The 56,443-nt window shown below is 54.5% G+C and carries 51 protein-coding genes, 4 tRNA genes and 3 rRNA genes (1 of these 58 running past the window's edge); 36 read left to right on the top strand and 22 right to left on the bottom strand.

Going from position 1 to position 56,443, the window contains the following annotated elements:
- Window positions 1-149: 149 nt before the first annotated feature.
- The 7 genes from gmhB (at window position 150) to dkgB (ending at window position 7,269) form a co-directional block, all read left to right on the top strand.
- The gene (gene gmhB, locus ACMYSP_RS08030; protein ID WP_434586281.1) at window positions 150-716 is read left to right on the top strand and encodes a D-glycero-beta-D-manno-heptose 1,7-bisphosphate 7-phosphatase; all 567 of its coding nucleotides are present in this window, start codon (window positions 150-152) and stop codon (window positions 714-716) included.
- Between the two features lie 355 nt (window positions 717-1,071).
- Window positions 1,072-2,613, top strand: a 16S ribosomal RNA gene (locus ACMYSP_RS08025).
- 85 nt (window positions 2,614-2,698) lie between these two features.
- Window positions 2,699-2,774 (top strand) — tRNA-Glu (locus ACMYSP_RS08020).
- 218 nt (window positions 2,775-2,992) lie between these two features.
- Window positions 2,993-5,897 (top strand): 23S ribosomal RNA (locus tag ACMYSP_RS08015).
- 93 nt (window positions 5,898-5,990) lie between these two features.
- A 5S ribosomal RNA gene (rrf, locus tag ACMYSP_RS08010) occupies window positions 5,991-6,106 on the top strand.
- The 16S, 23S and 5S rRNA genes sit together here with 2 tRNA genes alongside, the layout of an rRNA operon.
- A 55-nt stretch (window positions 6,107-6,161) precedes the next feature.
- Window positions 6,162-6,238: transfer RNA gene (locus ACMYSP_RS08005), tRNA-Asp, on the top strand.
- 227 nt (window positions 6,239-6,465) lie between these two features.
- Window positions 6,466-7,269, top strand: coding sequence for a 2,5-didehydrogluconate reductase DkgB (gene dkgB / locus ACMYSP_RS08000; RefSeq protein WP_434586280.1), 804 nt, complete (start codon window positions 6,466-6,468; stop codon window positions 7,267-7,269).
- Between the two features lie 38 nt (window positions 7,270-7,307).
- Here the strand turns inward: dkgB and yafC are convergent, their stop codons facing one another.
- Window positions 7,308-8,210, bottom strand: a complete 903-nt coding sequence (gene yafC / locus ACMYSP_RS07995; RefSeq protein WP_434586279.1) for a DNA-binding transcriptional regulator YafC — start codon at window positions 8,208-8,210, stop codon at window positions 7,308-7,310.
- Window positions 8,211-8,314: 104 nt separating this feature from the next.
- Here yafC and ACMYSP_RS07990 point away from each other — a divergent pair, with 104 nt between their 5' ends.
- From ACMYSP_RS07990 to ACMYSP_RS07980, 3 genes are all read left to right on the top strand, one after another.
- Complete coding sequence (locus ACMYSP_RS07990) at window positions 8,315-9,502, top strand: MFS transporter (RefSeq protein ID WP_434586278.1); 1,188 nt, start codon at window positions 8,315-8,317, stop codon at window positions 9,500-9,502.
- A 103-nt stretch (window positions 9,503-9,605) separates the two neighbouring features.
- Window positions 9,606-10,403: an endonuclease/exonuclease/phosphatase family protein gene (locus tag ACMYSP_RS07985; protein WP_434587043.1), complete on the top strand. Its 798-nt coding sequence runs from the start codon at window positions 9,606-9,608 to the stop codon at window positions 10,401-10,403.
- Between the two features lie 87 nt (window positions 10,404-10,490).
- Window positions 10,491-11,261, top strand: coding sequence for a class I SAM-dependent methyltransferase (locus ACMYSP_RS07980; protein WP_434586277.1), 771 nt, complete (start codon window positions 10,491-10,493; stop codon window positions 11,259-11,261).
- Window positions 11,262-11,308: 47 nt separating this feature from the next.
- On the opposite strand, the gene mltD is transcribed toward ACMYSP_RS07980, so the two are convergent.
- Both mltD and gloB read right to left on the bottom strand, forming a co-directional pair.
- Window positions 11,309-12,673, bottom strand: coding sequence for a murein transglycosylase D (mltD, locus tag ACMYSP_RS07975; RefSeq protein ID WP_434586276.1), 1,365 nt, complete (start codon window positions 12,671-12,673; stop codon window positions 11,309-11,311).
- 72 nt (window positions 12,674-12,745) lie between these two features.
- A complete protein-coding gene (gene gloB / locus ACMYSP_RS07970; RefSeq protein WP_434586275.1) occupies window positions 12,746-13,501 on the bottom strand; it encodes a hydroxyacylglutathione hydrolase in 756 nt (251 codons plus the stop codon).
- Window positions 13,502-13,534: 33 nt separating this feature from the next.
- On the opposite strand from gloB, the gene ACMYSP_RS07965 reads away from it, so the two are divergent.
- Window positions 13,535-14,257 carry a class I SAM-dependent methyltransferase gene (locus ACMYSP_RS07965; protein WP_434586274.1) on the top strand — a complete coding sequence of 241 codons (723 nt, stop codon included), beginning with the start codon at window positions 13,535-13,537 and terminating at the stop codon, window positions 14,255-14,257.
- On the opposite strand, the gene rnhA is transcribed toward ACMYSP_RS07965, so the two are convergent.
- Complete coding sequence (rnhA, locus tag ACMYSP_RS07960) at window positions 14,254-14,721, bottom strand: ribonuclease HI (protein WP_123755549.1); 468 nt, start codon at window positions 14,719-14,721, stop codon at window positions 14,254-14,256. The two genes, ACMYSP_RS07965 and rnhA, sit on opposite strands and share 4 nt — an antisense overlap.
- A gap of 64 nt (window positions 14,722-14,785) precedes the next feature.
- On the opposite strand from rnhA, the gene dnaQ reads away from it, so the two are divergent.
- Both dnaQ and ACMYSP_RS07950 read left to right on the top strand, forming a co-directional pair.
- Entirely contained in the window at window positions 14,786-15,517 is a 732-nt protein-coding gene (gene dnaQ, locus ACMYSP_RS07955; protein WP_434586273.1) for a DNA polymerase III subunit epsilon, read from the top strand.
- 132 nt (window positions 15,518-15,649) lie between these two features.
- Window positions 15,650-15,726: transfer RNA gene (locus tag ACMYSP_RS07950), tRNA-Asp, on the top strand.
- Between the two features lie 74 nt (window positions 15,727-15,800).
- Here the strand turns inward: ACMYSP_RS07950 and ACMYSP_RS07945 are convergent.
- From ACMYSP_RS07945 to fadE, 7 genes are all read right to left on the bottom strand, one after another.
- Entirely contained in the window at window positions 15,801-16,226 is a 426-nt protein-coding gene (locus tag ACMYSP_RS07945; protein WP_123755551.1) for an ion channel, read from the bottom strand.
- A gap of 1 nt (window position 16,227) precedes the next feature.
- Window positions 16,228-17,259, bottom strand: coding sequence for a DUF2955 domain-containing protein (locus ACMYSP_RS07940; RefSeq protein ID WP_434586272.1), 1,032 nt, complete (start codon window positions 17,257-17,259; stop codon window positions 16,228-16,230).
- 5 nt (window positions 17,260-17,264) lie between these two features.
- Window positions 17,265-18,359 carry an HlyD family secretion protein gene (locus ACMYSP_RS07935; protein WP_434586271.1) on the bottom strand — a complete coding sequence of 365 codons (1,095 nt, stop codon included), beginning with the start codon at window positions 18,357-18,359 and terminating at the stop codon, window positions 17,265-17,267.
- A complete protein-coding gene (locus ACMYSP_RS07930; protein WP_434586270.1) occupies window positions 18,356-19,879 on the bottom strand; it encodes an efflux transporter outer membrane subunit in 1,524 nt (507 codons plus the stop codon). The genes ACMYSP_RS07935 and ACMYSP_RS07930 overlap by 4 nt, the downstream gene beginning before the upstream one ends.
- Complete coding sequence (locus ACMYSP_RS07925) at window positions 19,869-20,996, bottom strand: AI-2E family transporter (protein WP_434586269.1); 1,128 nt, start codon at window positions 20,994-20,996, stop codon at window positions 19,869-19,871. Before ACMYSP_RS07925 ends, ACMYSP_RS07930 begins: the two co-directional genes overlap by 11 nt.
- A 409-nt stretch (window positions 20,997-21,405) precedes the next feature.
- Window positions 21,406-22,176 carry an amidohydrolase gene (locus ACMYSP_RS07920; RefSeq protein ID WP_434587042.1) on the bottom strand — a complete coding sequence of 257 codons (771 nt, stop codon included), beginning with the start codon at window positions 22,174-22,176 and terminating at the stop codon, window positions 21,406-21,408.
- Between the two features lie 152 nt (window positions 22,177-22,328).
- Window positions 22,329-24,773 (bottom strand): acyl-CoA dehydrogenase FadE, encoded by a 2,445-nt coding sequence (fadE, locus tag ACMYSP_RS07915; protein WP_434586268.1) that lies wholly within the window; start codon window positions 24,771-24,773, stop codon window positions 22,329-22,331.
- Window positions 24,774-25,010: 237 nt separating this feature from the next.
- On the opposite strand from fadE, the gene lpcA reads away from it, so the two are divergent.
- Window positions 25,011-25,592, top strand: coding sequence for a D-sedoheptulose 7-phosphate isomerase (gene lpcA, locus ACMYSP_RS07910; RefSeq protein WP_395037547.1), 582 nt, complete (start codon window positions 25,011-25,013; stop codon window positions 25,590-25,592).
- 127 nt (window positions 25,593-25,719) lie between these two features.
- On the top strand, window positions 25,720-26,487 hold the full coding sequence (locus ACMYSP_RS07905) for a class II glutamine amidotransferase (RefSeq protein WP_434586267.1): 768 nt from the start codon (window positions 25,720-25,722) through the stop codon (window positions 26,485-26,487).
- Here ACMYSP_RS07905 and dpaA read toward each other — a convergent pair.
- Complete coding sequence (dpaA, locus tag ACMYSP_RS07900; RefSeq protein ID WP_434586266.1) at window positions 26,458-27,198, bottom strand: peptidoglycan meso-diaminopimelic acid protein amidase; 741 nt, start codon at window positions 27,196-27,198, stop codon at window positions 26,458-26,460. The two genes, ACMYSP_RS07905 and dpaA, sit on opposite strands and share 30 nt — an antisense overlap.
- A gap of 412 nt (window positions 27,199-27,610) precedes the next feature.
- On the opposite strand from dpaA, the gene ACMYSP_RS07895 reads away from it, so the two are divergent.
- From ACMYSP_RS07895 to ACMYSP_RS07855, 9 genes are all read left to right on the top strand, one after another.
- The gene (locus ACMYSP_RS07895) at window positions 27,611-28,954 is read left to right on the top strand and encodes a Na(+)-translocating NADH-quinone reductase subunit A (protein ID WP_434586265.1); all 1,344 of its coding nucleotides are present in this window, start codon (window positions 27,611-27,613) and stop codon (window positions 28,952-28,954) included.
- Between the two features lie 3 nt (window positions 28,955-28,957).
- Entirely contained in the window at window positions 28,958-30,196 is a 1,239-nt protein-coding gene (locus tag ACMYSP_RS07890; RefSeq protein WP_434587041.1) for an NADH:ubiquinone reductase (Na(+)-transporting) subunit B, read from the top strand.
- Window positions 30,189-30,983, top strand: coding sequence for a Na(+)-translocating NADH-quinone reductase subunit C (locus tag ACMYSP_RS07885; protein WP_434586264.1), 795 nt, complete (start codon window positions 30,189-30,191; stop codon window positions 30,981-30,983). Before ACMYSP_RS07890 ends, ACMYSP_RS07885 begins: the two co-directional genes overlap by 8 nt.
- Entirely contained in the window at window positions 30,976-31,614 is a 639-nt protein-coding gene (locus ACMYSP_RS07880) for an NADH:ubiquinone reductase (Na(+)-transporting) subunit D (protein ID WP_123755564.1), read from the top strand. Before ACMYSP_RS07885 ends, ACMYSP_RS07880 begins: the two co-directional genes overlap by 8 nt.
- A gap of 6 nt (window positions 31,615-31,620) precedes the next feature.
- Window positions 31,621-32,217 (top strand): NADH:ubiquinone reductase (Na(+)-transporting) subunit E, encoded by a 597-nt coding sequence (gene nqrE / locus ACMYSP_RS07875; protein ID WP_123755565.1) that lies wholly within the window; start codon window positions 31,621-31,623, stop codon window positions 32,215-32,217.
- Window positions 32,218-32,228: 11 nt separating this feature from the next.
- Window positions 32,229-33,452 (top strand): NADH:ubiquinone reductase (Na(+)-transporting) subunit F, encoded by a 1,224-nt coding sequence (gene nqrF, locus ACMYSP_RS07870; RefSeq protein WP_123755566.1) that lies wholly within the window; start codon window positions 32,229-32,231, stop codon window positions 33,450-33,452.
- A 2-nt stretch (window positions 33,453-33,454) separates the two neighbouring features.
- The gene (gene nqrM / locus ACMYSP_RS07865) at window positions 33,455-33,670 is read left to right on the top strand and encodes a (Na+)-NQR maturation NqrM (protein ID WP_434587040.1); all 216 of its coding nucleotides are present in this window, start codon (window positions 33,455-33,457) and stop codon (window positions 33,668-33,670) included.
- 134 nt (window positions 33,671-33,804) lie between these two features.
- Window positions 33,805-34,860, top strand: a complete 1,056-nt coding sequence (gene dinB, locus ACMYSP_RS07860) for a DNA polymerase IV (protein ID WP_434586263.1) — start codon at window positions 33,805-33,807, stop codon at window positions 34,858-34,860.
- Window positions 34,861-34,862: 2 nt separating this feature from the next.
- Window positions 34,863-35,318 (top strand): GNAT family N-acetyltransferase, encoded by a 456-nt coding sequence (locus tag ACMYSP_RS07855; protein WP_434586262.1) that lies wholly within the window; start codon window positions 34,863-34,865, stop codon window positions 35,316-35,318.
- 34 nt (window positions 35,319-35,352) lie between these two features.
- Here ACMYSP_RS07855 and pepD read toward each other — a convergent pair whose 3' ends face one another.
- Window positions 35,353-36,810, bottom strand: a complete 1,458-nt coding sequence (pepD, locus tag ACMYSP_RS07850; RefSeq protein WP_434586261.1) for a cytosol nonspecific dipeptidase — start codon at window positions 36,808-36,810, stop codon at window positions 35,353-35,355.
- A 257-nt stretch (window positions 36,811-37,067) separates the two neighbouring features.
- On the opposite strand from pepD, the gene gpt reads away from it, so the two are divergent.
- From gpt to crl, 3 genes are all read left to right on the top strand, one after another.
- Entirely contained in the window at window positions 37,068-37,526 is a 459-nt protein-coding gene (gene gpt / locus ACMYSP_RS07845) for a xanthine phosphoribosyltransferase (protein ID WP_004858267.1), read from the top strand.
- Between the two features lie 106 nt (window positions 37,527-37,632).
- Window positions 37,633-38,877: an esterase FrsA gene (gene frsA, locus ACMYSP_RS07840; protein ID WP_434586260.1), complete on the top strand. Its 1,245-nt coding sequence runs from the start codon at window positions 37,633-37,635 to the stop codon at window positions 38,875-38,877.
- A 57-nt stretch (window positions 38,878-38,934) separates the two neighbouring features.
- Window positions 38,935-39,333, top strand: a complete 399-nt coding sequence (crl, locus tag ACMYSP_RS07835; protein WP_434586259.1) for a sigma factor-binding protein Crl — start codon at window positions 38,935-38,937, stop codon at window positions 39,331-39,333.
- Between the two features lie 929 nt (window positions 39,334-40,262).
- Here crl and gabD read toward each other — a convergent pair.
- Window positions 40,263-41,711 (bottom strand): NADP-dependent succinate-semialdehyde dehydrogenase, encoded by a 1,449-nt coding sequence (gabD, locus tag ACMYSP_RS07830; RefSeq protein WP_434586258.1) that lies wholly within the window; start codon window positions 41,709-41,711, stop codon window positions 40,263-40,265.
- Between the two features lie 281 nt (window positions 41,712-41,992).
- Here gabD and ACMYSP_RS07825 point away from each other — a divergent pair, with 281 nt between their 5' ends.
- Window positions 41,993-42,682, top strand: coding sequence for a heavy metal response regulator transcription factor (locus tag ACMYSP_RS07825; protein WP_434586257.1), 690 nt, complete (start codon window positions 41,993-41,995; stop codon window positions 42,680-42,682).
- A gap of 15 nt (window positions 42,683-42,697) precedes the next feature.
- On the top strand, window positions 42,698-44,164 hold the full coding sequence (locus ACMYSP_RS07820) for a heavy metal sensor histidine kinase (RefSeq protein WP_434586256.1): 1,467 nt from the start codon (window positions 42,698-42,700) through the stop codon (window positions 44,162-44,164).
- Between the two features lie 23 nt (window positions 44,165-44,187).
- Here the strand turns inward: ACMYSP_RS07820 and ACMYSP_RS07815 are convergent, their stop codons facing one another.
- Together ACMYSP_RS07815 and ACMYSP_RS07810 are read right to left on the bottom strand one after the other, a co-directional pair.
- A complete protein-coding gene (locus tag ACMYSP_RS07815) occupies window positions 44,188-45,354 on the bottom strand; it encodes a cell envelope biogenesis protein TolA (protein WP_434586255.1) in 1,167 nt (388 codons plus the stop codon).
- Window positions 45,351-45,755, bottom strand: a complete 405-nt coding sequence (locus ACMYSP_RS07810; protein WP_434587039.1) for a hypothetical protein — start codon at window positions 45,753-45,755, stop codon at window positions 45,351-45,353. Before ACMYSP_RS07810 ends, ACMYSP_RS07815 begins: the two co-directional genes overlap by 4 nt.
- 345 nt (window positions 45,756-46,100) lie before the next feature.
- On the opposite strand from ACMYSP_RS07810, the gene ACMYSP_RS07805 reads away from it, so the two are divergent.
- Window positions 46,101-46,952 (top strand): aldo/keto reductase, encoded by an 852-nt coding sequence (locus ACMYSP_RS07805; RefSeq protein WP_434586254.1) that lies wholly within the window; start codon window positions 46,101-46,103, stop codon window positions 46,950-46,952.
- Between the two features lie 25 nt (window positions 46,953-46,977).
- Window positions 46,978-47,967 carry an aldo/keto reductase gene (locus tag ACMYSP_RS07800; protein WP_434586253.1) on the top strand — a complete coding sequence of 330 codons (990 nt, stop codon included), beginning with the start codon at window positions 46,978-46,980 and terminating at the stop codon, window positions 47,965-47,967.
- A 45-nt stretch (window positions 47,968-48,012) separates the two neighbouring features.
- Here ACMYSP_RS07800 and ACMYSP_RS07795 read toward each other — a convergent pair whose 3' ends face one another.
- A complete protein-coding gene (locus ACMYSP_RS07795) occupies window positions 48,013-48,906 on the bottom strand; it encodes a LysR family transcriptional regulator (RefSeq protein WP_434586252.1) in 894 nt (297 codons plus the stop codon).
- A 151-nt stretch (window positions 48,907-49,057) separates the two neighbouring features.
- Between ACMYSP_RS07795 and ACMYSP_RS07790 the strand changes: the two genes are divergently transcribed.
- The 3 genes from ACMYSP_RS07790 to ACMYSP_RS07780 all read left to right on the top strand — a co-directional run bounded on the left by ACMYSP_RS07790 (window position 49,058) and on the right by ACMYSP_RS07780 (window position 50,646).
- Window positions 49,058-49,855, top strand: coding sequence for an SDR family oxidoreductase (locus ACMYSP_RS07790; protein WP_434586251.1), 798 nt, complete (start codon window positions 49,058-49,060; stop codon window positions 49,853-49,855).
- Between the two features lie 144 nt (window positions 49,856-49,999).
- On the top strand, window positions 50,000-50,251 hold the full coding sequence (locus tag ACMYSP_RS07785; protein ID WP_434586250.1) for a DUF1471 domain-containing protein: 252 nt from the start codon (window positions 50,000-50,002) through the stop codon (window positions 50,249-50,251).
- 56 nt (window positions 50,252-50,307) lie between these two features.
- Entirely contained in the window at window positions 50,308-50,646 is a 339-nt protein-coding gene (locus tag ACMYSP_RS07780; protein ID WP_434586249.1) for a helix-turn-helix domain-containing protein, read from the top strand.
- Between the two features lie 55 nt (window positions 50,647-50,701).
- Here ACMYSP_RS07780 and rcnR read toward each other — a convergent pair whose 3' ends face one another.
- Window positions 50,702-50,974, bottom strand: coding sequence for a Ni(II)/Co(II)-binding transcriptional repressor RcnR (gene rcnR, locus ACMYSP_RS07775; RefSeq protein ID WP_434586248.1), 273 nt, complete (start codon window positions 50,972-50,974; stop codon window positions 50,702-50,704).
- Window positions 50,975-51,094: 120 nt separating this feature from the next.
- On the opposite strand from rcnR, the gene ACMYSP_RS07770 reads away from it, so the two are divergent.
- A complete protein-coding gene (locus ACMYSP_RS07770) occupies window positions 51,095-52,210 on the top strand; it encodes a nickel/cobalt efflux protein RcnA (protein WP_434586247.1) in 1,116 nt (371 codons plus the stop codon).
- Between the two features lie 152 nt (window positions 52,211-52,362).
- Here ACMYSP_RS07770 and ACMYSP_RS07765 read toward each other — a convergent pair.
- The 3 genes from ACMYSP_RS07765 to proB all read right to left on the bottom strand — a co-directional run bounded on the left by ACMYSP_RS07765 (window position 52,363) and on the right by proB (window position 54,920).
- Window positions 52,363-52,438 (bottom strand) — tRNA-Thr (locus tag ACMYSP_RS07765).
- Window positions 52,439-52,552: 114 nt separating this feature from the next.
- Window positions 52,553-53,806: a glutamate-5-semialdehyde dehydrogenase gene (proA, locus tag ACMYSP_RS07760; RefSeq protein WP_434586246.1), complete on the bottom strand. Its 1,254-nt coding sequence runs from the start codon at window positions 53,804-53,806 to the stop codon at window positions 52,553-52,555.
- A 10-nt stretch (window positions 53,807-53,816) separates the two neighbouring features.
- Complete coding sequence (gene proB / locus ACMYSP_RS07755; protein ID WP_123755598.1) at window positions 53,817-54,920, bottom strand: glutamate 5-kinase; 1,104 nt, start codon at window positions 54,918-54,920, stop codon at window positions 53,817-53,819.
- Between the two features lie 290 nt (window positions 54,921-55,210).
- On the opposite strand from proB, the gene phoE reads away from it, so the two are divergent.
- Window positions 55,211-56,263 (top strand): phosphoporin PhoE, encoded by a 1,053-nt coding sequence (gene phoE / locus ACMYSP_RS07750; RefSeq protein ID WP_434586245.1) that lies wholly within the window; start codon window positions 55,211-55,213, stop codon window positions 56,261-56,263.
- 80 nt (window positions 56,264-56,343) lie between these two features.
- Here phoE and ACMYSP_RS07745 read toward each other — a convergent pair whose 3' ends face one another.
- Window positions 56,344-56,443, bottom strand: partial view of an NlpC/P60 family protein gene (locus tag ACMYSP_RS07745; protein ID WP_434586244.1) — the 3' end only. The gene runs 467 nt beyond the window's last position; only the last 100 of its 567 coding nucleotides appear in the window; its start codon lies beyond the right edge, outside the window — the gene reads right to left on this strand; its stop codon occupies window positions 56,344-56,346.

The following is a 56,443-nucleotide window of genomic DNA, read 5'->3' as shown; positions in this document are numbered from 1 at the left end:
CTTCTGCCGTGTCCAGGCGATGCCTGTCAATGAAATGGATGTTAAGGCATCCAGACGTCTAAATCAATCCAGCAGCTGAATAATGAGCACTTTCTTGCATAGCGAAACATGCGATACTAATCAGACTAGCCTTTATCAGGAGCATAACGGTGGCAAAGTCAGTACCTGCAATTTTTCTTGACCGTGACGGCACAATTAATGTCGATCATGGCTATGTCCACGAAATCGACAACTTTGAATTTATCGATGGTGTTATTGATGCGATGCGTCAATTAAAGGAGATGGGTTTCGCCCTTGTGGTGGTTACCAATCAATCCGGCATCGCGCGCGGAAAGTTCACGGAAGCGCAGTTTGAAACGCTGACGGAATGGATGGACTGGTCACTGGCCGATCGCGGTGTTGATCTGGACGGTATCTATTATTGCCCGCATCACCCGCAGGGGACGGTGGAAGAGTATCGTCAGACCTGTGATTGCCGTAAGCCGCACCCGGGGATGTTTATCTCGGCGCGTGACTACCTTCATATCGATATGGCCTCTTCTTATATGGTTGGCGATAAAATTGAAGACATGCAGGCTGCAGCGGCTGCTTCTATAGGGACTAAAGTACTGGTACGCACCGGCAAGCCTGTCACGCCAGAAGCGGAAAATGCCGCTGATTGGGTATTGAATAGCCTTGCAGACCTGCCTGAAGCTATCAAAAAGCAGCAAATATAAGCGTTACGTATAAAAGATGAGCGGTTGAAATAAAAATGCATTTTTCCGCTTGTCATTCCCGGCTGGCTCCCTATAATGCGCCTCCATCGACACGGAACAACGGCAAACAAGCTGCCGGGTTGAAAGAGAAAACTTCTGAAAAATGAGGTTGACTCTGAAAGAGGAAAGCGTAATATACGCCACCTCGCGACAGAGCGCTAAGCGCCGTCGCACTGCTCTTTAACAATTTATCAGACAATCTGTGTGGGCACTCAAAGTGACATGGATTCTTAACGTCCTCGGACGAAAAATGAATACCAAGTCTCTGAGTGAACACGTAATTCATTACGAAGTTTAATTCACGAGCATCAAACTTAAATTGAAGAGTTTGATCATGGCTCAGATTGAACGCTGGCGGCAGGCCTAACACATGCAAGTCGAGCGGTAGCACAGGAGAGCTTGCTCTCCGGGTGACGAGCGGCGGACGGGTGAGTAATGTCTGGGAAACTGCCTGATGGAGGGGGATAACTACTGGAAACGGTAGCTAATACCGCATAACGTCGCAAGACCAAAGTGGGGGACCTTCGGGCCTCATGCCATCAGATGTGCCCAGATGGGATTAGCTAGTAGGTGGGGTAATGGCTCACCTAGGCGACGATCCCTAGCTGGTCTGAGAGGATGACCAGCCACACTGGAACTGAGACACGGTCCAGACTCCTACGGGAGGCAGCAGTGGGGAATATTGCACAATGGGCGCAAGCCTGATGCAGCCATGCCGCGTGTATGAAGAAGGCCTTCGGGTTGTAAAGTTACTTTCAGCGAGGAGGAAGGCATTAAGGTTAATAACCTTAGTGATTGACGTTACTCGCAGAAGAAGCACCGGCTAACTCCGTGCCAGCAGCCGCGGTAATACGGAGGGTGCAAGCGTTAATCGGAATTACTGGGCGTAAAGCGCACGCAGGCGGTTTGTTAAGTCAGATGTGAAATCCCCGGGCTCAACCTGGGAACTGCATTTGAAACTGGCAAGCTTGAGTCTTGTAGAGGGGGTAGAATTCCAGGTGTAGCGGTGAAATGCGTAGAGATCTGGAGGAATACCGGTGGCGAAGGCGGCCCCCTGGACAAAGACTGACGCTCAGGTGCGAAAGCGTGGGGAGCAAACAGGATTAGATACCCTGGTAGTCCACGCTGTAAACGATGTCGACTTGGAGGTTGTTCCCTTGAGGAGTGGCTTCCGGAGCTAACGCGTTAAGTCGACCGCCTGGGGAGTACGGCCGCAAGGTTAAAACTCAAATGAATTGACGGGGGCCCGCACAAGCGGTGGAGCATGTGGTTTAATTCGATGCAACGCGAAGAACCTTACCTACTCTTGACATCCAGAGAACTTAGCAGAGATGCTTTGGTGCCTTCGGGAACTCTGAGACAGGTGCTGCATGGCTGTCGTCAGCTCGTGTTGTGAAATGTTGGGTTAAGTCCCGCAACGAGCGCAACCCTTATCCTTTGTTGCCAGCGGTCCGGCCGGGAACTCAAAGGAGACTGCCAGTGATAAACTGGAGGAAGGTGGGGATGACGTCAAGTCATCATGGCCCTTACGAGTAGGGCTACACACGTGCTACAATGGCATATACAAAGAGAAGCGACCTCGCGAGAGCAAGCGGACCTCATAAAGTATGTCGTAGTCCGGATTGGAGTCTGCAACTCGACTCCATGAAGTCGGAATCGCTAGTAATCGTAGATCAGAATGCTACGGTGAATACGTTCCCGGGCCTTGTACACACCGCCCGTCACACCATGGGAGTGGGTTGCAAAAGAAGTAGGTAGCTTAACCTTCGGGAGGGCGCTTACCACTTTGTGATTCATGACTGGGGTGAAGTCGTAACAAGGTAACCGTAGGGGAACCTGCGGTTGGATCACCTCCTTACCTGAAAGAACCTGCCTTTGTAGTGTCCACACAGATTGTCTGATGAAAAGTAAATAGCAAGGCGTCTTGCGATTGAGACTTCAGTGTCCCCTTCGTCTAGAGGCCCAGGACACCGCCCTTTCACGGCGGTAACAGGGGTTCGAATCCCCTAGGGGACGCCACTTGCTGGTTTGTGAGTGAAAGTCGCCGACCTCAATATCTCAAAACTGGTTCTCCGGAATCACGTTTGAGATATTTGCTCTTTAAAAATCTGGATCAAGCTGAAAATTGAAACGACACACTGTTTCCTTTCTCCGTAATAAGAAAGGAAAAGCGGTGTGTTCGAGTCTCTCAAATTTTCGCAACGCGAACTGTTTTACGAAACAGCTTCGGGTTGTGAGGTTAAGCGACTAAGCGTACACGGTGGATGCCCTGGCAGTCAGAGGCGATGAAGGACGTGCTAATCTGCGATAAGCGTCGGTAAGGTGATATGAACCGTTATAACCGGCGATTTCCGAATGGGGAAACCCAGTGTGATTCGTCACACTATCGTTAAGTGAATACATAGCTTAACGAAGCGAACCGGGGGAACTGAAACATCTAAGTACCCCGAGGAAAAGAAATCAACCGAGATTCCCCCAGTAGCGGCGAGCGAACGGGGAGGAGCCCAGAGTCTGAATCAGCGCGTGTGTTAGTGGAACGGTCTGGAAAGTCCGGCGGTACAGGGTGATAGCCCCGTACACTAAAATGCACACGTTGTGAACTCGAAGAGTAGGGCGGGACACGTGGTATCCTGTCTGAATATGGGGGGACCATCCTCCAAGGCTAAATACTCCTGACTGACCGATAGTGAACCAGTACCGTGAGGGAAAGGCGAAAAGAACCCCGGCGAGGGGAGTGAAAAAGAACCTGAAACCGTGTACGTACAAGCAGTGGGAGCCTACTTGTTAGGTGACTGCGTACCTTTTGTATAATGGGTCAGCGACTTATATTCTGTAGCAAGGTTAACCGTATAGGGGAGCCGTAGGGAAACCGAGTCTTAACTGGGCGTTAAGTTGCAGGGTATAGACCCGAAACCCGGTGATCTAGCCATGGGCAGGTTGAAGGTTGGGTAACACTAACTGGAGGACCGAACCGACTAATGTTGAAAAATTAGCGGATGACTTGTGGCTGGGGGTGAAAGGCCAATCAAACCGGGAGATAGCTGGTTCTCCCCGAAAGCTATTTAGGTAGCGCCTCGTGAACTCATCTTCGGGGGTAGAGCACTGTTTCGGCTAGGGGGTCATCCCGACTTACCAACCCGATGCAAACTACGAATACCGAAGAATGTTATCACGGGAGACACACGGCGGGTGCTAACGTCCGTCGTGAAGAGGGAAACAACCCAGACCGCCAGCTAAGGTCCCAAAGTCATGGTTAAGTGGGAAACGATGTGGGAAGGCACAGACAGCCAGGATGTTGGCTTAGAAGCAGCCATCATTTAAAGAAAGCGTAATAGCTCACTGGTCGAGTCGGCCTGCGCGGAAGATGTAACGGGGCTAAACCATGCACCGAAGCTGCGGCAGCGACACTATGTGTTGTTGGGTAGGGGAGCGTTCTGTAAGCCGTTGAAGGTGGCCTGTGAGGGTTGCTGGAGGTATCAGAAGTGCGAATGCTGACATAAGTAACGATAAAGCGGGTGAAAAGCCCGCTCGCCGGAAGACCAAGGGTTCCTGTCCAACGTTAATCGGGGCAGGGTGAGTCGACCCCTAAGGCGAGGCCGAAAGGCGTAGTCGATGGGAAACAGGTTAATATTCCTGTACTCGGTGTTACTGCGAAGGGGGACGGAGAAGGCTATGTTAGCCGGGCGACGGTTGTCCCGGTTTAAGCATGTAGGCGGGAAGTTTAGGTAAATCCGGACTTCTGTTAACGCTGAGGTGTGATGACGAGGCACTACGGTGCTGAAGTAACAAATGCCCTGCTTCCAGGAAAAGCCTCTAAGCATCAGGTAACATCAAATCGTACCCCAAACCGACACAGGTGGTCAGGTAGAGAATACCAAGGCGCTTGAGAGAACTCGGGTGAAGGAACTAGGCAAAATGGTGCCGTAACTTCGGGAGAAGGCACGCTGATGGTAAGTGAAGCGACTTGCTCGTGGAGCTGAAATCAGTCGAAGATACCAGCTGGCTGCAACTGTTTATTAAAAACACAGCACTGTGCAAACACGAAAGTGGACGTATACGGTGTGACGCCTGCCCGGTGCCGGAAGGTTAATTGATGGGGTTATCCGTAAGGAGAAGCTCTTGATCGAAGCCCCGGTAAACGGCGGCCGTAACTATAACGGTCCTAAGGTAGCGAAATTCCTTGTCGGGTAAGTTCCGACCTGCACGAATGGCGTAATGATGGCCAGGCTGTCTCCACCCGAGACTCAGTGAAATTGAACTCGCTGTGAAGATGCAGTGTACCCGCGGCAAGACGGAAAGACCCCGTGAACCTTTACTATAGCTTGACACTGAACATTGAGCCTTGATGTGTAGGATAGGTGGGAGGCTTTGAAGCGTGGACGCCAGTCTGCGTGGAGCCAACCTTGAAATACCACCCTTTAATGTTTGATGTTCTAACGTAGACCCGTGATCCGGGTTGCGGACAGTGTCTGGTGGGTAGTTTGACTGGGGCGGTCTCCTCCCAAAGAGTAACGGAGGAGCACGAAGGTTAGCTAATCCTGGTCGGACATCAGGAGGTTAGTGCAATGGCATAAGCTAGCTTGACTGCGAGCGTGACGGCGCGAGCAGGTGCGAAAGCAGGTCATAGTGATCCGGTGGTTCTGAATGGAAGGGCCATCGCTCAACGGATAAAAGGTACTCCGGGGATAACAGGCTGATACCGCCCAAGAGTTCATATCGACGGCGGTGTTTGGCACCTCGATGTCGGCTCATCACATCCTGGGGCTGAAGTAGGTCCCAAGGGTACGGCTGTTCGCCGTTTAAAGTGGTACGCGAGCTGGGTTTAGAACGTCGTGAGACAGTTCGGTCCCTATCTGCCGTGGGCGCTGGAGAATTGAGGGGGGCTGCTCCTAGTACGAGAGGACCGGAGTGGACGCATCACTGGTGTTCGGGTTGTCATGCCAATGGCATTGCCCGGTAGCTAAATGCGGAAAAGATAAGTGCTGAAAGCATCTAAGCACGAAACTTGCCCCGAGATGAGTTCTCCCTGACTCCTTGAGAGTCCTGAAGGAACGTTGAAGACGACGACGTTGATAGGTCGGGTGTGTAAGCGTAGCGATACGTTGAGCTAACCGATACTAATGAACCGTGAGGCTTAACCTTACAACGCCAAAGCTGTTTTGGTGGACAGAGAGAAGATTTTCAGCCTGATACAGATTAGTTGGGGTGCTTTTAGCATCCTGATAACAGAATTTGCCTGGCGGCGATAGCGCGGTGGTCCCACCTGACCCCATGCCGAACTCAGAAGTGAAACGCCGTAGCGCCGATGGTAGTGTGGGGTCTCCCCATGTGAGAGTAGGGAACTGCCAGGCATCAAATTAGCAGTGAAACCGGGGCAATAAACCGGTTGTTGTAAAGAAATTCGGTGGAGCGGTAGTTCAGTCGGTTAGAATACCTGCCTGTCACGCAGGGGGTCGCGGGTTCGAGTCCCGTCCGTTCCGCCACTTATTATTCAGGTTGTTTTTATACATCCTGTCTTATTAAGAAGCCGTATCGCTGTAAAGCGATACGGTTTTTTTTCGTCTGAAATTCGTCCCCCGTTTACAACTGAACTATCCCTTAACTTTTGCTGTATTAGCAAAAATCTTCTGCTTTTATCGATCTTTTTCTATCGCTGTATCGTGAACATAATGACCTTAATTCGCCTGTATAAAGAAAAACGAGGACATTTATGACAATCCCTGCATTTGGTCTTGGAACCTTCCGTCTTAAAGATGAGGTTGTTATCGCGTCGGTTAAAACGGCTCTGGAACTGGGATATCGTGCGATTGATACGGCTCAGATTTATGAAAATGAAGCGGCTGTCGGTCAGGCCATTGAGGAAAGTGGCGTTGCTCGTGATGAGCTGTTTATCACCACCAAAATCTGGATTGAAAACCTGGGCAAAGACCAGCTTATCGCCAGCCTTAGAGAGAGTCTGCAAAAGCTGCGGACCGATTATGTCGATCTGACCCTAATCCACTGGCCATCCCCCAATGATGCGGTGGCCGTCGAAGAGTTTATGCCAGCCCTGCTGGAAGCGAAAGCGCTGGGCCTGACTCGCCAGATCGGTATCTCCAACTTTACGATCCCGTTGATGGAGCGTGCAATAGCAGCCATTGGTGCGGAACATATCGCGACCAATCAGATAGAGCTCTCCCCGTATTTGAAAAACCGCAAAGTGGTGGAGTGGGCAACAGCGCACGGTATTCATATCACGTCGTACATGACGCTGGCATATGGTCATGCGCTGAAAGATGAGGTGATTAACGCGATTGCAGCCAAACACAACGCGACACCGGCACAGGTCATTCTCTCCTGGGCAATGGGGGAGGGCTATGCCGTTATACCTTCATCGACAAAGCGCGAAAATCTGGCCAGTAATCTGATCGCGCAGGATCTGCAGCTGGATGACGACGATCGTCAGGCGATCGCCGGGCTGGAGTGTAACGATCGGCTGGTAAGCCCGGAAGGCCTTGCGCCCGCGTGGGATTGATCGTTAAGACCGCACGCAACTTTCTCAATAAAACGTGATTACAGCTCCTGCGGGAGCTGTTTTGCATGCTCACTCAGGAAGTCGATAAAAGCTCTGATGCGCGTGCTGACGGCTCTGTCACTGTAATAGACCGCGCTGAAGGGCATCTCTACCGGTAACCGGTGCTCCGCCAGCAGTTCAACAAAGTCCCCGCTCGCAATTTCCTCATTCACCATATAGTCCGACAGGCAGGCAATGCCATTTCCCGCCAGGCATAGCTGCTTAACAGTCTCTCCGCTGTTTGACGCGATTTCACAATTTACTTCCAGCAGCTGACCGTCGCAGCAGGATACGGGCCACGTATTCAGCGAGACAGGTTCGGTAAAGCCCAGACATTGATGATCCTTCAGGTCAGCAACCCGCTGTGGCATGCCGTGACGCGCGAGATAGTCCGGCGAGGCGATAATTTTCCGGTAGCTGCTAAAAAGCGGACGCGCTCGAAGGCTGGAGTCCGTCAAGGTACCGGCGCGGATCGCCACATCAACTTTACGCTCAATCAGGTTAATGAAGGTTTCCGATGACACCAGAGCCAGAGTCATCTCCGGATAGCGTTCACGAAAAGGTTTGATGAGGGGCATCAGGAAATGCAGCATTACAGGCGTGGCGGCATCCACACGCAACAAACCCCTCGGCGTCGTCCTGGTCTCCAGCAGTTCGTTCTCTGCTGCTGCCATTTCCTGCAGAACCACCTGCATGCGGCGGAAATAGCGTTCTCCTTCCTCGGTCAGACTAAGCTGACGAGTCGTCCGGTTTAACAGACTGACGCCAAGTTTCGATTCCAGTTTTTTTACCGCCCGACTGACGGCGGAATTGGCGTGACCCAGTTGCTCTGCCGCCCGGCTAAAGCTGCCGCTTTCAACGACGGCGATAAAGATGGCAATCTCTTCTGACGTGGCTCGCATTGTTGCACCTGTGGCAAAATTCTATTGAGATTTTGATGGTTTTTGTTATTTAAACATCGCCGCATACTGCGTGTCATCTTAATCCTGATGATACGGAGTGAATTATGCCACTGGCGCTACTTGCTTTAACTATCGGTGCCTTTGCTATTGGCACCACAGAGTTTGTGATTGTGGGCCTGGTTCCCACCATTGCACAACAACTTGCGATCTCGCTGCCTTCTGCCGGCCTGCTGGTTTCTATTTATGCCCTGGGTGTGGCGATTGGTGCCCCGGTGCTGACCGCACTGACCGGGCGTATGCCGCGTAAACAACTGTTGCTGGCGTTGATGGTGCTGTTTACCGCCGGTAACCTGCTGGCCTGGCAGGCTCCTGGTTATGAAACCCTGGTCTTTGCCCGCCTGTTGACCGGCCTGGCGCATGGCGTGTTCTTCTCCATCGGTTCTACGATCGCCACCAGCCTGGTGCCGAAAGAGAAAGCCGCCTCGGCCATTGCCATTATGTTTGGCGGTTTAACCGTAGCGCTGGTTACCGGCGTGCCGGTCGGGACCTTTATCGGTCAGCATTTTGGCTGGCGTGAAACCTTCCTGGCGGTATCGATCCTTGGCGTCATTGCCCTGGTGAGTAGCCTTATTCTGGTGCCGAATACGATTCCTGCCCGCGCCAGTGCGAGCCTGCGGGATCAGCTTAAAGTCCTGACTCAACCGCGTTTGCTGATGATTTATGCCATTACGGCATTGGGATATGGTGGCGTCTTCACCGCGTTTACTTTCCTCGCCCCGATGATGCAGGAACTGGCCGGGTTTAGCCCCTCCACGGTGAGCTGGATTCTGCTCGGCTACGGTATCTCTGTTGCGATTGGTAACGTCTGGGGCGGCAAACTGGCCGATAAGCATGGGGCCGTGGCAGCGCTGAAGCTTATCTTTGCCGCGTTGGTGGTTCTGCTGCTGGTATTCCAGTTTACCGCCAGCATTCAGTACGCGGCGCTGGCGACGGTGCTGGTGATGGGCATTTTTGCTTTCGGCAATGTGCCGGGCCTGCAGGTGTATGTGGTACAGAAAGCGGAGCAATATACCCCTGCGGCCGTTGACGTTGCCTCCGGCCTGAATATTGCGGCGTTTAACATCGGTATCGCCTTAGGTTCACTCATTGGTGGACAAACTGTCGAACGTTATGGGCTGGCCGAGACGCCATGGATTGGCGCGGTGATAGTGCTTGCAGCGCTGCTGCTGGTTGCCCTGAGCGGGCGCCTGGATAAGTCCCAGCCAGCAAAGGTTGCGACGGTAGAAGGGTAAAGGTTTCTCGCGAATTGCATTGAAAGTGCCTGCGAAAGTCCCTATAACAGAAGAACCAGCCGCAGTCAGGCTGGTTCCCTGTTATTGAGGTTTGATGCCTAAATTGCGAAAGAATACTTATGCCATGCGCTACGTCGCCGGACAGCCCGCGGAGAGAATTTTGCCTCCGGGGTCGTTTGCTGGCGTGACTCCGGCATTCTCTAGCGGCGTGCCGTTAAGCACCGATGAAAAAATCCGCGTACTGGTGTGGAATATCTTTAAGCAGCAGCGTGCTGAGTGGAAGTCCGTTCTCAATAACTTCGGTAAAGACGCGCATCTGGTGCTGTTACAGGAAGCGCAAACCACCCCTGAAATGGTGAGGTTTGCCACGACGAATTATCTGGCGGCCGATCAGGTGCCTGCTTTGGTCCTGCCGCAGCATCCCTCCGGCGTGATGACGCTGGCTTCGGCTCATCCGGTCTATTGCTGCCCCCTGCGCGAGCGTGAGCCGATTCTGCGTCTGGCGAAATCTGCGTTAGTCACCGTTTATCCGCTGCCGGACATGTGTTTGCTGATGGTCGTTAATATTCACGCGGTTAACTTCAGCCTGGGCGTCGATGTCTACAGCAAGCAGCTGTTGCCCATTGGCGATCAGATTGCCCACCACAGTGGACCGGTGATCATGGCCGGTGATTTTAATGCCTGGAGCCGTCCGCGAATGAACGCGCTCTATCGCTTTGCGCGCGAAATGTCGCTGCGTGAAGTCCGTTTCCCTGACGATCAGCGCCGCCGTGCGTTTGGTCGTCCGCTCGATTTTGTGTTCTATCGTGGGTTAAGCGTGCACGATGCTTCCGTGCTGGTGACTCGCGCCTCAGACCACAACCCACTACTAGTCGAATTCAGTCCCGGCAAACCTGATTAATAGAGGTACGTCAGGTCTGCCATGGGGCGGACCTGCACCACCAGTCGTCCGCCTTTATTATTCAAACAACCGAAGGACAACAACACCATGACAACACGCTCTCATCATGACAACGTCGAACAGCAGTTTGGTTCACAGGCCAGTGCGTACCTGACCAGCGCCGTCCATGCATCCGGACGCGATCTGCAACGCCTGGCCGAACGGCTGGCTGATTTCCCCCATGCCCATGTGTTGGATATGGGATGCGGTGCCGGGCATGCCAGCTTTGCCGCCGCGGGTCAGGTAGCCAAAGTCACGGCGTATGATTTATCCAGCCAGATGCTGGAGGTGGTCACCCAGGCCGCTCAGGATAAAGGGCTGTCGAATGTCGTGACGCAGCAAGGCTATGCCGAAGCGCTGCCGTTTGCGGATGCCAGCTTTGAGGTGGTGATAAGCCGTTATTCTGCGCACCACTGGCATGACGTTGGTCAAGCGTTGCGCGAGGTAAAACGCGTTCTGAAGCCTGGCGGGGTGGTGATTATGATGGACGTCATGTCTCCCGGGCACCCGGTACGTGACGTATGGCTGCAAACCGTTGAAGCACTGCGCGATACCTCCCACGTACGTAATTATTCCAGCGGTGAGTGGCTGGCGCTGACTAATGAGGCCGGGCTGGTGACCAATCATCTGCTGACCGACCGTTTGCCGCTGGAGTTCACCTCATGGGTGGCGCGTATGCGCACGCCAGCGCCGCTGGTGGAAGCCATTCGTTTATATCAGGAGAGCGCGTCCGCAGAGGTAAAAGCCTATTTCGCATTGCAGGAAGATGGCTCATTTACCAGCGATACAATCATGTTTGAGGCGCATAAAGCGGTATAAAACAAAAAGGCACCGGGATCCGGTGCCTTTTTTTTCATTCAGCCGTATCAGGAATCAGGCCGGTTGCTGTTTTTCACAAACAGCGTCAGCTGATCGCCTGGCTTCAGATCGTCAGTGCCGTTATTCCAGCGCATCAGATCGCGTGTATTCACGCCGTGACGTTTTGCAATGCTCGACAACGAATCACCTTTACGCACGCGATAGGTGATGCTACCGCTGTTGCTGGCAAGACGTTCAGCACTGCTGCCCGCGCCAATTACCAGATTCTGACCGACTTTCAGTCCTGACCCGCGCAGCTTATTCCACTGCTGCAGATCTTTCGTCGAGACACCAAGACGAGATGCAATCCCGGACATGGTATCGCCTGAACGGACTTTGTAGCTCCGACTGGTCAGCGGCGTGTTGTCCGCAAGCTCCGTGGGCTGCACGGCAGCAATGTCACCAGATGCCAGAGATTCACGCAGCTGAGCAGCGTGCTTCTGTGGCACCATGACATACTTTGGCCCACTTGCGCCCAGCGTTGAGCCTTTGACGCCTGCATTGAACGTTTTCAGCTTGCCGACAGGCATACCCGCCATGTCTGCCAACTGGCTAATATCAACCGGACTGTCGAGGCTAACACGTGCCAACGCGCGGCTTTCGTCTGCCGTCGGCAGCTTCACGCCATAACGCTTGCTGTTTTTGAGAATATCGCTCAACGCCAGCATTTTTGGAACGTACACCTTGGTTTCTTGCGGCAACGGAAGCGACCAGAAATCAGTGGGTTTACCACGTGAACGGTTCGACTTCATTGCTTTCAGAACCCGACCTTCGCCGCTGTTGTACGCCGCGACGGTTAATAACCAGTCGCCATCGAACATCTTGTTCAGACGCTGCATCATGTTTAAGGCCGCCGTAGTAGAAGCGACGACATCACGACGCGCATCATAGCTGCGGGTCTGTTTCAAACCATAATTGCGCCCGGTGCTCGGAATGATCTGCCAGATGCCTGCGGCATTGGCGCCAGACGTTGCGTGCGGGTCAAAAGCGCTCTCCACTATGGGTAGTAATACCAGTTCCATTGGCATGTTACGTTTCTTAACTTGCCCGGCTATCCAGTACATATACGGCTCTGCCCGTAAAGTTACATCGTGGAGATAGCTCTTATTACGTAAATACTTCTGTTTTTGTTCGCGAATCCGGGGATTTTCCGGAATTCCCATCTTTAGCTCGTCGCCTATCGAAGCCCACAGATCCTGGTCTTGCGCGTAGAAGGTTCCATCATCTAACCAGCGCGCTTGACTTGTGAACTTACCTGCTTCCCCTTGACTAGCCGCAGAAAGGCTCTGTGCGTGCTGTTGTACGTTACCATCCCGATTGGCCTGGCAACCTACAAGCAGGACAGAGGCGAGTAATATCGCTCGTGCCTTCATGTGTGTGGTCAATAGTTGCTTAAAAGACGAGCAAGAATAACGGTGAAGGCTACGAATGACAAGCGTTAAATATCAGAAGTTATCTTTCTTTGACCTTAACCATGCAAATCTCTGTACAGAGTGTTGCAAATTTGTTTCTTTTGAAATTTCTTTAATTAAATCATCATCATCTGTACGTAAAAATACATTTATACGTCGCTCATTTTTCAGAGTAACGGGGAGTGTTTTTTGTTTTTTTGCACGTAACTCATTAACTTTATGATAGTAATCATTTATATCCACATCATATGGCAGGACACTCAACGAAAACTTCATGTTTGCTAAAGTATACTCATGCGCGCAACAAATCAGTGTCTCGCCTGGAAGTTCGTTTATTCTTGTAAGTGATTGATACATTTGCTCTGGTGTTCCTTCAAAGAGCCTGCCGCAACCGCCTGAAAACAAAGTGTCGCCACAAAAAAGATAAGGTTTGCTGTAGAAACAGACGTGTCCTAAAGTGTGACCTGGCGTGGAAAAAATAGAGAATTCGTGGCCCAGGATAGTCAGCCGATCGCCATCATTGACCAACTGGGTTGCACCTTTATCCTGGGTTTCTGCCGGTCCGTAAACCACTATCTCTGGGAAGGCATCACACAGTTGTTTGACGCCGCCAACATGATCGTGATGGTGGTGGGTCAGCAAAATGGCTTCCGGCTGCCAGTGGTTTTCCGCAATAGCGGCCAGCACCGGTGCCGCGTCGCCCGGGTCGACGATCAGACAACGGCCGCTATCCTCACTAAGAACCCAGATGTAGTTGTCCTGAAATGCGGGAATGCTGATAAGATTCATTAATTACCTCTCAAAGCGAAGCGGAAGGTTGCGATGAAGCCGGCAAGGGTACCTCAGACTGTCACAGCGCCAGAGCATTGGTCGAGTATGCCCTGGGGCGAATACTATCGCGAATCGCTGGAACGGGAGATGAAACCGTGGCTGGCTAAATTATATGGCTTTCATTTGCTTAAGATTGGCAATCTGAGCGCTGAAATCAACACCGAAGCTTGCGCTATCTCCCATCAGGTTAATGTCTCCCTACAGGGTAACCCGATGCAGGTGCAGGCCGATCCGCTCCATCTTCCCTTTGCCGAAAAGTCGGTGGATGCCTGCCTGCTGGCGCACACGTTGCCGTGGTGCAACGATCCGCACCGACTGTTGCGCGAAGCTGACCGGGTGTTGATTGATGATGGCTGGATCATTTTGACCGGTTTTAACCCCGTCAGCCTGATGGGTCTGCGTAAGGTGATGCCGGTATTACGTAAAGCCACGCCTTATAACAGCAGGATGTTTACGCTAACCCGCCAGCTGGACTGGCTGGCGTTGCTGAATTTTGAGGTGCTGCACTATGGTCGCTATCAGGTTCTGCCCTGGTCCCGGCACGGCGGCAAGCTGCTCAGTGCGCACCTGCCGGCGCTTGGCTGTCTGCAGCTCATCATTGCCCGCAAACGTACTATTCCATTGACCTTAAACCCGATGAAATCCGGGAAAGCAAAAACCCAGCTGCGCCAGACGGTCGGCGCCACGCGGCAGTGGCGTAACGGGCAGAATTAGCTTTCCGGCTGGTAGCCAACATCGCTTTGCGTTGGGCTGGAGGCGGCTGCTCGCGCCAGCTCATCACAGCGCTCGTTTTCCGGGTGTCCGGCGTGGCCCTTGACCCATTCCCAGCGGATTTGATGCTGGCCGAGCGCGGTATCCAGGCGTTTCCACAGATCGACATTCTTGACCGGTTTTTTGTCGGCGGTTTTCCAGCCGCGTTTTTTCCAGTTATGGATCCACTGGGTAATTCCCTGGCGCACGTACTGGCTGTCGGTACTGAGGATGACTTCGCACTGTTCTTTCAGCGCTTCGAGCGCGACGATCGCCGCCATCATCTCCATCCGGTTATTGGTGGTAAGGTGATAGCCCTGACTAAAAATTTTTTCCTTGCCACGATAGCGTAAAATCGCACCGTAGCCGCCAGGTCCTGGATTTCCCAGACATGAACCATCGGTGAAAATTTCTACCTGTTTAAGCATCTCTGGTAGACTTCCTGTAATTGATATCGATAGATAAACGGCAAGTCTGACATAAATGACCGATATGAGCACTGCAATTACACGACAGATTGTTCTCGATACTGAAACCACTGGTATGAACCAGATCGGTGCGCACTACGAGGGACACAAGATCATTGAGATCGGCGCGGTGGAGGTGATTAACCGCCGCCTCACCGGGAACAATTTCCATGTTTATCTGAAACCGGACCGGCTGGTGGATCCGGAAGCCTTCGGCGTCCACGGGATTGCCGACGAATTCCTGATGGATAAACCGCTGTTTGCGGATGTCGCCGACGAGTTTATGGACTATATCCGCGGTGCGGAGCTGGTCATCCATAACGCATCGTTTGATATCGGCTTTATGGACTATGAATTCAGCAAGCTGAATCGCGGTATTGCGAAAACGAACACCTTCTGTAAAGTCACCGATAGCCTCGCGCTGGCGCGGAAAATGTTCCCCGGCAAGCGCAACAGCCTTGATGCGTTATGCTCCCGCTATGAAATAGACAACAGCAAGCGAACGTTGCACGGGGCATTACTCGATGCCCAGATCCTGGCCGACGTCTATCTGATGATGACCGGTGGTCAGACGACCATGGCATTTTCAATGGAAGGTGAGGGGCAGCAGCAGGCTGGTGAAATGGGAATACAGCGGGTTGTCCGTGCGGCCAGTAAATTGCGCGTCGTTTATGCCACCGATGACGAGATCGTGGACCACGAATCCCGACTCGATCTGGTGCAGAAGAAAGGCGGAAGCTGCCTGTGGCGTGCCTGATGTGCTGGAAAATGCTGTAAAAATCATCTGTCGGGCGATTTTTGCAGCAACTGATTCAAAAGTGTAGAAAAAGCGTTGACGAGATTACGGGGAATCCGTAATATTCGCCTCGTTCCCAAGGGAACAGTAAGTGGAGCGGTAGTTCAGTCGGTTAGAATACCTGCCTGTCACGCAGGGGGTCGCGGGTTCGAGTCCCGTCCGTTCCGCCACTATTCAGAAAGCCTGAATCAGCAATGATTCAGGCTTTCGTCGTTTCAGGAACTAGAGCCCGGGTTCATCAACCTCATTTCATGTATTTCAACTGTTTACGAATGTGATGCTGCATCACCGCCAGCATACAGGCGCCGGACAGACCGATCATCAACGCACCGTTAACCGCCTCCAGCGGGCCCAGCAGTTTCCATCTGACGCTCATGACCACATCGCCATACCCCAGCGTCGCGAAATTAACGCCGGAGTGATACACCGCCTCCAGCAGCGTCGGAAACTCGCCCAGCCAGACAAACAAGACTCCCCACAGCAAAATTTGCAGCAGATTGCCCATCAAAATAATGATGATCGTCCCAAAAAGCGCCAGTACCCCGGCAAATAACCCCTCTTTGCGCTGAAACCGCTTGAGATAAAAGCGGATACACCACACGGAAACCAGCGATTGCAGAAGCATATTACACAGAATGACGGGCATGCCCGTCAGCAGCGGAAGCAACATTTTACTCTCCAGGATGCGGTGCTGTTGAAGGGGAGGGCAGAGGACGCCAGCGCTCCAGGAGGGCGATACAGGCCCAGCCATACAGCGCGATGATGATATACAGCGCACAACGCATGGCGGCGGCGGTCCAGACATCCTTGCCGGAGGCGCTATCCTGGATTGCCGGGCCAAAGAGGATCAGCGCGGTTATCCAGACGTTACTCCAGAAAGAGGGGGGAAAGCGGCTCGCGCTCAGGCGAACCAGACGGCGGGCGACCCACAGGCTTGCCAGCCCCAGCCAGAGGACCAGCATCAGCAGCGATGGCCAGAGGCTAAGGCCGAACCATAACCCCAGCGCCAGTAACGCCCCCAGTAGCGTTGACAGTACCAGCTCTCTTCCTGACGTTTTGCTTTCAAGCGTCGTTGCCTGCTGCGCCAGCATGACGGTTTTCATCACCGCCGGGATGTAAAACGTTGGGTGGCTCAAAGCCAGCAGCCACACCGGCAGCACAATTATCACCGCACGTAATGCTCTGGCGTGCACTGCGCTGACCGTCGGGAGCGGAGGGACGGGCGGAGCCGAAGCGGGTTGTGGCAGTGGAGGGAACAACGCCACCGCCAGGCCATTAACCAACGTCCCGGTGATAAAGCCGATCCCCAGCATCTGCGCCAGACCGATTGCCAGCGCCTGATCGACCAGCCCGGCGACAGGAATGATTGCGACCGCGACCACCAGCAGCATCGACAGCGTGGCCTTGCCGCTCAATCCCATGACCATAAGCTGATATAGCAGCAGCGCCGTGAGCAGGACGGCAGGCAAGGCATAATAGGTGAGTAGTGGCACCATCAGAACGCCGCCCACCATGGTGACGCTCAGTACACAGCCGATTACGATGCCCTTCTTCAGCGGCAATGGCTTCCCCTGGCACAGCACGATCCAGGCCATGATACAGCCGAGGTGCGGCATGGGCAGCGCGCTAGCGAAGCAGACCAGCGTCGCCACGGCGGTGCCTGCGCCGATCCTCAGTACCGCACGGTCTGCGTTATGCATCATTCACCTTAATAGAGCCAGGAAAACAGGCTCATTACGCGGATATAGAGCGAGCCCAGGGCGTTGAGTAGCCAACTGGTGCTGGTGTACACCACAATATCGGCCTGCCCGCCGACCCGCAGGCTGGTGGACGGGGGCATATCATTGCTGACGAAAGCTATCTTTACCGGAAAACGTTGCGCCTGGCGGAGCCAGTCGCGGTTGTTCTCCACCGTGGGGAGCACGCCAGCCGGCTGGGCTTGCGAGGCATTGATGCCATAGCCGATGCTGACGATCTCCCCTTTGAAAAGCCGCCCCGGCATGCTGTCGAGCAGAATCTCCACCTCGTTGCCGGGCCGGATGTGCCCGAGATTATTTTCGGTCATGTCAGCGTTGATCCAGACATCATTGATGGCGATCAGCGTCATGACCGGGGCTCCTGCCCCCACAAACTGACCGACTTCGCTGCGTAAATCGGTAATCAGTCCGCTGCTGCCGGCGAGCACGGTGCTTTTATTACGGTCCAGCTCGGCTTTACGTACCGTCGCGGCGGCGCTTAACAGCTGCGAATTATCGTCTCCGGCAGCGCCAGCCGCTTCGATGGCCCGGCGCACGTCGGCGGCTGCAGCAGCCATCTGGCTGCGCGCCGTCTCCCGGGTGGCCTGGGCAATTTCGAGGCGGCGCACGGAAATAGTGCCGGGGTCTTCACGGTAGAGCCGTTCCTGACGCTCGGCATCTTTGGCGGCATTCTGGTAAGCGGTGGTGGCAGCCTGCAGACCGGCCTGTGCCGCCACGACGCTTTGGTTGCCGGCTTTTACCGAACTGAGCACTGTGGTGTAGTCCGAGCGCGCACGCGCCAGGGCGATATCATAGGGTTCAGGATCGATTTCAAATAACGGTTCACCTGCGGTAACCCGCTGATTGTCACGAACATAGACTTTCTTTATCTGCCCGGTGACTTCTGCCGCCACCGGGATCACGAAGGCCTGGACCCTGGCCTGGGAGGTATAGGGCGTTAGCCTGTCGGTGACTAAATATCCGCACAAGAGCAGCACGATCAGGATAACCAGGCCGATAGCCGTGCGACGGCTGGCCTGGCCTGCTGAAGAGGATGACGCGTTCATGGCGAAAAACCTTCTGTAGGGGCGGTAGCGGAAGGAAGCGGGGTATTCAGCAGCGGCAGCCAGTTATCACGCTGGCGCAGGTGCGATTCGGTTTCGGCATCGACGATCGGGCGCTCTCGCCCTTTTTCCCATCCGCCGCCCAGCGCTTTATACAGGGCGATCAGGTCGCGCATTGCCGCGCCGCGGCTGCTGACCAGGCGTTCTTGTTGGTTAAACAGCGCACGCTGTGAATCGAGCACGCGCTGAAAGTCGGCCATCCCCTCACGATACTGCGTGTTGGCAATCGCCAGGGAGCGGCTGGCCGCGCTCCCCGTCTGGATCAGCAAGGCGATCTCGTCTTTATCATTGGCATAGGCAATGGCCGCATCATCGACCTCGCGCGCGGCCTGAAAGACGGTATCGCGATAGCGTTCGTGCAGCTGAAGAAAGCGGGCATCCTGCACCAGCACCTGATTACCCAGTCTGCCGCGATCGAGCAGATTCCAGCTGAAGGTCGGCCCGACCGCCCAGCTCAGTGCGCTACTGGTTTGGGTTTGCCCGCTGATCCCGACGCTGCCGATCAGTGAAATTGACGGATAGAGTTCGCTCTCTGCGACGCCGATCAGCGCTGACTGGGCGGCCAGTTGCCGCTCTGCGGCTCTGACATCGGGGCGCCGACGCAGCAGGTCGGCCGGAATTTCGGAGACTAAAGCGAGTTCTCCCAGCGGGATCTCGCCGGTCCGGGTTGCCATCTCAGGCAGCGGGCCAGGTTTCCGCGCCAGCAGGGCGCCCAGGGCGTTCTGGCTTTGTGCCAGAGCGGTTTCCAACTGGGGAAGGGTGGAGAGCGTTGAGAGGTATTGCGTTTTTGCCTGCTGGACGTCCAGTTCAGCGCTGTTGCCGCTGAGGAATAGCCGCTCGGTGATCTGCAGGCTACGCTGCTGGATCTTCGCATTGCTGCGGGTAATGTGCAGCCGGGCTTCCAGCATGCGGATGTTGACGTACCACTGTGCCACCTGGGCGGCCATCAGCACCTGAATATCGTCATATTGTGCGAGGGTAGCAAAATAGCTGGCGTCAGCGGACTCGACGCCACGCTGAAACTTGCCCCAGAAGTCAATTTCCCACCCGAGGTTAACGCCAGCGCTGTAGCGACTCCCCGAGCGGTAATCGCCCGAACGCTGTTGCCCGGTACGGAGCAGATCGCCGCTGGCGATAGTCGCCTGTGGCCCCAGTAAACTCTCCGCGATCCCCAGTTGCGCCCGGGATTCCAGCAGGCGCAAACCAGCAATTTTAACATCCGGGTTCTTGCGCAGGGCTTCGTTGATCAGCGCCGTTAGGGTTGGGTCGTTGAGCTGAGTCCACCACTGGGTGTAATCGGCGTAGGTTGAGCGGGACGCGATCCGCTGCGTCGCCGGTTGCCACTGCGTCAGCTCCGGCGTTTTCGGCGGATGATAGTCAGGTCCCAGCGTCGTGCATGCGCTGATGACAAGGCAGGCGCCTCCGGTGAACAGGAGGCGCCTGGCATGGCCGTCATGGAGCATCTTTGTCGTCCGGTATGACGACGGTCTGGCCATTGGCAATCTGCCCGTCGTCGACCCAGGACATAAAAATACGGTAGCCAAGAGAGAGCAAGGTTGCACCAATAAACATGCCGAGTATACCGCTGGCGGCCATCCCGCCTAAGGCGCCGAGCAGCACCACCGGCATCGGGGCATCCACGCCGCGACCGAGCAGCAGGGGCTTAAGCACGTTATCGGCCATCCCGGCAATGATCAGTAAAATGGTATAGACGATATCCATGACGGTGCCGTGATCGCCGAAGCTCCACATCAGGGCAATGGCCGGAGCCGTCACCAGAATCACCGGAATTTGCGCGATCCCGAGGATCAGTGCCAGAACAAAGAAAATCCCCACTGCTGGAATGCCTGCCACGATCATGATGACGCCCACCAGCAGCGCCTGGATCAGCGCGACACCGATGACGCCCTGGGCCACCGCACGAATCGTGCTGGTGCACAATTTCACGAGTGACTGGCCCTTTCTCTCATCTGTCAGACGGATGGCGATACGTCTGGCGCTATTCGCGCCGGAAGCTCCCCACGCCATGATGATACCGGCCACGATAAACGAGAGAATAAAGCCCAGGATGCCTCCCCCCATGCTGGCAAGCACGCTGAGGATACCTTTGGCGACATCGCCTATTTGCGTGCGGTAGCTGCTAATCAGCCCCGGCAGATCGCTGGAGGCTTTCAACCACAGGGTACTTATTTTTTCTCCAACGATAGGTATGGCGGCGACTTTTTCCGGCGGTGGCGGAACGGCAAAGGATTGACCGCTGAGTTTATCAATCATCGCGCTGGCACTCTCGGCGAGGGAGCTAATCATCAGCACCGTTGGCGCGACGATCAGCACAATACCAAGCAGGACAATTAACGTTGAGGCCCAGCCCTGTTTTCCGCCCAGTCTGGCGGCAAAATACTGGTGTAACGGATAGAGAGTGACTGCGAGGATCACCGCCCACAACATCATATTAATAAACGGTGAAAATACGGTATAGCAGAAGGAGGCTAATGCCAGGATAAGTCCAAAGCGAATGAACATATCCATAAAACGGGCAACCAGTCTTTTTTCAACAATAAGCAGATTATTATTTTCCATAATGGTTTTTTCTCGCTGAGCATGCGCGCACAACCGAGCCGGCCAGGGGGAAAGCCGGACCAGGACTGAGATGGAATCATTTTAAAAAATACTGAAAGTCATGAAAAAATGGGACACGTTCTTGTTGAATTTTATCCACTTAATGAGTGTAGAACAGAAATAATCCGTCCAGAAAAATATTATTTATACCCGTCATACTTCAAGCTGCATAGGTGTTGGCGGTACCCGCGCACCCCAGTCACTTACCTGTGTAAGCTCCTGGGGATGCACGGCCTTGCCGCCTTTATGCAACTTGAATTATTTAGGGTATATGACGGTTATTATTGTTGCCGGCGGGCAAGAAAAATGCCGGGCAGGGCGAGTGGATAAACGACAGGTTTCCCCCCGACCAGCGGGGGGAGGCGGGCGATTAGTTCAGGGTGAACGGATCTGCGTCCTGCCAGGCGGGAAATTTCTCGCGGTACTCTTTCAGCGCGCTCAGCGATAGTTCGGCGTCCAGGCGGGTGGCCTGGTGGGGATCCGCGGTAGCCAGAATTTCACCCTGCGGGCTGATAATTCGGCTATCACCACGGTAGTGATGACCATTGCCATCCGTACCGACACGGTTGCAGCCGGCAACGTAGGCCTGGTTTTCGATGGCACGAGCCACCAGCAGGGACTGCCAGTGCAGCGAGCGCGGGGCTGGCCAGTTGGCAACGTAGAGCGCTAAATCATAGTCGTTATGATTACGCGACCATACCGGGAAACGCAGGTCATAACAGACCAGCGGCAGAATCCGCCAGCCGCGCCATTCAAACACCACCCGCTCGTTACCCGCCTCATAATGATGATGCTCTTCGGCCATGCGGAACAGGTGACGTTTATCATAGAAGTGGAGGGTGCCGTCAGGGGTTACCAGCAGGAAGCGGTTTACCGGGCCACGTTCGGTTTGCAGGGCGGCACTGCCGGCAATCAGGGCGTTGGTTTGTACCGCTTTGGCCTGCATCCAGTCAATTACCTCGTGCTGTGGCATTGACTGCTTTGCTGCCTCCATGGCAAATCCGGTGGTGAACATTTCCGGTAAAACAATGATGTCACGTCCGGTAATCCCTTCCAGTTGACGGTCGAAATGGCGCAGGTTGGCTGGACCATCCATCCACACCAGCGGTTGTTGCAACAACGTAATTTTCAGGCCAGGCACAGTGGTGAACTCCATCATCATTAGGGCATCAGGGTAATTTTAACACCATATCAGTCTCTCGATATCTTGCGGAATTTTTTGTTAAAAAAATGAAAAAAGGCGGGGGAACTCCCCCGCCCTGGTGGTGCTCGTGATGTGGTTAGTGTCTTATTTTATGCTGCTTCAATCTTACGGAACTTCTCTGGCCGCTTTACCGGCCTGGTGGCTAACTCCTCAGGGGCAAAATCGTCAACGTTAATGCTGCGCAGACGGCTGGTTTCCGCACGAGTCAGGATATTGGCTTCGTCCTGATCGATTAACCCTTTGGCCAGCGCGTTGCGGGCCAGCTCATCAAGACGGGTAAACGGCAGGTTTTTACCCAGCTCTTTGCAGATGCGCTGATGAATTGGATCGGCAGCCATCACATCCAGCAGCGCGGCTTCCAGCAGACCAACCGGGTTGTGCTCGTCCGGCGTCAGGTACTGACCACGACCGATGCGAGAACGCGTGGCGCTCGGCTCCTGCAGAATTTTTGCTACCTTATGGTCCAGCTTATCGGACGGCGCCTGATAGTGACGACCGGTCGGGAAGATTGCGAGGCGCAGGGCGCCAGCCACCAGACGATTCGGGAAGTTCTTCAGCAGTTCATCAATGGCCTGCTCTGCCTGATACAGTGCATCCTGAACGCCCCAATGGACCAGCGGGAGATCGGCTTCATTGCGTCCTTCATCGTCATAGCGTTTCAGCACTGCCGAGGCGAGATAGAGCTGGCTCAGAACGTCGCCCAGGCGGGCAGAAATACGTTCACGACGTTTCAGACTGCCGCCAAGCACCGCCATGGAGACGTCGGACAGCAGCGCCAGGTTGGCGCTCAGACGGTTCATGTGCTGGTAGTAACGGCGTGTGGTATCGCGAGTCGGGGTACTGCTGGTACGCCCGCGGGTCAGCCCCAGCCAGAAACTACGGACTTTATTGCTACCAACATGGCCGATGTGCTTAAACAGCAGCTTGTCGAAAGCCGTCACATCATTGTTCTGCGCGGCGGCCATTTCATCCAGCACGTACGGATGGCAACGAATCGCCCCCTGGCCGAAGATCATCATGCTGCGGGTCAGAATGTTGGCCCCTTCCACGGTGATGGCGATCGGCGCCCCCTGATAGGCACGCGCCAGGAAGTTACCTTCGCCGAGCATAATGCCTTTCCCGCCGGTGATATCCATCGCGTCGATGATCGAGCGTTGGCCACGGTGGGTACAGTGATACTTCACGATAGCCGACAGGACTGCCGGTTTTTCGCCAAGCATAATGCCGTAAGTAATCAGAGATGCTGCGGCATCCATGACGTAGGCGTTACCGGCAATACGTGCCAGAGGCTCTTCAATGCCTTCCATTTTGCCGATGGAGATTTTGAACTGGCGACGAATGTGGGCATAGGCCCCGGTCGCCATCGCAACGGATTTCAGCCCGCCGGTGGCATTGGACGGCAGGGTGATGCCGCGCCCTACGGACAGGCATTCGACCAGCATCCGCCAGCCCTGACCGGCCATGGTTGGCCCGCCGATGATGTAATCGATAGGGACGAAAATGTCTTTACCCTGCGTAGGACCGTTCTGGAACGGGACGTTCAGCGGGAAGTGGCGACGGCCAATTTCAACACCTGGGGTGGTGGTTGGGATCAGGGCGCAGGTGATGCCCAGCTCCTCTTCACCGCCAAGCAGACGGTCCGGGTCAGAAAGTTTAAACGCCAGCCCGAGCACGGTGGCGATAGGCGCGAGGGTGATATAGCGTTTGTTCCAGCTCAGACGCATACCCAGCACCTGCTCGCCTTGCCATTCACCCATGCAGACCACGCCGGTATCCGGGATGGCGCCGGCATCAGAACCCGCTTCCGGGCTGGTTAGAGCAAAGCACGGAATTTCCTGACCACGTGCCAGACGCGGCAGATAATGGTTTTTCTGCTCGTCGGTACCATAATGTTGCAGCAGTTCGCCCGGGCCTAAGGAGTTTGGTACGCCGACGGTAATCGCCAGAATGCCGGAAACACCGGAGAGCTTTTGCAGCACGCGAGACTGCGCGTAAGCCGAGAATTCCAGGCCGCCGTACTCTTTTTTAATGATCATCGCAAAGAAGCGATGCTCTTTCAGATAGGCCCACAGTTCCGGCGGTAAGTCGGCCAGCTCGTGGGTGATTTCAAAATCGTTTGCCATACGGCAGGCTTCTTCGACCGGGCCGTCAATGAACGCTTGCTCTTCAGCGGTCAAACGCGGCTGCGGATAGTTGTGCAGCTTCTGCCAGTCCGGCGTACCGCGGAACAGGTCGCCTTCCCACCAGGTGGTCCCGGCATCGATGGCTTCTTTCTCGGTCCGTGACATCGGCGGCATAACCTTGCGGAACGCCCGGAATGCCGGCGCCGAGAACAGTGATTTGCGCATTGGCGCAAAGTTAAACGGCAGCAGAATAATCGCCAGCGGCAACAGCAGCCAGATATTCCACAGGCCGGCAACGCTGAGCGCCGCGGTCCAGGCAAGCAAAATCGCACTGCTCAGCAGCAGATTGACCCGGTGGTAGAACAGCGCACCGAGCAGAACAACGGTTGCAACAATACTCAAAATCATCATAGAGAAATGCCCCTGTCTTGTAGGAGGTCTGACCACTTGTGATGATATGGTTGTAGTGGATGTGATTCTCTTTAGCAATGTGTTTACAAAATAATTACAACCTTGCTCACATTGTTGTTCGTAAAAGCGGCACGTAAAATCAAAAGCGCGGTGGATAACGCTGCCTGCTGCTTCTCGCCTCGCCGGCTATCCGGTACACTGCCAGGGTTATTCCACTCATACTGAAGGATTATCCTCATGTACCAGGATCTTATTCGTAACGAACTGAACGAAGCTGCGGAAACGCTGGCTAACTTTCTGCAGGATGACGCCAATATCCACGCGATTCAGCGTGCTGCGGTACTGCTGGCAGATAGCTTTAAGGCCGGCGGTAAAGTCCTTTCTTGCGGTAACGGCGGTTCCCACTGCGATGCGATGCACTTTGCGGAAGAACTGACCGGGCGCTATCGTGAGAATCGCCCCGGCTACCCGGCGATTGCGATTTCAGACGTCAGCCACCTGTCCTGCGTCAGTAACGATTTTGGCTATGAGTACGTTTTCTCCCGCTACGTCGAGTCCGTGGGTCGCACCGGCGACGTGCTGCTGGGGATCTCCACTTCTGGCAACTCCGGCAACGTGATTAAGGCTATTGAAGCCGCCCGTGCGCAGGGGATGAAAGTCATTACCCTAACGGGTAAAGATGGTGGCAAAATGGCAGGGTCCGCCGATGTTGAAATCCGCGTACCGCATTTTGGTTATGCCGATCGCATTCAGGAAATTCACATTAAAGTGATCCATATTCTGATCATGCTGATCGAAAAAGAGATGGTTAAAGCTTAAAAGGCGAGTGGGTTCGCCATGCTCTTGCGGGCAGCGCTGTTGGCTGCTAACGGGCAACAAGCCTGGCCGCATCCAGACGGAGAGAACCCATCCTTTTGTGTGTAAGCTGCGTGGTATGAGGTGATGTATGTGCGAATTGCTCGGGATGAGCGCGAATGTGCCCACAGATATTTGTTTTAGCTTTACCGGGCTGGTTCAGCGCGGCGGCGGAACTGGCCCGCATAAAGATGGCTGGGGTATCACCTTCTATGAAGGTAAGGGCTGTCGTACATTCAAAGATCCTCAGCCAAGCTTCCAGTCGCCCATCGCGAAACTGGTGCAAGACTATCCCATCAAATCATGCTCGGTGATTGCCCATATTCGCCAGGCGAACCGCGGGATTGTCGCGCTGGAAAATACCCATCCCTTTACCCGTGAACTGTGGGGCCGCAACTGGACCTATGCGCATAACGGCCAGTTGGAAGGTTATGAATCCCTGGATACGGGCAACCTTCAACCCGTGGGGGAAACCGACAGCGAAAAAGCGTTTTGCTGGTTACTGCACTGCCTGACGGAGCGTTATTCGGGGACGCCGGATGACATGGTTGAGGCATTCAGTTATATCGCCACGCTGGCGGGAACGCTGCGGGAAAAAGGCGTATTCAATATGCTGCTGTCGGATGGGCGTTACGTGATGGCGTTCTGCTCAACGAACCTGTACTGGATTACGCGACGCGCGCCGTTTGGTGTGGCAACGCTGCTGGATCAGGATGTCGAAATCGATTTTCAGCGAGAGACCACACCGAACGATGTGGTCTCTGTTATCGCGACTCAGCCGCTGACCGGCAATGAGACCTGGAATAAGATCATGCCAGGTGAGTGGGCGTTATTTTGCCTGGGGGACCGTGTAGTTTGATGCCAGCTGCGGCTGGATAACTTCATGGCTCAGCGGTTTGCTCACCACGTAACGGCCGTCCATCACCGAGATAACCGGTGGTTTGTGGGTTTGCTGGAAATAGTCGTAGCCTGGCTTCAGCTGTTTCCAGAAATCCGCAAAGTAAGAGTATTTATGACGTTCCATATTGGCGTTGGTCATACGGAAAGGATAAATGCTGACCTGGACGTTTGACTGGCCAAACACTAACGCGCCGGTGACAAACTGGAAAATCTCATCAATACCGTCATCGGTCATGGCATAGCAACCCACCGACACACAGGCACCGTGAATCATCAGGTACTTGCCTTCATAGCCATGCGCGCGATCGTATGCGTTCGGGAAGCCGATATTAATCGCTTTATAGAACCGGCTATCCGGCTTGAGCTGGCCGCGTGTGATGTTGTAAAAACCCTCAGGACTTTTGAAGTCGCCCTGACGCTGCTTCGGCCCAAGACCACCGGAATAGTTACAGATTCGGTAGCTGTCGAGGAGCTGGTAGGTTTCACCCATTTTGACGTAAAGATCGAGCATGCGCTCTTCTTTGAAGATCTCGATGTAAACCGGGGAGCCCATCAATTGTTGCTTATATTCTTTGCTAACCGGCGTCGTCGAGCCACCATTGCTGAGTAACCCAGCAAATGAAACGCACGGCAACAGAAGCATCGCAATAAACAATGCGATTTTGCGCATACTGCATGTTCCTTGATAAACCAAAAACAATATTGCCAGGACGGCAAGAGAGACCCGAAATCAGACTTGTCTGGATTTAGAGCGCTCACATTAGCATCACGGCAGTTTTTCGCAAGCGCAGCGTTGCTGCTTTTACAATTTAGTTCCCCTTTATAACTAATCCCGGATGAAAGCGCAGTCAGAACTTTGCGCAACATGTCTCATTTTGTTGCTACGCTGTCACAGTTTATCTATAGCTGGTACGTATGAAATGTTACACTTGCCCCGCTTAACGATCAGGGTAAGAAAGGATGCTTCTCTCCCGTCTTGTGAATCGCCAGGACCACGCTTCTCCTTATTTCTCTGATTTCCCATCAATGTTGCTGGCCTCGGTCTGATACCGGGGTTTAGGTTACGGATACCTGCTAACGATATGATTAAAATCACGAAAGGGCTGACTTTGCCCATAGCTGGCATGCCATCACAGCAGATAACTTCACAGGTTGCGGTTAAACGCGTCGCGCTGTTGGGCGAAGAGTACGTCGGCATGCGTCCCTCATTAGCCGTCCGTGAAGGTGACCGGGTGCAAAAAGGGCAGACGCTGTTCGAGGACAAAAAGAATCCCGGCGTCTGCTTTACCGCGCCAGCCGCAGGCGTGATTAGCGCCATCCATCGCGGCGAGCGCCGGGTTCTGCAATCCATTGTGATCGATGTTGACGGCGACGATGCCGTTCAGTTCCCCCGTTATGCGCCTGACGATCTTGCCGGGCTGTCGCGGGAAACGGTGCAGCAGCTGCTGCTGACTTCCGGGATGTGGACCGCGCTGCGGACGCGTCCGTTCAGTAAAACCCCGGCACCGAACAGCGTTCCGGCGGCGATATTCGTTACCGCCATCGATACCAACCCGCTGGCCGCCGATCCTCAGCCGATTATTTTCGCCCAGCGCGAAGCCTTCGACGCCGGCCTCACCCTGCTGGCGAGTCTGACGGACGGCAAAGTGCATGTTTGCCAGGCCAGCGGCGGCAAGCTTGGCGGCCACCGCTCGGGGCAGGTGACCTTTAACCAGTTCGCCGGGCCGCATCCGGCGGGGCTGGCGGGCACCCATATCCATTTCCTTGAGCCAGTCAGCCTGACAAAGCAGGTCTGGCACCTGAATTATCAGGATACGATCGCCATTGGCCGGCTTTTCCTCGAAGGAGAGCTCTCCAGCGAGCGGGTAATTGCGCTTGGCGGCCCGCAGGTCAAAGAGCCGCGGCTGATAAAAACCTGCTGCGGCGTGAGCCTGGATGAACTGCTGGCCGGTGAGCTGCTCGACGGCGAGAACCGTGTTATTTCAGGCTCTGTTCTGAGCGGGACCCGCGCACAGGGGCCGCATGCGTTCCTTGGACGCTTCCACCTGCAGGTGAGCGTGGTCAAAGAGGGCCGAGAAAAAGAGCTGTTTGGTTGGGTGATGCCAGGCAAAGACAAATTCTCGATTACCCGCACCACGCTTGGCCATTTCCTCAAGCATAAGCTGTTCAACTTCTCGACCGATACCAACGGTGGCGAGCGCTCCATGGTGCCGATTGGCAACTATGAGCGAGTCATGCCGCTGGATATTCTGCCCACCATATTGCTGCGTGACCTGCTGGCGGGTGATACCGACAGCGCGCAGGCGTTGGGCTGCCTGGAGCTGGATGAAGAAGATCTGGCACTGTGCACTTACGTCTGTCCCGGCAAGTATGAGTATGGCCCGGCGCTGCGTAGCGTGTTAACCCAGATTGAGCAGGAAGGATAAGTGATGGGCTTGAAGCAACTGATCGACAAAATTGAGCCGCACTTTACACATGGCGGTAAGCTGGAAAAATACTACCCGTTGTTCGAAGCGACGGCGACGCTGTTCTATACCCCAGGTCAGGTGACCCGTGGCGCGGCGCACGTCCGTGACGCCATCGACCTCAAGCGCATGATGATTCTGGTCTGGTTTGCGGTGTTCCCGGCCATGTTCTGGGGGATGTACAACGTCGGTCTGCAAACCATTCCGGCGCTGGACAAACTGTACGGTGCGGAACAGCTGCAGCAGGTTATCGCCGGTAACTGGCACTACAGCGTGGCCCAGTGGCTGGGGGTAAGCTTCAGCGCAGATGCGGGCTGGCTCAGCATGATGACGCTGGGCGCGGTGTTCTTCTTCCCGGTCTATATCACGGTGTTCCTGGTCGGTGGGTTCTGGGAGGTGCTGTTTGCTATCGTGCGCAAGCACGAGATCAACGAAGGTTTCTTCGTCACCTCGATTCTGTTCGCCCTGATTGTTCCACCAACCTTGCCGCTGTGGCAGGCGGCGCTGGGGATAACCTTCGGTGTGGTCATCGCTAAGGAAATATTCGGCGGTACCGGGCGTAACTTCCTCAACCCGGCGCTGGCGGGGCGTGCGTTTCTGTTCTTTGCCTACCCGGCGCAGATCTCCGGTGACCTGGTGTGGACCGCGGCGGATGGATTCTCCGGTGCGACACCGCTGTCCCAGTGGGCGAGCGGCGGCGGCGAAGCGTTAGTCAATGTCACCAGCGGCCAACCTGTAAGCTGGATGGATGCTTTCCTGGGCAATATTCCCGGCTCTATCGGTGAAGTCTCGACGCTGATGATCCTGATCGGCGGGGCGATTATCATTTTCGGGCGCATCGCCTCCTGGCGCATCGTCGCCGGGGTCATGATTGGCATGATCGCCACGGCGACGCTGTTTAATTTCATTGGCTCCTCCACGAACCCGATGTTTTCCATGCCGTGGTACTGGCACCTGGTGCTGGGCGGTTTCGCCTTCGGCATGATGTTTATGGCGACGGACCCGGTGTCCGCGTCATTTACCGATAAAGGGAAATGGAGCTATGGCCTGCTGATTGGCGTGATGTGCGTGCTGATCCGCGTGGTCAACCCGGCCTATCCGGAAGGGATGATGCTGGCGATCCTCTTCGCCAACCTCTTTGCGCCGCTGTTTGATTACCTGGTGGTGCAGGCCAATATTAAGCGGAGGAAATCGCGTGGCTGAGAAAAAAAGTAACGATAGCATCGGCAAAACGCTGCTGGTGGTGCTGGTGCTTTGCCTGGTCTGCTCTATTGTGGTTGCCGGATCTGCGGTTGGCCTGAAGTCGCGTCAGCAGGAACAGCGCGCGCTGGATAAGCAACGCAACATTCTGGCGGTCTCCGGGCTGATGAAACCGGACATGACCACGGATGAGGTGGCTGCCGTTTTTGCCGCCCGAATCTCCCCGCGGTTGGTGAATTTAACCACCGGTGAGCTACTGGACCAGGACCCAGGGAAATTCAATCAGTCGCAGGCGCTGAAAGACCCGGATCAGAGTATCGCGCTTGAAGCCAGCCAGGATCCGGCAGGGATTAAGCGCCGCAGCAATCTGGCGGAAATCTACCTGGTGCGTGATGAGAAGCAGCAGGTTCAGGAAGTGGTACTCCCGGTCTACGGCAACGGTCTGTGGTCGATGATGTACGCTTTTGTGGCGATGGACACCGATGGTCGCACGGTAAAAGGCATTACCTATTACGATCAGGGCGAAACGCCGGGGCTCGGGGGGGAAGTCGAAAACCCGAACTGGCGCCAGCAGTTCGTTGGCAAGCAGGCGCTGGATGACAACGGTCACCCTGCGCTGAAAGTGGTGAAAGGCGGGGCACGGGCGGGTGATATTCACGCCGTTGACGGGCTGTCCGGTGCGACGCTGACCTCAAATGGCGTGCAGCATAGCTTTGATTTCTGGATGGGCGAAATGGGTTTTGGCCCGTTCCTGAAAAAGGTTCGTGAGGGGGTGCTGAATAATGGCTGAACAGGGCGAAATGAAAGAGATGAAGCGGGTGCTGGTCGGGCCGCTCGTCGCGAACAACCCGATTGCATTGCAGGTGCTGGGCGTCTGTTCCGCACTGGCGGTGACCACTAAACTTGAGACCGCATTTGTGATGACCATTGCGGTGACGCTGGTAACGGCGTTCTCCAGCATGTTTATCTCCATGATCCGACACCATATTCCCAACAGCGTGCGCATCATTGTGCAGATGGCCATTATTGCCTCGCTGGTTATCGTGGTCGATCAGCTGCTGCGTGCTTTTGCCTACGAGATCTCCAAACAGCTGTCGGTATTTGTCGGGCTGATTATCACCAACTGTATTGTGATGGGGCGTGCTGAAGCCTATGCCATGAAGTCGCCGCCGATGGCCAGCTTTATGGATGGTATCGGCAACGGCCTCGGCTATGGCGCGATCCTGATGATTGTTGGCTTCCTGCGTGAGCTTATCGGCAGCGGCAAGCTGTTTGGTATCACCGTGCTGGAAACGGTACAGAACGGGGGCTGGTATCAGCCAAACGGGCTGTTTTTGCTGGCGCCGAGCGCGTTTTTCATTATCGGTCTGCTGATCTGGGCGCTGCGAAGCTGGAAGCCTGAACAGCAGGAAAAGGAGTAACCGATTATGGCTCATTACATTAGCCTGTTTGTTCGCGCCGTGTTTGTTGAGAATATGGCGCTGGCCTTCTTCCTCGGGATGTGTACCTTCCTTGCGGTGTCGAAAAAGGTCTCCACGGCGTTTGGTCTGGGCGTTGCCGTCACGGTGGTGCTGGGGCTGGCGGTGCCGATCAACAATCTGGTCTATAACCTGGTGCTGCGCGACGGCGCGCTGGCGGACGGTGTCGATCTTAGCTTCCTGAACTTTATCACCTTTATCGGCGTTATCGCCGCGCTGGTGCAGATTCTGGAGATGATCCTCGATAAGTATTTCCCGGCGTTGTACAACGCGCTGGGGATCTTCTTACCGCTGATCGCCGTGAACTGCGCCATCTTCGGCGGCGTCTCCTTTATGGTCCAGCGTGACTACAACTTCCCTGAATCCATCGTCTACGGCTTCGGTTCCGGCATCGGCTGGATGCTGGCCATTGTCGCGATGGCGGGCATTCGTGAAAAAATGAAGTATGCAAATGTGCCCGCCGGTCTGCGCGGGTTAGGGATCACCTTTATTACCACGGGTCTGATGGCGCTGGGCTTTATGTCATTCTCCGGTGTGCAGCTATAAGGGCGGAAAGTATGGAAATTATTCTTGGCGTCGTGATGTTCACGCTGATCGTGCTGGTGCTGTCGGGGCTGATCCTGGTGGCGCGATCGAAGCTGGTCAACGCCGGTGATGTGGTCATTGAAATCAACAATGAAGCGGATAAACAGATCCGTACTCCGGCGGGCGATAAGCTGCTGAACACGCTGTCCAGCAACGGTATCTTTGTCTCTTCGGCCTGCGGCGGTGGCGGTTCCTGTGGCCAGTGTCGGGTCACGATAAAAGAGGGGGGCGGCGATATTCTGCCCACCGAACTGTCCCACATTACCAAGCGTGAGGCAAAAGAGGGCTGTCGTCTGGCCTGCCAGGTCGCGGTAAAACAAAACATGAAGATCGAACTGCCGGAAGAGATCTTCGGGGTGAAAAAATGGGAGTGTGAAGTTATCTCGAATGATAACAAAGCGACTTTCATTAAGGAGCTCAAGCTGCGGGTGCCGGATGGCGAAGCCGTGCCGTTCCGCGCCGGTGGTTACATTCAGATAGAGTGCCCGTCGCACAAAGTAGCCTACGCGGACTTTGATGTGCCGGACGAGTACCGTTCTGACTGGGATAAATTTAACCTGTTCCGCTACGTTTCCGACGTCAAAGAGCCGACGCTGCGCGCCTACTCTATGGCGAACTACCCGGATGAGAAAGGCATCATTATGCTTAACGTGCGTATCGCCACGCCGCCGCCGAAGGTACCGGACGCCCCGCCGGGGATCATGTCTTCGTATATCTGGTCGCTGAAAGCCGGTGATAAGGTGACGATTTCCGGGCCGTTTGGCGAGTTCTTTGCCAAAGACACCGACGCTGAAATGGTCTTTATCGGCGGTGGTGCGGGTATGGCGCCGATGCGATCGCATATTTTCGACCAGCTGAAACGGCTGCACAGTAAGCGTAAAATCAGCTTCTGGTACGGTGCGCGCTCGCTGCGTGAAATGTTCTACGACGACGAGTTTGAACAGCTGGCCCGTGAAAATCCGAACTTCACCTTCCACGTGGCCTTGTCCGACCCGCTGCCGGAAGACAACTGGAACGGTCATACCGGCTTTATTCACAACGTGCTGTATGAAAACTATCTGCGCGATCACCCGGCCCCGGAAGACTGCGAGTTCTATATGTGCGGGCCGCCGGTGATGAATGCCGCGGTGATCAAGATGCTGAAAGATCTTGGCGTTGAAGATGAAAACATCATGCTGGATGATTTTGGAGGTTGATGATGTTGACGGCGTTTGTGGCGACCTTTGTGATTTTCGCGCTGGTGGTCCTCGGGATGTCTCTGGGGTATCTGATCAAGCGTAAAAGCATCCAGGGCAGCTGTGGCGGTATCACTGCGTTGGGAATCGAAAAGGTGTGTGATTGCCCTGAGCCGTGCGATGCGCGTAAAAAACGCCTGGCCCGCGAGGCGCAACGCCAGCAAAACCGTATTCTCTAAGCGTCTCTTTCTTCCTGATGCCCGGTAGCGCATGGCGATGCCGGGCATTTTCTTTCTGTCAGCGCGATCCCCGTACACTTCTCATAGACCTTATTTATGCTGTATACTTGTCCAGTGGTAAGTGGGGGCTCACTATGCGTAAAATCATTCATGTCGATATGGACTGCTTCTTTGCGGCGGTCGAGATGCGTGACAACCCGGCGCTACGGGATATCCCGATCGCCATCGGCGGCAGTCGGGTACAGCGCGGCGTTATCAGTACGGCCAACTATCCGGCGCGTAAATTTGGCGTGCGTAGCGCCATGCCTACCGTTATGGCCCTCAAACTGTGCCCGCATCTGACTCTGCTGCCCGGCCGCTTTGATGCCTACAAGGCCGCCTCATCGCATATTCGTGAAATATTCTCACGCTACACTCCGCTGATTGAACCGTTGTCGCTGGATGAAGCCTATCTCGACGTCAGTGACAGCCCTCGCTGTCAGGGATCTGCCACGCTGATGGCTGAAGAGATCCGCCAGACCATTTTCGACGAACTTCAACTGACCGCCTCCGCCGGGATCGCCCCGGTCAAATTTTTAGCCAAGATTGCCTCCGATATGAATAAGCCCAATGGTCAGTTTGTGATCGCGCCACATCAGGTCGCGGAATTTGTGCGCACGCTGCCGCTGGCGAAGATCCCCGGGGTGGGCAAGGTCTCGGCCGCGAAGCTGGAAGGCATGGGGCTACGTACCTGCGAAGACGTCCAGAAAAGCGACCTGGCCATGTTGCTCCAGCGCTTTGGCAAGCTTGGCCGTATCCTGTGGGAGCGTAGTCAGGGGATCGACGAGCGGGAGATCAACAACTCCCGGCAGCGTAAATCGATTGGCGTTGAGCGCACCCTGATGGAGGACATTCATGAGTGGGCCGACTGCGAAGCGATCATCGAAAACCTCTACCAGGAGCTGGAGCGGCGGCTGGTGAAGGTTAAACCGGACCTGCTGATTGCCCGTCAGGGGGTTAAGCTGAAATTTAATGATTTTCAGCTGACCACTCAGGAGCATGTCTGGCCGCGGCTGAACAAGGACGATCTGATTTCAACGGCCCATAAAGCCTGGCATGAGCGGCGGGGCGGCCGCGGGGTCAGGCTGGTGGGATTGCACGTCACGTTGCTTGATCCGCTGCTCGAGCGACAGCTGGTATTAGGATTATAACGATGCTGACGATCGGGCTTTATCAGGAAAACGACTTTGCGGCGCTGTGCGCCCTCTTTCTGCGGGCGATTCAACAGACCGCCTGCCACGATTATTCCCCATCGCAGATTGCCGCCTGGGCCCAGGTGGATGAGGCGCGCTGGCGGCAAAAAATGGCGCAGTCTCGGGTATGGGTGGCGCTGCTTGATCAGCAGCCGGTGGGGTTTATTACCGCGGTGGATCACTATATCGATTTATTGTTCGTTTCCCCGGACCATAGCCGTCAGGGCATTGCCAGCCGGTTACTCGAGACGCTTTCTGCGCAGATCCCGTCCGGCACGCTGACGGTGGAGGCGAGTATCACGGCCAAACCGTTTTTTGAGCGACATGGATTCAGGGTAGTGCAACAGCAACAGGTGGGCGTGCGCGGCGAGACGTTGATTAACTACCGAATGGAGAAGGTGAGGTCGCCCGGATAAGCCATCATCCGGGCGAGGTTGACTCAGGTAAAACTTACTTTGCCGGGATCGCTTTCAGCAGTTCCGTCAGCAGCGTCCAGTACTGGCCCACGCTTTCGATATGCACTTGCTCATCCGGAGAGTGCGGACCGGTAATGGTTGGCCCGATAGAAACCATATCCATTTCCGGGTACGGTTTTTTGAACAGACCGCATTCCAGCCCGGCGTGGATAATCTGGATATTCGGCGTTTTGTTAAACAGACGCTGGTAGGTTTCACGTACCAGATGCATCACCGGTGAGTTAGCATCCGGCTGCCAGCCAGGGTAGGCGCCTTTCGCCTGGGTTTTTGCCCCGGCCAGTTTACCCAGTGAATCCAGCATGCTGACGACATAATCTTTGCCGCTGTCGATCAGCGAACGGATCAGGCAGTGGATCTCAACGTTGTCATCGGTCATGGTGACGACGCCGACGTTCAGAGAGGTTTCCACCACCCCTTTGGCCACGTCGGAATTACGGATAACGCCGTTTGGCGTAGCGTTCAGCAGACGGACAAAACCATCACGGGACGCTGCCGCCAGCGCGGCTTTATCGTTGGTGACCGCATCCAGCAGCAGCACGAGGTTCTTCTCTTTCGCCGCCAGCTCATTTTTCAGGATATCCTGATAGGTATTCACCAGCGTGGTCAGATGTTGTACCTGGTCAGCCGCCACAGCGAGGGTGGCGAATGCTTCACGCGGAATAGCGTTACGCAGCGTACCGCCGTTGAAATCCACCAGGCGCAGGTCCAGCTCTTGCGCATGAGCGGCCAGGAAGCGGGCCAGCAGCTTGTTGGCATTGCCCAGACCAACGTGAATTTCACCGCCGGAGTGGCCGCCTTTCAGCCCTTTTAAGGTCAGCTTGAAGCTCTGGAAGCCTGCCGGAATCGCTTCACGGCTCAGGGCGAGGTTCGACGTAAAGTCGATACCGCCGGCGCAACCCATATAGATTTCGCCCTCTTCTTCAGAGTCGGTATTGATCAGGATGTCTGCCTGTAGCCAGTTAGCCTGCAGGCCGAACGCGCCATCCATGCCGGCTTCTTCGGTCATGGTCAGCAGCACTTCCAGCGGGCCGTGGACCACGCTGTCATCAGCCAGTACCGCTAACGCGGACGCCATACCGATGCCGTTATCCGCGCCCAGAGTGGTGCCGCGCGCTTTAACCCACTCGCCGTCGATGTACGGCTGGATAGGATCTTTGCTGAAGTCGTGAACGGTATCGTTATTTTTCTGCGGCACCATATCGAGGTGCGCCTGCAGGACCACCGGTTTACGGTTTTCCATCCCGGCAGTGGCAGCCTTACGAATCAGAATGTTGCCAACCTGGTCGCGTTCTGCGTGTAAGCCTTTTTCTTTTGCCCAGCCCATGATGTGTTCAGCGAGTTGTTCTTCGTGATAGGACGGATGGGGAATGGAGCAGATTTTGGCAAAAATATCCCATAGCGGTTGCGGGGATAATTGAGACAATTCAGACACGATGAGTCTCCTTACGATCGCCTGCAAAAATCTTTTACAGGTCGAGGGTTAGCAATAAAAAGCACAACAAGCGCAGGCTTGCGCAGTGGGGTTGAGAATACCACTTTCCACGGCGACTGGTAGTGTAAACCGCGCAAAAAGCGTCGCGAATACCGCTTAACACTGGTTTTTAGCGCGTCAGATCTCTATAATCTCGCGCAACCATTTTCCCCCTCGAACATCATTTAAGCCGTATTACACAGGCTGGGACACTTCACATGAGCGAAAAATACGTCGTCACCTGGGACATGTTACAGATTCACGCCCGCAAACTGGCCAATCGTCTGATGCCTTCTGAACAATGGAAAGGGATTATTGCCGTCAGCCGTGGTGGTCTGGTACCAGGTGCATTACTGGCGCGTGAACTGGGTATTCGTCATGTTGATACCGTTTGCATCTCCAGCTACGACCACGACAACCAGCGTGAACTGACCGTTCTGAAACGCGCTGAAGGTGATGGTGAAGGCTTCATCGTTATTGATGACCTGGTTGACACCGGTGGTACCGCTGTTGCCATTCGCGAAATGTATCCAAAAGCTCACTTTGTCACCATTTTCGCTAAACCGGCTGGCCGTCCGCTGGTTGATGATTATGTTGTTGATATTCCGCAGGATACCTGGATTGAACAACCGTGGGATATGGGCGTGGTGTTCGTACCGCCGATCTCTGGTCGTTAATTTCCAAACGAAATGCTAATTACCACGCCCGGTTATGCCGGGCGTGGTTTTTTTTCGCCGTATGCAGGTTACAATGACCAGAGTGGCAACACGATGGAGACTGCACATGTCACAAGCTAACCTTAGTGAAACGCTGTTTAAACCACGATTCAAACATCCAGAAACCTCTACGCTGGTGCGCCGGTTTGCCTCGGGCTCGCAGCAGCCGATCCAGTCCGCACTTGATGGCACCAATGTTGATCACTGGTATCGTCTGATCAACCGCCTGATGTGGATCTGGCGCGGCGTTACTCCTCAGGAGATCCTCGATGTGCAGGCGCGCATTGTGATGAGCGATGCAGAGCGTACCGATCCCGACCTTTACGATACCGTCGTCGGCTATCGCGGCGGGAACTGGATCTTCGAGTGGGCGAAGCAGGCGATGATTTGGCAGCAGGCTGCCAGTCAGGAGGCCGATCCGCTCCTCAGCGGGCGCCACTGGCTTCATGCGTCGAACCTCTACAGTATTGCTGCCTACCCGCATATTAAAGGTGATGAACTGGCCGAGCAGGCCCAGGCACTGGCCAATCGCGCTTATGAAGAGGCGGTGCTTCGCCTGCCGGGCGAGATGCGTGAGCTGGAGTTTCCTGTACCCGGCGGTGCGCCGGTGACCGGCTTCCTGCATATGCCGAAAGGTGAGGGGCCGTATCCGGTGGTTCTGATGTGCGGTGGCCTGGATGCGCTTCAGACGGACTATTACAGCCTGTATGAGAAGTATTTTGCACCGCTGGGGATCGCCATGCTGACGTTGGATATGCCATCAATTGGCTTCTCGTCAAAATGGAAACTGACCCAGGACACCAGCCTGCTGCACCAGCATGTGCTGAAGTATCTGCCGAACGTGCCGTGGGTCGATCATACCCGGGTGGCGGCGTTTGGTTTTCGTTTTGGCGCCAACGTCGCCGTCCGCCTGGGCTATCTGGAGCCTCAGCGTTTGAAGGCGGTGGCTTGCCTTGGCCCGGTAGTGCACAGCCTGCTGGTGGATCCACTGCGTCAGGGACGGGTGCCGGAAATGTATCTGGACGTCCTGGCATCGCGACTGGGAATGCACGATGCGTCTGATGAGGCCTTGCGCGTAGAGTTGAACCGCTATTCGCTAAAAACTCAGGGGCTGCTTGGGCGCCGCTGCCCAACCCCGATGCTGTCCGGCTTCTGGAAAAACGATCCGTTCAGCCCGGAAGAGGAATCGCGTTTAATTACGTCGTCTTCGGTTGATGGCAAGCTGCTTGAGATCCCATTCAAGCCCGTTTATCACAATTTCGATCGCGCTCTTCAGCAGATCGCCCGGTGGATCAGCGATAGATTTAGTTAATATATTGCTAAATTTTATTGATTTGGTAAAACAGTTGCATCACTAAAGGAGATCGCAATGACGTTACCAAGTGGACACCTGAAGAGTAAGCTGATTAAGAAATTCACGGCTCTTGGCCCTTATATTCGCGAAGAGCAGTGTGAAGACAACCGCTTCTTTTTCGATTGCCTGGCAGTCTGCGTCAATGTAAAACCGGCGCCGGAGAAACGCGAGTTCTGGGGATGGTGGATGGAGATGGAAGCACAGGCATCGCGCTTCACCTACAGCTATCAGTTTGGCTTGTTCGATAAAGAAGGGGTCTGGCGCCCGGTGGCGATCGACGATCCTGAAGTTAAAGAGAAGCTTGAGAAGACGCTCCTTGATTTCCATGATCGGGCTAAAGCGTTACTGACGACATTCAGCCTGAAGCTGGAAGCCGCCGACGACGTGAGCGAGCCCCTCAGACTTCGTGCCTGACGCGCTAACGGTTCCATGAAAAAATCCACGCTATCTAGCGTGGATTTTTTATGCGTTCGTTACCTGTTTAACGCGCAATCCAGGACGGGTCACACAGGTAAAAAAGCTCCGAAGGGCTTCTGGACGCTATGCTAACAGGACGAATAATTTCAGTAATTCGGCTGCCATGTTTACAGTCGTCTTTTCACCATTAGGAAAATGGAAGATTATTTGGGTTCGTATTCATCCCATTTTGTCTCTTTAAGATGACTGGGAACCAGGTCCGGTCTTTGGACATAAATTTTTGCGCTAATGTTAAGTAGACATGAATATATTTTAGCTATCTCTACGAGCGTAAAGTCTGGATTTAGATCATATTCATGCGTCAATAGGTCAGCAAGGTCTTGCACTTGAGATTCAATGTTTTGAATCCTTTTATGGATAATATCAAGATTTGTATCTTTCATATTCGGTTACCTAATGAGGAAAATACCTGGTTCTGAGTGTATGCGAAGAAATTATAATTTTATTCTTCATTACAATGTTATCCTTGCCTTGCCTTGCCTTGCCTTGCCTTGCCTTGCCTTGCCTTGCCTTGCCTTGCCTTGCCTTGCCTTGCCTTGCCTTGCCTTGCCTTGCCGTGCCCGGTTGGTATTTTATCTGACAGTTAATGTTATGATTTAGCCTTGATTAGGTTATTGGAAGTCTATGTTTACTTCTGTTGTATGGATCTTTTTTATATATAGAATTAATGAATTTATAGGCTTCGTGTTATTTATTGATGAAATGAATTGCTCTCGATTAATCATTATCGGATAGTTTCTGTATTATTGGATTAATGAAGCCTGCAACGTTCTCTGGTGGGGCTGTTTCCACCGCATAAAAAGGCCCAAAGCGTGATGGCAAATAACACGTTTTGGGCCTCAGATACGGCGTTAAACCAGCCTACTTTACAGGCTAATACACATGTATTTGATTTCTAAGTAGTCCTCAATGCCGTATTTCGAGCCTTCACGCCCCAGGCCGGAGGCTTTGACTCCGCCAAACGGGGCCACTTCATTGGAGATAAGGCCGGTATTGATGCCGACAATCCCGTACTCCAGCGCCTCGCCGACGCGGAAGACGCGGCTCAGGTCACGGGCATAGAAATAGGCTGCCAGGCCAAATTCGGTATCGTTGGCCTGATGGATCACTTCCGCTTCGTCTTTGAAGCGGAACAGCGGCGCCAGCGGGCCGAAGGTCTCTTCTTTTGCCACTTTTGCACTGTCGGGAACATCGGCCAGAATGGTTGGCTGGAAAAAGTTTCCGCCCAGCGCATGCACGTTGCCACCGGTGATAATCCGGGCGCCTTTTGCGACGGCATCGGCGATGTGTTCCTGCACCTTGGCCACCGCTTTCTCATCGATCAGCGGTCCGGTCGTCACCCCGTCCTGTAGACCATCGCCAGGACGTAGTTTATTCACCGCCTGCTGTAGTTTTTCAGCAAATTGCTCATACACCCCATCCTGCACGTACAGGCGATTGGCGCAGACGCAGGTCTGCCCGGCGTTGCGGAACTTGGAGGCCATTGCGCCTTCGACCGCTTTATCGAGGTCAGCATCATCAAACACGATAAACGGCGCGTTACCACCCAGTTCGAGCGAGACTTTTTTAATATCCTGGGCGCATTGCGCCATAAGCTGACGGCCGATGTCGGTAGAGCCGGTAAACGACAGTTTACGCACCAGCGGATTGCCGGTCAGCTCGTTGCCGATGGCGCTGGCAGAACCGGTCACCACGTTGAACACCCCGTCCGGGATCCCGGCACGGGTTGCCAGTTCGGCCAGCGCCAGCGCAGAGAAGGGGGTCTGACTCGCGGGTTTGAGCACCATCGTACAGCCGGCCGCCAGCGCCGGACCGGCCTTGCGGGTGATCATCGCCGCCGGGAAATTCCAGGGGGTGATCGCGGCGGTCACGCCGATCGGCTGCTTGATGACGATCAGGCGTTTATCCGCCTGATGGCCGGGAATGGTATCGCCGTAGATCCGTTTACCCTCTTCGGCAAACCATTCGATAAAGGAGGCGGCGTAAGCAATTTCACCTTTGGCTTCCGCCAGCGGCTTACCCTGCTCCAGCGTCATCAGACGCGCCAGATCGTCCTGGTGCGCCATGATTAAATCGAACCAGCGGCGCAGGATCGTCGCGCGCTCTTTGGCGGTGAGCTGGCGCCAGGCGGGAAGGGCACGACTGGCAGCAAGGATGGCGTCACGGGTCTCTTCGGTCGCCATTTTCGGGACCGAGCCCAACGCTTCGCCATTGGCGGGGTTCGTTACGGTAATCACATCGCCGCTGGTGGCATCGCGCCACTCTCCATTGATAAAGGCCTGTTGGCGAAACAAATCCTGGTCATTCAATTGCATGATGATGTCCTGTTTCAGTGCGTTTAACGGGAAAGCGAGTGGTTCGTTAGTCACTCCCTTCTCTGTTAAGTGTAGACGCCTGAATCTGGCATTAACGGCATTTATGAATCCTGCTCATAGTCCTTATCCCAATCCCGGGGATTATCCACCGTTATCTCCGGGTTACTATAATCCAGAAACACATTCCTGACAGGAATGTCAGAAAAATGTCAGCCAGATGACGGGTGTGAAACGTTAACATTGCTTGTGTTCTCGGGCTGGACTCAACGAGAGGGAATAAGATGCGCTTGCTATTAGTTGAAGATGAAGAAAAAACATCGAGTTACCTCAATCGCGCACTGGGTGAGTCAGGCTTTACGGTTGATGTCTCCGCGGATGGTGCAGAGGGTCTGCATTACGCACTGGAATTTGATTATGACGCGATCATCCTCGACGTCATGCTGCCCGGCATGGACGGCTATCGGGTGCTGGAAGGCATTCGGGCCAGCAAACAGACGCCGGTCCTGATGCTTTCAGCCCGCGGCGCCGTCGATGAGCGGGTCAAAGGGCTGCGGCTGGGGGCGGATGATTATCTCCCCAAACCGTTTTCGCTGATTGAACTGGTGGCCCGCATTCAGGCGCTGGTACGCCGGCGTGCCACGGATGGCGCCGATATTACGCAGCTACACATTCACGATTTGCAGCTCGACCTGCTGGCCCGCCGGGTATTTCGTGCCGGAGTCCGTCTGGAGCTGACGGCGAAGGAGTTCTCTTTGCTGAGCCTGCTGGCGCGCCATCAGGGCGAGATTTTATCCAAAATGATGATTGCCGAGCAGGTCTGGGATATGAATTTCGACAGCGATGCCAACGTGGTGGAAGTGGCCATCAAGCGGCTGCGCGCCAAGGTCGATGCACCGTTCGACGTCAAACTGCTGCATACCGTTCGCGGCATGGGGTATGTCCTTGAAGTCAGGGCAGAACCGCAGAGTTAAGCACAGGAGTTAAGCATGTCCAGGCGTTCTATCTCCGTCCATATGGCGTTGATGTTTGCGTTATCCGCCTTACTGATTGTCGCGGCCATCGGTATTTTGCTGAGAAGTTCGCTGCATGACTCTTTACGACGGCAGATGCATAACGAGCTGCATTTTCGCGAATCCCTGATGAGCCCGTGGATCACCGCGCGAACGTCGGCGGACGGCTGGTCGACGCTGGCCAATAAATTTACCGTGCTCGCCAGTTCGGAAGGCGAGCGGGTGCGCTACTGGATCGTCAGCGATGATCCCCGCTTTAGCGTGGGCGGCACCCCGCCGGTCGGGGTGCAGTGGGCGTCGCTGAAAGAGGGCTTCAATACCGTGCCCGGGGCGACGGATAATGCCTGTTCGCTGTTTCTGCTGGTGAAAACTATTCCCGCCAACGGCGAACGGCCTGCTCTGCGCTACGTCGTCGCTATTGATTCCACGCCCTATATGGGCACGCTCAATGCCTTTACCCATACGCTGCTGATTATTACCGTGTTGGGGGTGTTGATTGTCGCCGTGCTGGGCTATGCGGCAAGCCGAATTGGCCTGCGGCCGGTGGGGGCGTTAAGCCATCAGGCGCGCCATCTGGTGCCGGGAGACCATGGTCAACGCCTGGACACCGAAGCATTACCAGTAGAGCTCCAGCCGCTGGCCTCATCTTTTAATGGCGTGCTTGAGCGCCAGGAAATTGCCTGGCGGCAGCTCGAAAGTTTTAATGCCGATGTAGCCCACGAATTGCGCACGCCGCTAACCAATTTGATCGGTCAGACCCAGTTGGGGCTGTCACGGCGGCGTTCGCCTGAAGAGCTGGAAGAGCTGCTGGGATCCAACCTGGAGGAGCTTGAACGCATGGCCTCCATCGTCAACGACATGCTGTTTTTGTCGCATGCTCATGCGGGTGAACATGCCTCGCAGCTGACCCGCGTCTCCCTGCGTGAAGAGACCCTGAAAACCGCTGAGTATGTCGAGCCTTCATTTGCTGAAAAGCAGCTTTCGCTGGAGGTTGAAGGCGAGGCGATTGCGCATATAGACCGCCGCCTGTTTCACCGTTCGCTGGCAAATTTGCTGGAGAACAGCGCCCGACACTCTCCGCCACACGGCACGGTGACCGTCAGGCTTAGCGAACAGGACGATCGGGCCTGTGTGGCGGTGTCGAACCCCGGCGAGCAGATTGAGCCCGGGCATTTGCACCGCCTGTTTGAGCGTTTTTACCGGGTCGATTCCTCACGGGCGAAAAGTGATACCCACCACGGTCTTGGCCTCTCTATTGTGCGAGCGGTGGCGATTATGCATCGCGGGGACGTGTTTGCCCGTAGTGAAGGAGGCATCAATACCTTTGGGATCACCTTTGCGATGTTGCCGAACCCTGACGCCGTGCGAAACCGCGTGCCCTATTCGGATATCGCCGCGGTACCGGAGCCGGCCGACGCTATTGCCCGGCATACCTCTGCCTGACAACCGGCAGAAGTGTTGAGCTGCTATGGCAGCAGCTCGAAGGTGATCGATATTAACGTAGTGGGGTGGATCGCCTCCGGCGGCGGGTTATAGAGTGAACCCGCCTGACCATACAGGGTGACCGTGCCGCCTTTAAAGCCGGACGACAGGACTTTATCCATCAGCGGATCGGTTTGTTTGTCATACACCATGCTGGAGTTCATGGTGTTTAATATCGGCGTACCGTCTAGTTTCTTCTCCAGAATATTCATGGACAGCAACTCGTCAGGCTTGTATTTTTCCTTACCTTTCTTATCCACCACAAAATAGACGCCGTTCGGTAAGATTTCGTATTTTTTATTCTTTATTTTCGCCATGATTTTATTATCGATATCAACAATCTTTGCCGACATCTGGTCGTTCAGGGCGTTAACGGTTTTTTCAATCTCACTCTCTTTTATTTTCAGTTTTTGATGGTAGGCATCGTTAAATCCAAATACCAATGCCGCTGGGGCGAGCTTGATCCCGTTATCGGTCATTTTTTCCATCGCCGATAAGGCCTGAGTCAGATAGAAAACCCCTAAGGCATAGGCGTTTTTATTGTTTTTATCTGCAAGGTTAAGCTTGTCGTCTTTTACCGCCACTTGGTCGAGGGCTGACTGTAACGTTTTATTTTTATCGGTTAATACGGCAACCGCAGCATCGTGTTTCTTTTTCGCGGCTTCGGCGGCGGTTGTCAGCTCTGCATTCTTTATGCTCAGCGCGTTCAGCTTTTCGTTCTGGCTACCGTCAGGCGCCGTGCTTCGGGCTTCCAGCGCGGCGATCTGCGCCGTTAGCGTGCGGGTGGTCTCGTCACGCCTTTTCTCTGCCGCTTTGACTGCGGCACTCAGCTCGGCATTCTGTTGCCGCAGAGCCGCAATCGTATTATCTGCTTTACTGTTCTGGCCGGCGGCCTTTCTGACGGAGGCTGGCTTCTGAGAGGCTTGTTGGCTGGTTATACTGCCGCCTCCCGGCCGCTGCTGGCCCGCGGGCGATTCTGCGGCTCCGCTATCTGAGGGCGGCGGATGCTGGATCTCGAGTTTAGAAATATTCTCGAGGAAGTCCTCCCCCGCAGAATGCGCAGGGGGGAAAACAAAAAGGGTCGAGAGCACAACGGCGAGCGTCAGCAGATGACGATCGTATGCCTGCAATATCCCCGGACGGTGGATCATCTGGCGATCCCGTCATTGAGATCGGCTTTTTTCGCCCGGTTTTCAAATTCTTTTATTAGCTTCTGCGAAATGCTATTACATTTATCGTTGATCTTGTATTCAAACAGCGGGGTGATGGTGGCTTTTACGCTCGCCGACGTTTGTCCTGAAACCGAGGCATAGAATTTTGCGTCGTTAATTAAGCCATACAGCTCGCTGGAGTCTTTCTGGAATTTTTTATCTAACTTAACCAATGCGTCAGCATCCTGGATACACTGTTGCAGGGCGGGTAATTGGGCCGGTTGTTCTTTTTTCGCAGCAGGCGTACTCATTAACGCGCTGTCTGATTTTTTTATATTGGCACAACCCTGTAACAGAGCCGCGGAAATACAAACCAACGTTAGCAGGTTATTCCTTGTCATGATTTCCACCATAATAAATACTATTTGATAAGTTATATTTATCGACACTAGCAGAAAGGATTTTAAGTCACAACGATGGCGCTTTGCTTTTAACTTAATTCAGATTAAGCACCTCAAAGGTTGTTTTTTTAACCAAAAGGCGAGAATTATCCTGGTGAAATACAATATCGTTATTATCCTGGTATTCTCCACGCCAGATACATGGCCTGAATCCGTCTGCGGGCGGGCGGCAGACGCCTGCTTGATTAATGAATGCATCTAATAAACCCTAGTTCATTCCGCTATCTAATCGAATAAATCACTCTGCGTTATGCTTCTATCACACAACAGCTGAAGGATAACGTCATGCAAACGGTAAAACTGAATAATGGTATGGAGATGCCCCTGCTGGGCTTTGGTGTCTTCCAGATGACGGATGCCGCAGAGTGCGAGCGTGCCGTGCTGGATGCCCTTGATACCGGCTATCGCCTGATTGATACCGCCGCCTCCTATCAGAATGAAACCCAGGTGGGGAATGCGCTCCGGCAGAGCGGCATTGCGCGTGATGAGCTTTTTGTCACCACCAAACTGTGGCTCCATGACACCAGTTATGCAGGGGCGAAGGCGCAGTTTGAACGCTCGCTGAACCGCCTGCAGCTGGATTATGTTGACCTGTACCTGATTCACCAGCCTTACGGCGACGTGCACGGGGCATGGCGGGCGATGGAAGAGCTGCAGCAAGCCGGGAAAATCCGCGCCATTGGCGTGAGTAATTTTCACCCGGACAGGCTCGCGGACCTGATGGCCTTTAATCAGGTGGTACCGGCGGTCAACCAAATTGAAGTTAACCCGTTCCACCAGCAGCTGCAGGCGGCGCCGTGGATGCAGAGCCGTGGTATTCAGCCTGAAGCATGGGCGCCTTTTGCCGAAGGGCGAAATGGCCTGTTCCAGCATCCGGTGCTGACGGCGATCGGGGAAAAATATGGCAAAAGCGTCGGTCAGGTCGTTTTACGTTGGATCTACCAGCGCGGCATTGTCTCGCTGGCGAAATCCGTGCGTAAAGCGCGGATGGAAGAGAATATCAATATCCTCGATTTTGAGCTGAGCCCGGAAGACATGGTGCACATTACCGCTCTGGATACCGCGACCAGCGCCTTCTTCTCGCATCGCGATCCGGCGATGGTGGAGTGGCTGACCGGCCGCAAACTCGACGTCTAAACTCAATAAAAGAGGAACTTGTCACATGCAAAAACGCTCTCTTGGTCAATCAGGTCTTGACGTCTCTGCTCTGGGTTTGGGGTGTATGGGGCTCAGCTATGGCTACGGCCCGGCGACGGATACCCGTCAGTCGATTGAGCTGATCCGTGCTGCCGTGGCGCGCGGTGTGACCTTTTTTGACACCGCGGAAGTCTACGGCCCGTATCTGAACGAAGAGGTGGTCGGCGAAGCTCTGAAACCGTTTCGCGACCAGGTGGTGATCGCCACCAAATTTGGTTTTACCTTCGGCGACGACAACAAGCAGCAGATCCTCAACAGCCGTCCGGAACATATTCGCGCGGCGGTCGAGGGGTCGCTACGCCGCCTTAAAACGGATGTCATCGATCTGCTCTATCAGCACCGGGTTGATCCGGATGTGCCGATCGAGGACGTCGCCGGCACCGTAAAAATGCTGATCGCGGAAGGCAAGGTTAAGCACTTTGGCCTGTCAGAAGCCGGGGTTGAGACCATTCGCCGGGCGCATGCCGTTCAGCCGGTTGCTGCGCTGCAAAGCGAATATTCGATGTGGTGGCGCGAGCCTGAGCAGGCAATTTTACCGCTGCTGGAGGAACTGGGGATCGGGTTTGTCCCCTTCAGCCCGCTAGGTAAGGGGTTCCTGACCGGCGCCATTAAGCCTGGGGCGACTTTCGGGGCCGATGATTTCCGCAGTAAAGTGCCGCGCTTTGCCGCTGAGGCCATCGCGGCGAACGAACGGCTGATTGCGTTGCTCGGCGAGCTGGCCGCGGAGAAAGGCGTGACGTCGGCGCAAATCGCGCTGGCATGGCTGCTGGCGCAAAAACCGTGGATCGTGCCGATCCCGGGGACCACCAAACTGCATCGTCTGGAGGAGAACCTGGGGGCGGCAGATGTTGTCCTTTCGTCGGCGGATTTGCAGCAGATTACCCAGGCACTCGATACCGTGAAGGTAGTTGGTGAGCGCTATCCCGCAGAGATGCAGGCGCGAGTGGGACGGTAACCGTAGCGGGCTGGCGGATAGCCGTCGGCCCGTTAATCGCAATCGTTACTCGTTAAAGCGCAGTGCATCAATCATCAGGGCGAACGCCGGCGGATGCTGCTTTCGGCTGGGGTAGTAGAGGTAGTAGCCAGGGAAAGTGGGGCACCATGACTCCAGCACCTGAACCAATGTGCCGCAACGGACCGACTCCGCAATCACATCTTCCGGCACGCAGGCGATGCCAAAGCCGGACTGCGCCGCATCAATCCTTTCTGACAGCAGGTTAAAAGTCAGCTGTCCCTCAACCCGCACGCGCAGCGGTTTACCTTCGCGCTCAAACTCCCAGTGATACAGGCCACCGGCGGTAGGCAGACGCATATTGATACAGCGGTGATGCTGCAGGTCATGGGGCGTTTCCGGGGTGCCGTTGGCAGCAAAATAGTCGGGGGAGGCTACCACTGCCATACGCATATCCGGGCCAATTCTGACGGCTATCATGTCTTTATCGACGCTTTCCCCCAGCCGCACGCCGGCGTCGAAACGGCCGTCCACAATATCCACGAAGCCGTTATCCACCACCAGCTCAACGTTGATTTCCGGATACTCCCGCAGAAACGGTTTTAGCTTTGGCCATACCAGACTGCGAACGGCATGTTCACCCGCGGACAGGCGGATATTGCCTGACGCGGTGCCGTTCAGCTGCAGCAACATCTCCAGCTCTTGTTCGAGCTCGGCAAGGCGTGGCTCCAGGCTGGCGATGATGCGTTCACCAGCCTCGGTAGGGGAGACGCTGCGGGTGGTTCGGGTCAACAGACGCAGGTTTAAACGCGCCTCCAGCGCCTTGATGGCGTGGCTGAGCGCGGATTGTGAGACGCCGAGCTTGCCGGCCGCGCGGGTGAAACTCCGCTCCCTCGCCACCGCCAGGAAGATTTGCAGTTCGTTGAAGTTCTCTTTAAGCATCGGCGATTTCCTTATTGCGCCTGGTCAGCTGCAGGCCGCACTCATGAAGACCGTTCATAGACGCAATCATTTTAGCCCGGTTACTGAGAACAATGGCAAGCGGTATCCTGTTTTTAACGTCATTTTGGTTACTGAATACAGAAGGTGTTCCATGAAAGTTCTTATTGCAGGCGCGACCGGTAGCGTCGGTCTCCCGGTGGTCGAGACCGCCATCGCCATGGGCCATCAGCCCAGAGCATTGGTCAGAAACCGGCAGAAAGTGCGGGTGTTACCTCGTCAGACCGAGGTGTGCTACGGCGACGTGGCGCTGCCTGAGACGCTGACTGAGGCGGTGAAGGAGATTGATGCGGTGATTTTCACCCTCGGCTCTGACGGCCAGGGGCGTATCGGCGCCAGGGCGATTGATTACGGCGGCGTGCGTAATATCCTGCGCCTGCTGGAGGGAACCCAGGTGCGGATCGCCCTGATGTCGACCATTGGGGTCACAGAGCGGCTCAGCAGCTGGAATCAGCGTACCGAAGTCCATGACTGGAAACGACGCGCAGAACGTCTGGTCCGCGCCAGCGGTCATCCGTATACCATCGTCCGGCCGGGCTGGTTTGATTACAACAAGGATGATGAGCACCAGCTTGTGATGCTGCAGGGCGACCGTCGCCATGCCGGTACGCCGGATGATGGCGTGATTGCGCGGGCGCAAATTGCGCAGGTGCTGGTTTGTGCACTCACCAGCGATGCAGCGAGAAACAAAACCTTCGAGCTGGTGGCGGAGAAAGGAGAGGGGCAAGCGGATCTCACCCCGCTGTTCGCCGCGCTTCAGGCGGATCGGCCGAAAAATATCGACGCTATTCTGGATATCGACAATATGCCGCTTGCTGAGGAACCTGCGGGGATTGTTAGTGAGCTAAATTGTTTTCTGAATCAATACGATGAAGTGAAGTCTCTTTCCTGACAAAGATGTCAGGGTCTCGTCAGGTCTCCGACAGGCGGGATCCGTATACTGTTTTCAAGGATGTAAATAATGACGCAGAGACGTTTAATTTAAACGTGGCGGAATATATCCCCTTTCACTTTTTTATTTAACGAGGTATCCGCTATGAAAGCGATCTTAATTTCCGCAGTACTTATTAGTTCAGGCCTGTTTAATGTAGCCAGCGCGGCCCAACTGGTGAATGACGCCGCCGGTAAAGAGAAAATCGGCGTTGTCTCCGCCAGCAATGCGCTGACGCTGGATGAGCTGTCCGATGCTTTATCTCAGAAGGCTGATAAGCAAGGCGCCAGCGCGTATAAAATTCTGTCGGCGACCGGTAATAATCGTCTGCACGGCGTCGCCGAAATCTACAAATAACAGATTTACGGCGTCTTCGGCTGATATCGTTGTTTCTCTAACGTGAGTGCTTATTTATGTTTAAAACAGAAGATATCATCGAAGAAATTACTGACTGGATCGACCGGAATATACATCAACCGCTGAAGATCGAAGATGTTGCCGCCCGTGCGGGATATTCGAAATGGCATCTTCAGCGTGTTTTTGTTCAGGTGATGAACGTCAGTCTGGGGAAATATATCCGCGAGCAGAAACTGAATCTGGCGGCAAAGGATTTAGTGGAAACCGATGAGGCGATTATCAATATTGCCTGCAAATATGGTTTTGATTCGCAGCAGACCTTCACCCGGGTGTTTTCACAGCATTATCGCCTGCCGCCCTCGCGTTACCGACATATGAACCGGTTTCAGAGCTAAATAGCCGACACGTTCCAGACCGTCTTTTGAACGATCTGACCAGGTTTTTGAGTCGTTATTTGATGTAGGAGTCCAGTACCTTCAGCACAATATCAAGGTCGTCTTCTCGTTTTACTTCATCACTTTCATGAACGATGTGTTCAGTCAGATGACCTTTTATCACTTCCCGCATTAAGCCATTCACCGCGCCACGTATCGCGGCGATTTGCTGGAGAACAGCAGCACATTCATGCGGCTCATCAAGCATCTTTTTCAGTGCCACTACCTGGCCCTGAATCTTACTTGCTCGTGCTTGAAGTTTTTGCTTATCGCGGATTGTATGAGACATGGTGGCCCCTCCTCAGAATGATTTCAGGTGAGTATAAAGTTAAAGATCTACTGGGGGGTAGTATTTGATACTGGGGGGGAGTAGAATCAGGCCGTCAATCCGCAACTAAGAACTATTCTCATGAACGAATTCACATCACTATTGCAACAAGGCAATGCGTGGTTCTTTATTCCCAGCGCCATTTTATTGGGTGCTCTTCATGGCCTGGAGCCCGGGCATTCAAAAACAATGATGGCCGCTTTTATCATTGCGATTAAAGGCACGGTTCGTCAGGCCGTAATGCTTGGGTTGGCGGCAACGCTTTCCCACACCGCCGTCGTGTGGCTGATTGCTTTTGGTGGCATGTATGTCAGTAATAAATTCACCGCAGAATCAGCCGAACCGTGGTTACAGTTGGCGTCTGCCGTGATTATCCTTGGCACTGCATTCTGGATGTTCTGGCGTACCTGGCGAGGGGAAAGAAGTTGGCTGGAAGAGATGCAGCAGGGTGAGGAACATCATCATGATGACTTACGGATTATTGATACCGGACATGGCAGCGTAGAGCTTTCAATCTTCGAAGAAGGGCAATCTCCACGCTGGCGCTTACGAACGCTTAGTGGCAGAAAATGGGAAGCTAACGATGTTTCTCTGGTAACACATCGGGGGAAAGGGGCGTTCTCGCAGGTTTTTGATTTTGCAGACAAAGGGGAATATTTAGAGTCGGCATTGGCTATCCCTGAACCGCACAGCTTTGATGTTCGCTTGTCGCTAGGTCATCGGGGTCATGTCCATGATTACGACGTGGCGTTTCATGAGCATGGTCACGATCATGATCATTCGGCTTTGGAAGGCCTGGATGTTAATTCTAAAGAGTATCAGGATGCACATGAACTGGCTCATGCTAATGATATCAAGCACCGTTTTACCGGGAAGGAGGTTACAAACTGGCAGATTTTGTTATTTGGCCTCACGGGTGGATTAATCCCTTGTCCTGCGGCGATTACCGTGTTGCTCATCTGCATTCAACTTAAAGCATTAACTCTCGGCGCCACTCTGGTCGTCTGTTTCAGCATTGGCCTTGCTTTGACCTTAGTGACTGTCGGTGTTGGTGCCGCAGTCAGCGTTCGTCAGGTCGCAAAACGCTGGAGTGGGTTTAATACTATTGCTAAAAGAGCGCCTTATTTCTCAAGTATCCTAATCGGACTAGTTGGGCTATATATGGGCTTTCATGGTTTAGTGGGTATCGCCGGCTAACTTTTGATGAGGCCCGATAGGGCTTCTTTTCTTTGAACTAGCCAGTACCAACAATTAACCACAGCGGCAACGCCTACTGACAGAATCACTCAGAAAAAATCATATGTTCAGAAAGGGTATCGACGTCATTGATTTGAAATATTTTTAGGTGATGGTGCCGATAATAGGAGTCGAACCTACGACCTTCGCATTACGAATGCGCTGCTCTACCAACTGAGCTATATCGGCCCTTAGAGGGGCGTGATCGCCAGGCGAATCACGGGGTAAAAGGTTAAAACTAAGTGGGTGACGCGTCAATGGCCTTATGAATCAAACGGCTACTTTTGCATCACCCGCTTAGCATTAAGCACGAATCGTATCGTCGCCGAAGCCGATCCATTTATAGGTGGTTAACGCTTCCAGGCCCATCGGGCCGCGGGCGTGCAGCTTCTGCGTGCTGACCGCCACTTCCGCGCCGAGACCAAACTGGCCGCCGTCGGTGAAGCGGGTAGAAGCGTTGATATATACCGCTGAGGAGTCCACTTCGTTGATAAAACGGTTGGCGTTGCTCAGGGTACGGGTCAGGATGGCATCCGAGTGCTGGGTACCATGCGCACGAATGTGCTCGATGGCTTCATCCAGGCCGGCAACCACTTTCACGTTCAGATCCAGCGACAGATACTCGTCGTCGTACTGCGCCGCTTTCACCGGCTCGACGCTTGCCGGACCAGCCTGCAGTACCGGCAGCGACAGGGCGTCGGCATGCAGCGTTACGCCGCTCTCCGCCATCTGTTGGCTGAGGGCCGGCAGGAAGCGCCCGGCGATATCCTGATGCACCAGCAGCGTTTCGGCAGAGTTACAGGCACTCGGGCGTTGAACCTTGGCGTTGACGATAATTTTCAGCGCCTCGGTGATGTCGGAAGAATCATCAATATAGATATGACACACGCCGATGCCGCCGGTGATCACCGGAATCGTCGACTGCTCGCGGCACAGTTTGTGCAGGCCAGCGCCGCCGCGCGGGATCAGCATGTCGATATACTTATCCATCTTCAGCATCTCGCCGACCAGCGCACGATCCGGGCTCTCAATGGCCTGGATGGTTGCCGCCGGTAATCCGCACTCCTGCAGGGCCTGCTGAATAACTTTCACCGTTGCGGCATTGGTTCGCCACGTCTCTTTTCCGCCGCGCAGAATCGCCGCGTTACCGGTTTTCAGGCACAGGGAAGCGACATCAACGGTGACGTTTGGACGCGCTTCATAAATGACGCCAACCACCCCTAACGGGACGCGACGACGTTCGATCCGCAGCCCGCTATCCAGCAGACCGCCGTCGATGACCTGGCCGACCGGATCCGCCAGATTACAAACCTGGCGTACATCGCTGGCAATGCCGCTTAACCGTGCCAGGTTGAGTGCCAGACGGTCGAGCAGGGCGTCGCTCAAACCATTCGCGCGTGCTTCCGCCAGATCCTGCGCGTTCGCGTGCAGGATCTCATCGGTCTGCGCTTCAAGATAATCGGCAATTTTTTCCAGAACCTGATTCTTTTCGCGACTGGAAAGCTGCGCGAGTTTGTATGAGGCCGCTTTGGCAGCAATGCCCATTTGTTCCAGCATTTGAAGCTCCTTAACGGATGATCATATCGTCACGATGGACCGCTACCGGACCGTATTCATAGCCCAGAATGGCATCAATCTGCTGCGAGTGTTGCCCGGCAATCATGCGCAGCGCATCGCTGTTGTAACGGCTGACGCCGTGGGCGATATCACGACCTTCGCTATTACGAATGCGGATAACCTCGCCACGGGAGAAGTTGCCCGTTACGATTTTGATCCCTTTCGGCAGCAGGGAGCTGCCTCTTTCCAGAATGGCCAACGTCGCACCAGCATCGACGGTAATTTCACCCGCCGGCGGGGCGCCAAAGATCCAGCGTTTGCGGTTCTCCAGCGGTGATTCCTGTGCATGGAAACGGGTCCCGACCGACACGCTCTCCATGACATCGGCAATCACGCCAGGGCGGTTGCCAGCAGCAATAATGGTGTCGATACCCGCGCGGCAGGCGACATCGGCGGCCTGCAGTTTGGTGCCCATTCCGCCGGTTCCCAGACCGGAAACGCTATCGCCGGCAATGGCGCGCAGCGCGTCATCAATGCCGTAGACGTCTTTAATAAGTTCTGCCTGCGGGTTATTGCGCGGGTCTGCGGTGAACAGCCCCGGCTGGTCAGTCAGCAGCAGCAGTTTGTCGGCACCGGCCAGAATAGCCGCCAGTGCGGAAAGATTGTCATTGTCGCCGACTTTAATTTCAGCGGTGGCCACGGCGTCATTCTCATTAATGACCGGCACAATATTGTTATCCAGCAGCGCGCGCAGGGTATCGCGGGCGTTGAGGAAGCGCTCACGGTCTTCCATATCGGCGCGGGTCAGCAGCATCTGGCCGACGTGAATACCGTAAATAGAAAACAGCTGTTCCCACAGCTGGATCAGACGGCTTTGTCCTACCGCCGCCAGAAGCTGTTTTGACGCAATGGTCGCAGGCAGTTCCGGGTAGCCGAGATGCTCACGTCCGGCGGCAATGGCCCCGGAGGTCACGATGACAATACGGTGGCCCATTGCGTGCAGCTGCGCGCACTGGCGCACTAATTCGACGATATGGGCGCGGTTCAGGCGACGGGATCCGCCTGTTAAAACACTGGTGCCCAGTTTTACCACCAGCGTCTGGCTATCACTCATGATTCTCTGCCGTTCAAAAGGAATATCGATATCGAGCTGATGTTTTAACAGGACTCACGCCGCTTGCCAACACTTGCCGTGTCGGGCGAACCACTTTATTGCGCGAGATCGGGCATTGTGGCGATGCATCATGACGAATTTATGACAGAAACATCTAAATACTCTTTTTTATAAAAAGTTCCACATTGTCATAAATTTTTAATATCTGAGCGTTAAAAAACCTCCTGTTTTCACGGGGGCCTTCGCCCGGAATTGATTAGCGCGTATAAATAAATCACCAGGATTGAATAATGAAAAAGAGCACACTGGCATTAATGATGATGGGTGTTGTCGCATCTTCCGCTACACAAGCAGCAGAAGTTTATAATAAAGACGGCAACAAACTGGACGTCTACGGCAAAGTCAAAGCGATGCACTATCTCAGCGACTATGACAGCAAAGACGGCGACCAGACCTATGTGCGTTTCGGTATTAAAGGTGAAACCCAGATTAACGATCAGCTGACCGGCTACGGTCGCTGGGAATCTGAGTTCTCCGGCAACAAAACAGAAAGCGACTCCACTCAGAAAACACGTCTGGCGTTTGCCGGTGTGAAACTGAAAAACTACGGCTCTTTCGATTACGGTCGTAACCTCGGTGCCCTGTACGATGTTGAAGCCTGGACCGATATGTTCCCGGAATTCGGCGGCGACTCTTCCGCACAGACCGATAACTTTATGACCAAACGTTCCAGCGGCCTGGCAACGTACCGCAATACCGACTTCTTCGGGGTGATCGACGGTCTGGACCTGACTCTGCAATATCAGGGTAAAAACGAAGATCGTGACGCCAAGAAACAGAACGGCGACGGTTTCGGCACCTCATTAAGCTATGACTTTGGTGGCAGTGATTTCGCCGTCAGCGCGGCCTACACCAGCTCTGACCGTACCAACGACCAGAACCTGCTGGCACGTGGCGTAGGCTCCAAAGCCGAAGCCTGGGCTACCGGCCTGAAATATGACGCCAACAATATCTACCTGGCAACCATGTATTCTGAAACCCGCAAGATGACGCCAATCAGCGGCGGTTTTGCTAACAAAGCGCAGAACTTTGAAGTGGTGGCTCAGTATCAGTTCGACTTCGGTCTGCGTCCGTCCCTGGGTTATGTCCTGTCGAAAGGCAAAGATATCGAAGGTATCGGCAACGAAGACCTGGTCAACTATATCGATGTCGGCCTGACCTATTACTTCAACAAAAACATGAACGCCTTTGTTGATTATAAAATCAACCAGCTGAACAGCGATAATAAGCTCGGCATCAATGATGACGACATCGTGGCGCTGGGGATGACTTACCAGTTCTGATGAGACGCTCACCCGCAGGGATGAGCGAGGCAGAAATACAAACCGCAGCCTGATGGCTGCGGTTTTTTTATGGCGGGCAATTAATGATTTTTTGCCAGATGCTGCGTATCGCTATTCATCGTGATCTGCGCGTTATACTCCTTCGGCAGGCGGCGTGCCTGATAGAATACCGAGTTCCAG

It is taken from the genome of Klebsiella sp. R390 (assembly GCF_051131745.1).
Classification (GTDB): domain Bacteria; phylum Pseudomonadota; class Gammaproteobacteria; order Enterobacterales; family Enterobacteriaceae; genus Klebsiella.
The sequence above is the reverse complement of the archived record's forward strand: the minus strand, read 5'-3'. Positions and strand labels throughout refer to the sequence as shown.

What these genes read in the sequence shown, in the direction of transcription:
- ACMYSP_RS07905 (WP_434586267.1), top strand. Translation starts at nt 25,720, where the DNA reads ATGTGCGAATTGCTCGGGATGAGCGCGAATGTGCCCACAGATATTTGT.
- ACMYSP_RS07795 (WP_434586252.1), bottom strand. Translation starts at nt 48,906, where the DNA reads ATGCTTAAAGAGAACTTCAACGAACTGCAAATCTTCCTGGCGGTGGCG.
- ACMYSP_RS07825 (WP_434586257.1), top strand. Translation starts at nt 41,993, where the DNA reads ATGCGCTTGCTATTAGTTGAAGATGAAGAAAAAACATCGAGTTACCTC.
- nqrE (WP_123755565.1), top strand. Translation starts at nt 31,621, where the DNA reads ATGGCTCATTACATTAGCCTGTTTGTTCGCGCCGTGTTTGTTGAGAAT.
- ACMYSP_RS07965 (WP_434586274.1), top strand. Translation starts at nt 13,535, where the DNA reads ATGAAGCCGGCAAGGGTACCTCAGACTGTCACAGCGCCAGAGCATTGG.
- dinB (WP_434586263.1), top strand. Translation starts at nt 33,805, where the DNA reads ATGCGTAAAATCATTCATGTCGATATGGACTGCTTCTTTGCGGCGGTC.
- dkgB (WP_434586280.1), top strand. Translation starts at nt 6,466, where the DNA reads ATGACAATCCCTGCATTTGGTCTTGGAACCTTCCGTCTTAAAGATGAG.
- gloB (WP_434586275.1), bottom strand. Translation starts at nt 13,501, where the DNA reads ATGAATCTTATCAGCATTCCCGCATTTCAGGACAACTACATCTGGGTT.
- ACMYSP_RS07880 (WP_123755564.1), top strand. Translation starts at nt 30,976, where the DNA reads ATGGCTGAACAGGGCGAAATGAAAGAGATGAAGCGGGTGCTGGTCGGG.
- ACMYSP_RS07780 (WP_434586249.1), top strand. Translation starts at nt 50,308, where the DNA reads ATGTTTAAAACAGAAGATATCATCGAAGAAATTACTGACTGGATCGAC.
- dpaA (WP_434586266.1), bottom strand. Translation starts at nt 27,198, where the DNA reads ATGCGCAAAATCGCATTGTTTATTGCGATGCTTCTGTTGCCGTGCGTT.
- ACMYSP_RS07790 (WP_434586251.1), top strand. Translation starts at nt 49,058, where the DNA reads ATGAAAGTTCTTATTGCAGGCGCGACCGGTAGCGTCGGTCTCCCGGTG.
- ACMYSP_RS07935 (WP_434586271.1), bottom strand. Translation starts at nt 18,359, where the DNA reads ATGAACGCGTCATCCTCTTCAGCAGGCCAGGCCAGCCGTCGCACGGCT.
- ACMYSP_RS07820 (WP_434586256.1), top strand. Translation starts at nt 42,698, where the DNA reads ATGTCCAGGCGTTCTATCTCCGTCCATATGGCGTTGATGTTTGCGTTA.
- ACMYSP_RS07925 (WP_434586269.1), bottom strand. Translation starts at nt 20,996, where the DNA reads ATGGAAAATAATAATCTGCTTATTGTTGAAAAAAGACTGGTTGCCCGT.
- ACMYSP_RS07815 (WP_434586255.1), bottom strand. Translation starts at nt 45,354, where the DNA reads ATGATCCACCGTCCGGGGATATTGCAGGCATACGATCGTCATCTGCTG.
- nqrM (WP_434587040.1), top strand. Translation starts at nt 33,455, where the DNA reads ATGTTGACGGCGTTTGTGGCGACCTTTGTGATTTTCGCGCTGGTGGTC.
- ACMYSP_RS07805 (WP_434586254.1), top strand. Translation starts at nt 46,101, where the DNA reads ATGCAAACGGTAAAACTGAATAATGGTATGGAGATGCCCCTGCTGGGC.
- ACMYSP_RS07940 (WP_434586272.1), bottom strand. Translation starts at nt 17,259, where the DNA reads ATGATGCATAACGCAGACCGTGCGGTACTGAGGATCGGCGCAGGCACC.
- proA (WP_434586246.1), bottom strand. Translation starts at nt 53,806, where the DNA reads ATGCTGGAACAAATGGGCATTGCTGCCAAAGCGGCCTCATACAAACTC.
- ACMYSP_RS07800 (WP_434586253.1), top strand. Translation starts at nt 46,978, where the DNA reads ATGCAAAAACGCTCTCTTGGTCAATCAGGTCTTGACGTCTCTGCTCTG.
- phoE (WP_434586245.1), top strand. Translation starts at nt 55,211, where the DNA reads ATGAAAAAGAGCACACTGGCATTAATGATGATGGGTGTTGTCGCATCT.
- frsA (WP_434586260.1), top strand. Translation starts at nt 37,633, where the DNA reads ATGTCACAAGCTAACCTTAGTGAAACGCTGTTTAAACCACGATTCAAA.
- rnhA (WP_123755549.1), bottom strand. Translation starts at nt 14,721, where the DNA reads ATGCTTAAACAGGTAGAAATTTTCACCGATGGTTCATGTCTGGGAAAT.
- ACMYSP_RS07785 (WP_434586250.1), top strand. Translation starts at nt 50,000, where the DNA reads ATGAAAGCGATCTTAATTTCCGCAGTACTTATTAGTTCAGGCCTGTTT.
- ACMYSP_RS07770 (WP_434586247.1), top strand. Translation starts at nt 51,095, where the DNA reads ATGAACGAATTCACATCACTATTGCAACAAGGCAATGCGTGGTTCTTT.
- ACMYSP_RS07945 (WP_123755551.1), bottom strand. Translation starts at nt 16,226, where the DNA reads ATGTTGCTTCCGCTGCTGACGGGCATGCCCGTCATTCTGTGTAATATG.
- nqrF (WP_123755566.1), top strand. Translation starts at nt 32,229, where the DNA reads ATGGAAATTATTCTTGGCGTCGTGATGTTCACGCTGATCGTGCTGGTG.
- rcnR (WP_434586248.1), bottom strand. Translation starts at nt 50,974, where the DNA reads ATGTCTCATACAATCCGCGATAAGCAAAAACTTCAAGCACGAGCAAGT.
- crl (WP_434586259.1), top strand. Translation starts at nt 38,935, where the DNA reads ATGACGTTACCAAGTGGACACCTGAAGAGTAAGCTGATTAAGAAATTC.
- yafC (WP_434586279.1), bottom strand. Translation starts at nt 8,210, where the DNA reads ATGCGAGCCACGTCAGAAGAGATTGCCATCTTTATCGCCGTCGTTGAA.
- ACMYSP_RS07810 (WP_434587039.1), bottom strand. Translation starts at nt 45,755, where the DNA reads ATGACAAGGAATAACCTGCTAACGTTGGTTTGTATTTCCGCGGCTCTG.
- lpcA (WP_395037547.1), top strand. Translation starts at nt 25,011, where the DNA reads ATGTACCAGGATCTTATTCGTAACGAACTGAACGAAGCTGCGGAAACG.
- proB (WP_123755598.1), bottom strand. Translation starts at nt 54,920, where the DNA reads ATGAGTGATAGCCAGACGCTGGTGGTAAAACTGGGCACCAGTGTTTTA.
- ACMYSP_RS07855 (WP_434586262.1), top strand. Translation starts at nt 34,863, where the DNA reads ATGCTGACGATCGGGCTTTATCAGGAAAACGACTTTGCGGCGCTGTGC.
- ACMYSP_RS07990 (WP_434586278.1), top strand. Translation starts at nt 8,315, where the DNA reads ATGCCACTGGCGCTACTTGCTTTAACTATCGGTGCCTTTGCTATTGGC.
- ACMYSP_RS07895 (WP_434586265.1), top strand. Translation starts at nt 27,611, where the DNA reads ATGATTAAAATCACGAAAGGGCTGACTTTGCCCATAGCTGGCATGCCA.
- dnaQ (WP_434586273.1), top strand. Translation starts at nt 14,786, where the DNA reads ATGAGCACTGCAATTACACGACAGATTGTTCTCGATACTGAAACCACT.
- ACMYSP_RS07980 (WP_434586277.1), top strand. Translation starts at nt 10,491, where the DNA reads ATGACAACACGCTCTCATCATGACAACGTCGAACAGCAGTTTGGTTCA.
- mltD (WP_434586276.1), bottom strand. Translation starts at nt 12,673, where the DNA reads ATGAAGGCACGAGCGATATTACTCGCCTCTGTCCTGCTTGTAGGTTGC.
- ACMYSP_RS07890 (WP_434587041.1), top strand. Translation starts at nt 28,958, where the DNA reads ATGGGCTTGAAGCAACTGATCGACAAAATTGAGCCGCACTTTACACAT.
- fadE (WP_434586268.1), bottom strand. Translation starts at nt 24,773, where the DNA reads ATGATGATTTTGAGTATTGTTGCAACCGTTGTTCTGCTCGGTGCGCTG.
- gpt (WP_004858267.1), top strand. Translation starts at nt 37,068, where the DNA reads ATGAGCGAAAAATACGTCGTCACCTGGGACATGTTACAGATTCACGCC.
- gabD (WP_434586258.1), bottom strand. Translation starts at nt 41,711, where the DNA reads ATGCAATTGAATGACCAGGATTTGTTTCGCCAACAGGCCTTTATCAAT.
- ACMYSP_RS07930 (WP_434586270.1), bottom strand. Translation starts at nt 19,879, where the DNA reads ATGCTCCATGACGGCCATGCCAGGCGCCTCCTGTTCACCGGAGGCGCC.